Origin of the sequence: Nonomuraea sp. NPDC050790 (assembly GCF_044456745.1) — a bacterium.
In the GTDB taxonomy this organism is placed as follows: Bacteria; Actinomycetota; Actinomycetes; order Streptosporangiales; family Streptosporangiaceae; genus Nonomuraea.
Genome location: NZ_JBITGF010000003.1, coordinates 1056379 through 1112540 on the forward strand (window position 1 = coordinate 1056379; position 56162 = coordinate 1112540).

The 56162-nt window shown below is 70.6% G+C and carries 49 protein-coding genes and 2 pseudogenes (2 of these 51 only partly in view); 32 read left to right on the top strand and 19 right to left on the bottom strand.

Translation table 11 applies throughout. The annotated features are described in order from the left end of the window. Nucleotides 1-767, top strand: the 3' end of a protein-coding gene (locus ACIBEJ_RS20110) for a prolyl oligopeptidase family serine peptidase (RefSeq protein WP_397184241.1). It extends 997 nt beyond the left edge of the window; the window shows 767 of its 1764 coding nt (coding positions 998-1764); its start codon lies beyond the left edge, outside the window; the stop codon is at nt 765-767. Between the two features lie 121 nt (nt 768-888). On the opposite strand, the gene ACIBEJ_RS20115 is transcribed toward ACIBEJ_RS20110, so the two are convergent. Next, a complete protein-coding gene (locus ACIBEJ_RS20115; protein WP_397184242.1) occupies nt 889-2430 on the bottom strand; it encodes a PP2C family protein-serine/threonine phosphatase in 1542 nt (513 codons plus the stop codon). Nucleotides 2431-2550: 120 nt separating this feature from the next. Here ACIBEJ_RS20115 and ACIBEJ_RS20120 point away from each other — a divergent pair, with 120 nt between their 5' ends. The 3 genes from ACIBEJ_RS20120 to ACIBEJ_RS20130 all read left to right on the top strand — a co-directional run bounded on the left by ACIBEJ_RS20120 (nt 2551) and on the right by ACIBEJ_RS20130 (nt 9159). Next, complete coding sequence (locus tag ACIBEJ_RS20120; protein WP_397184243.1) at nt 2551-6717, top strand: HAMP domain-containing protein; 4167 nt, start codon at nt 2551-2553, stop codon at nt 6715-6717. A 4-nt stretch (nt 6718-6721) separates the two neighbouring features. Beyond that, nucleotides 6722-7351 carry a two-component system response regulator gene (locus ACIBEJ_RS20125; RefSeq protein ID WP_397184244.1) on the top strand — a complete coding sequence of 210 codons (630 nt, stop codon included), beginning with the start codon at nt 6722-6724 and terminating at the stop codon, nt 7349-7351. 659 nt (nt 7352-8010) lie between these two features. Next, nucleotides 8011-9159: a VLRF1 family aeRF1-type release factor gene (locus ACIBEJ_RS20130; protein WP_397184245.1), complete on the top strand. Its 1149-nt coding sequence runs from the start codon at nt 8011-8013 to the stop codon at nt 9157-9159. Nucleotides 9160-9425: 266 nt separating this feature from the next. On the opposite strand, the gene ACIBEJ_RS20135 is transcribed toward ACIBEJ_RS20130, so the two are convergent. Together ACIBEJ_RS20135 and ACIBEJ_RS20140 are read right to left on the bottom strand one after the other, a co-directional pair. Continuing rightward, complete coding sequence (locus ACIBEJ_RS20135; RefSeq protein WP_397184246.1) at nt 9426-10619, bottom strand: NYN domain-containing protein; 1194 nt, start codon at nt 10617-10619, stop codon at nt 9426-9428. Nucleotides 10620-10803: 184 nt separating this feature from the next. Beyond that, nucleotides 10804-13167, bottom strand: coding sequence for a sigma-70 family RNA polymerase sigma factor (locus tag ACIBEJ_RS20140; RefSeq protein ID WP_397184247.1), 2364 nt, complete (start codon nt 13165-13167; stop codon nt 10804-10806). 106 nt (nt 13168-13273) lie between these two features. Here ACIBEJ_RS20140 and ACIBEJ_RS20145 point away from each other — a divergent pair, with 106 nt between their 5' ends. Together ACIBEJ_RS20145 and ACIBEJ_RS20150 are read left to right on the top strand one after the other, a co-directional pair. Next, on the top strand, nt 13274-13960 hold the full coding sequence (locus ACIBEJ_RS20145) for a hypothetical protein (RefSeq protein WP_397184248.1): 687 nt from the start codon (nt 13274-13276) through the stop codon (nt 13958-13960). Next, nucleotides 13957-14490 (top strand): orotate phosphoribosyltransferase, encoded by a 534-nt coding sequence (locus ACIBEJ_RS20150; RefSeq protein WP_397184249.1) that lies wholly within the window; start codon nt 13957-13959, stop codon nt 14488-14490. Before ACIBEJ_RS20145 ends, ACIBEJ_RS20150 begins: the two co-directional genes overlap by 4 nt. Nucleotide 14491: 1 nt before the next feature. Here the strand turns inward: ACIBEJ_RS20150 and ACIBEJ_RS20155 are convergent, their stop codons facing one another. Together ACIBEJ_RS20155 and ACIBEJ_RS20160 are read right to left on the bottom strand one after the other, a co-directional pair. Then, the gene (locus tag ACIBEJ_RS20155; protein ID WP_397184250.1) at nt 14492-14884 is read right to left on the bottom strand and encodes a hypothetical protein; all 393 of its coding nucleotides are present in this window, start codon (nt 14882-14884) and stop codon (nt 14492-14494) included. 62 nt (nt 14885-14946) lie between these two features. After that, on the bottom strand, nt 14947-15648 hold the full coding sequence (locus ACIBEJ_RS20160) for a DedA family protein (RefSeq protein WP_397184251.1): 702 nt from the start codon (nt 15646-15648) through the stop codon (nt 14947-14949). 91 nt (nt 15649-15739) lie between these two features. Here ACIBEJ_RS20160 and fbaA point away from each other — a divergent pair, with 91 nt between their 5' ends. The 3 genes from fbaA (at nt 15740) to ACIBEJ_RS20175 (ending at nt 18634) form a co-directional block, all read left to right on the top strand. Next, a complete protein-coding gene (fbaA, locus tag ACIBEJ_RS20165; RefSeq protein WP_397184252.1) occupies nt 15740-16762 on the top strand; it encodes a class II fructose-bisphosphate aldolase in 1023 nt (340 codons plus the stop codon). Between the two features lie 34 nt (nt 16763-16796). Beyond that, nucleotides 16797-17204 (top strand): DUF3151 domain-containing protein, encoded by a 408-nt coding sequence (locus ACIBEJ_RS20170; RefSeq protein WP_397184253.1) that lies wholly within the window; start codon nt 16797-16799, stop codon nt 17202-17204. 146 nt (nt 17205-17350) lie between these two features. Then, nucleotides 17351-18634 carry an adenylosuccinate synthase gene (locus ACIBEJ_RS20175; RefSeq protein ID WP_397184254.1) on the top strand — a complete coding sequence of 428 codons (1284 nt, stop codon included), beginning with the start codon at nt 17351-17353 and terminating at the stop codon, nt 18632-18634. Nucleotides 18635-18645: 11 nt separating this feature from the next. Here ACIBEJ_RS20175 and ACIBEJ_RS20180 read toward each other — a convergent pair whose 3' ends face one another. After that, the gene (locus ACIBEJ_RS20180; RefSeq protein ID WP_397184255.1) at nt 18646-21564 is read right to left on the bottom strand and encodes a BTAD domain-containing putative transcriptional regulator; all 2919 of its coding nucleotides are present in this window, start codon (nt 21562-21564) and stop codon (nt 18646-18648) included. Nucleotides 21565-21627: 63 nt separating this feature from the next. On the opposite strand from ACIBEJ_RS20180, the pseudogene ACIBEJ_RS20185 reads away from it, so the two are divergent. Further along, nucleotides 21628-22032 (top strand): annotated as a pseudogene (locus ACIBEJ_RS20185) (NADPH-dependent FMN reductase); the annotation flags it as partial. A gap of 81 nt (nt 22033-22113) precedes the next feature. Next, entirely contained in the window at nt 22114-23109 is a 996-nt protein-coding gene (locus ACIBEJ_RS20190; RefSeq protein ID WP_397184335.1) for an NADP-dependent oxidoreductase, read from the top strand. On the opposite strand, the gene ACIBEJ_RS20195 is transcribed toward ACIBEJ_RS20190, so the two are convergent. Beyond that, nucleotides 23099-23725: a GNAT family N-acetyltransferase gene (locus ACIBEJ_RS20195; RefSeq protein ID WP_397184256.1), complete on the bottom strand. Its 627-nt coding sequence runs from the start codon at nt 23723-23725 to the stop codon at nt 23099-23101. The two genes, ACIBEJ_RS20190 and ACIBEJ_RS20195, sit on opposite strands and share 11 nt — an antisense overlap. A gap of 121 nt (nt 23726-23846) precedes the next feature. On the opposite strand from ACIBEJ_RS20195, the gene ACIBEJ_RS20200 reads away from it, so the two are divergent. Beyond that, nucleotides 23847-24752 (top strand): glycerophosphodiester phosphodiesterase family protein, encoded by a 906-nt coding sequence (locus ACIBEJ_RS20200; protein ID WP_397184257.1) that lies wholly within the window; start codon nt 23847-23849, stop codon nt 24750-24752. Between the two features lie 73 nt (nt 24753-24825). Continuing rightward, on the top strand, nt 24826-25767 hold the full coding sequence (locus ACIBEJ_RS20205) for a hypothetical protein (RefSeq protein WP_397184258.1): 942 nt from the start codon (nt 24826-24828) through the stop codon (nt 25765-25767). 10 nt (nt 25768-25777) lie between these two features. Here ACIBEJ_RS20205 and corA read toward each other — a convergent pair whose 3' ends face one another. Beyond that, a complete protein-coding gene (gene corA, locus ACIBEJ_RS20210) occupies nt 25778-26884 on the bottom strand; it encodes a magnesium/cobalt transporter CorA (RefSeq protein ID WP_397184259.1) in 1107 nt (368 codons plus the stop codon). Between the two features lie 351 nt (nt 26885-27235). Here corA and purD point away from each other — a divergent pair, with 351 nt between their 5' ends. The 4 genes from purD to ACIBEJ_RS20230 all read left to right on the top strand — a co-directional run bounded on the left by purD (nt 27236) and on the right by ACIBEJ_RS20230 (nt 32128). Further along, nucleotides 27236-28456 carry a phosphoribosylamine--glycine ligase gene (gene purD / locus ACIBEJ_RS20215; protein WP_397184260.1) on the top strand — a complete coding sequence of 407 codons (1221 nt, stop codon included), beginning with the start codon at nt 27236-27238 and terminating at the stop codon, nt 28454-28456. Continuing rightward, nucleotides 28453-29289 carry a phosphoribosylaminoimidazolesuccinocarboxamide synthase gene (locus tag ACIBEJ_RS20220; RefSeq protein ID WP_397184261.1) on the top strand — a complete coding sequence of 279 codons (837 nt, stop codon included), beginning with the start codon at nt 28453-28455 and terminating at the stop codon, nt 29287-29289. Before purD ends, ACIBEJ_RS20220 begins: the two co-directional genes overlap by 4 nt. 79 nt (nt 29290-29368) lie before the next feature. Then, nucleotides 29369-30637 carry a UDP-N-acetylglucosamine 1-carboxyvinyltransferase gene (murA, locus tag ACIBEJ_RS20225; protein WP_397184262.1) on the top strand — a complete coding sequence of 423 codons (1269 nt, stop codon included), beginning with the start codon at nt 29369-29371 and terminating at the stop codon, nt 30635-30637. A gap of 201 nt (nt 30638-30838) precedes the next feature. Further along, nucleotides 30839-32128 carry a transcriptional regulator gene (locus ACIBEJ_RS20230; RefSeq protein WP_184958865.1) on the top strand — a complete coding sequence of 430 codons (1290 nt, stop codon included), beginning with the start codon at nt 30839-30841 and terminating at the stop codon, nt 32126-32128. Between the two features lie 480 nt (nt 32129-32608). Here the strand turns inward: ACIBEJ_RS20230 and ACIBEJ_RS20235 are convergent, their stop codons facing one another. Continuing rightward, entirely contained in the window at nt 32609-33067 is a 459-nt protein-coding gene (locus ACIBEJ_RS20235; RefSeq protein WP_397184263.1) for a rhodanese-like domain-containing protein, read from the bottom strand. 138 nt (nt 33068-33205) lie between these two features. Here ACIBEJ_RS20235 and ACIBEJ_RS20240 point away from each other — a divergent pair, with 138 nt between their 5' ends. Next, a complete protein-coding gene (locus tag ACIBEJ_RS20240) occupies nt 33206-34225 on the top strand; it encodes an EamA family transporter (protein ID WP_397184264.1) in 1020 nt (339 codons plus the stop codon). On the opposite strand, the pseudogene ACIBEJ_RS20245 reads toward ACIBEJ_RS20240, so the two are convergent. After that, nucleotides 34160-35398, bottom strand: a pseudogene (locus ACIBEJ_RS20245) (aspartate aminotransferase family protein); the annotation flags it as partial. The gene ACIBEJ_RS20240 and the pseudogene ACIBEJ_RS20245 overlap by 66 nt on opposite strands. Before the next feature lie 106 nt (nt 35399-35504). Here ACIBEJ_RS20245 and ACIBEJ_RS20250 point away from each other — a divergent pair. From ACIBEJ_RS20250 to ACIBEJ_RS20270, 5 genes are read left to right on the top strand one after another with little or no spacing between them, the layout of a single operon-like run. Continuing rightward, nucleotides 35505-36347 carry a fumarylacetoacetate hydrolase family protein gene (locus ACIBEJ_RS20250; protein WP_397184265.1) on the top strand — a complete coding sequence of 281 codons (843 nt, stop codon included), beginning with the start codon at nt 35505-35507 and terminating at the stop codon, nt 36345-36347. Between the two features lie 10 nt (nt 36348-36357). After that, entirely contained in the window at nt 36358-37434 is a 1077-nt protein-coding gene (locus tag ACIBEJ_RS20255; RefSeq protein WP_397184266.1) for a helix-turn-helix transcriptional regulator, read from the top strand. Between the two features lie 16 nt (nt 37435-37450). Then, complete coding sequence (locus ACIBEJ_RS20260; protein WP_397184267.1) at nt 37451-38362, top strand: BadF/BadG/BcrA/BcrD ATPase family protein; 912 nt, start codon at nt 37451-37453, stop codon at nt 38360-38362. Beyond that, complete coding sequence (locus ACIBEJ_RS20265) at nt 38359-39690, top strand: hypothetical protein (RefSeq protein ID WP_397184268.1); 1332 nt, start codon at nt 38359-38361, stop codon at nt 39688-39690. The genes ACIBEJ_RS20260 and ACIBEJ_RS20265 overlap by 4 nt, the downstream gene beginning before the upstream one ends. Next, nucleotides 39687-40427, top strand: a complete 741-nt coding sequence (locus tag ACIBEJ_RS20270) for a sugar isomerase domain-containing protein (protein WP_397184269.1) — start codon at nt 39687-39689, stop codon at nt 40425-40427. The genes ACIBEJ_RS20265 and ACIBEJ_RS20270 overlap by 4 nt, the downstream gene beginning before the upstream one ends. Before the next feature lie 10 nt (nt 40428-40437). On the opposite strand, the gene ACIBEJ_RS20275 is transcribed toward ACIBEJ_RS20270, so the two are convergent. Both ACIBEJ_RS20275 and ACIBEJ_RS20280 read right to left on the bottom strand, forming a co-directional pair. Beyond that, a complete protein-coding gene (locus ACIBEJ_RS20275) occupies nt 40438-40839 on the bottom strand; it encodes a type II toxin-antitoxin system VapC family toxin (protein WP_397184270.1) in 402 nt (133 codons plus the stop codon). Between the two features lie 6 nt (nt 40840-40845). Then, complete coding sequence (locus ACIBEJ_RS20280; protein WP_397184271.1) at nt 40846-41031, bottom strand: hypothetical protein; 186 nt, start codon at nt 41029-41031, stop codon at nt 40846-40848. Between the two features lie 91 nt (nt 41032-41122). On the opposite strand from ACIBEJ_RS20280, the gene ACIBEJ_RS20285 reads away from it, so the two are divergent. The 5 genes from ACIBEJ_RS20285 to ACIBEJ_RS20305 all read left to right on the top strand — a co-directional run bounded on the left by ACIBEJ_RS20285 (nt 41123) and on the right by ACIBEJ_RS20305 (nt 44725). Next, nucleotides 41123-41518, top strand: a complete 396-nt coding sequence (locus ACIBEJ_RS20285) for a hypothetical protein (protein ID WP_397184272.1) — start codon at nt 41123-41125, stop codon at nt 41516-41518. A gap of 88 nt (nt 41519-41606) precedes the next feature. Continuing rightward, nucleotides 41607-41924: an NUDIX domain-containing protein gene (locus tag ACIBEJ_RS20290; protein ID WP_397184273.1), complete on the top strand. Its 318-nt coding sequence runs from the start codon at nt 41607-41609 to the stop codon at nt 41922-41924. A gap of 40 nt (nt 41925-41964) precedes the next feature. Beyond that, entirely contained in the window at nt 41965-42690 is a 726-nt protein-coding gene (locus ACIBEJ_RS20295; RefSeq protein WP_397184274.1) for a VOC family protein, read from the top strand. After that, nucleotides 42690-44096, top strand: coding sequence for an AAA family ATPase (locus ACIBEJ_RS20300; protein WP_397184275.1), 1407 nt, complete (start codon nt 42690-42692; stop codon nt 44094-44096). Before ACIBEJ_RS20295 ends, ACIBEJ_RS20300 begins: the two co-directional genes overlap by 1 nt. Further along, nucleotides 44093-44725 (top strand): hypothetical protein, encoded by a 633-nt coding sequence (locus ACIBEJ_RS20305; RefSeq protein ID WP_397184276.1) that lies wholly within the window; start codon nt 44093-44095, stop codon nt 44723-44725. The genes ACIBEJ_RS20300 and ACIBEJ_RS20305 overlap by 4 nt, the downstream gene beginning before the upstream one ends. A gap of 53 nt (nt 44726-44778) precedes the next feature. Here ACIBEJ_RS20305 and ACIBEJ_RS20310 read toward each other — a convergent pair whose 3' ends face one another. Further along, nucleotides 44779-45366, bottom strand: coding sequence for a TetR/AcrR family transcriptional regulator (locus ACIBEJ_RS20310; protein WP_397184277.1), 588 nt, complete (start codon nt 45364-45366; stop codon nt 44779-44781). A 63-nt stretch (nt 45367-45429) separates the two neighbouring features. On the opposite strand from ACIBEJ_RS20310, the gene ACIBEJ_RS20315 reads away from it, so the two are divergent. The 4 genes from ACIBEJ_RS20315 to ACIBEJ_RS20330 all read left to right on the top strand — a co-directional run bounded on the left by ACIBEJ_RS20315 (nt 45430) and on the right by ACIBEJ_RS20330 (nt 50045). Then, the gene (locus ACIBEJ_RS20315; RefSeq protein WP_397184278.1) at nt 45430-46620 is read left to right on the top strand and encodes a glycoside hydrolase family 1 protein; all 1191 of its coding nucleotides are present in this window, start codon (nt 45430-45432) and stop codon (nt 46618-46620) included. After that, complete coding sequence (locus ACIBEJ_RS20320; RefSeq protein ID WP_397184279.1) at nt 46617-48029, top strand: family 20 glycosylhydrolase; 1413 nt, start codon at nt 46617-46619, stop codon at nt 48027-48029. The genes ACIBEJ_RS20315 and ACIBEJ_RS20320 overlap by 4 nt, the downstream gene beginning before the upstream one ends. A gap of 5 nt (nt 48030-48034) precedes the next feature. Further along, complete coding sequence (locus ACIBEJ_RS20325; RefSeq protein WP_397184280.1) at nt 48035-49258, top strand: MFS transporter; 1224 nt, start codon at nt 48035-48037, stop codon at nt 49256-49258. A gap of 196 nt (nt 49259-49454) precedes the next feature. After that, complete coding sequence (locus ACIBEJ_RS20330; protein WP_397184281.1) at nt 49455-50045, top strand: Uma2 family endonuclease; 591 nt, start codon at nt 49455-49457, stop codon at nt 50043-50045. Nucleotides 50046-50245: 200 nt separating this feature from the next. On the opposite strand, the gene ACIBEJ_RS20335 is transcribed toward ACIBEJ_RS20330, so the two are convergent. The 6 genes in view from ACIBEJ_RS20335 to ACIBEJ_RS20360 are tightly spaced (at most 14 nt apart) and all read right to left on the bottom strand, a layout consistent with a single transcriptional unit that may run on beyond the window. Then, complete coding sequence (locus ACIBEJ_RS20335) at nt 50246-51553, bottom strand: transcriptional regulator (RefSeq protein ID WP_397184282.1); 1308 nt, start codon at nt 51551-51553, stop codon at nt 50246-50248. Nucleotides 51554-51567: 14 nt separating this feature from the next. Beyond that, nucleotides 51568-52374 carry an amidohydrolase family protein gene (locus ACIBEJ_RS20340; RefSeq protein WP_397184283.1) on the bottom strand — a complete coding sequence of 269 codons (807 nt, stop codon included), beginning with the start codon at nt 52372-52374 and terminating at the stop codon, nt 51568-51570. Continuing rightward, on the bottom strand, nt 52371-53105 hold the full coding sequence (locus ACIBEJ_RS20345; RefSeq protein ID WP_397184284.1) for an amidohydrolase family protein: 735 nt from the start codon (nt 53103-53105) through the stop codon (nt 52371-52373). Before ACIBEJ_RS20345 ends, ACIBEJ_RS20340 begins: the two co-directional genes overlap by 4 nt. Next, nucleotides 53089-54654, bottom strand: coding sequence for a heparinase II/III family protein (locus ACIBEJ_RS20350; protein WP_397184285.1), 1566 nt, complete (start codon nt 54652-54654; stop codon nt 53089-53091). Before ACIBEJ_RS20350 ends, ACIBEJ_RS20345 begins: the two co-directional genes overlap by 17 nt. Beyond that, on the bottom strand, nt 54651-55643 hold the full coding sequence (locus ACIBEJ_RS20355) for a Gfo/Idh/MocA family protein (RefSeq protein ID WP_397184286.1): 993 nt from the start codon (nt 55641-55643) through the stop codon (nt 54651-54653). Before ACIBEJ_RS20355 ends, ACIBEJ_RS20350 begins: the two co-directional genes overlap by 4 nt. Further along, a protein-coding gene (locus ACIBEJ_RS20360) for an ABC transporter substrate-binding protein (RefSeq protein ID WP_397184287.1) crosses the window boundary here: on the bottom strand, nt 55627-56162 show its final stretch. It continues 742 nt past the right edge of the window; the window shows 536 of its 1278 coding nt (coding positions 743-1278); its start codon lies off the right edge, out of view — the gene reads right to left on this strand; its stop codon occupies nt 55627-55629. The genes ACIBEJ_RS20355 and ACIBEJ_RS20360 overlap by 17 nt, the downstream gene beginning before the upstream one ends.

Consider the following 56162-nt stretch of genomic DNA (forward strand, 5'->3'; position numbering starts at 1 on the left):
TCCCGGTCGAGGACATCGACGTCGAGGGCCCCGGCGGGCGCATCCACGCGCTCATCTCCCGCCCGGAGAACGGCGCCGCGCCCTACCCGGCGGTGTTCCTGCTGCACGGCGGCCCGACCGCGCAGGACCGCGACTCCTACTCGCCCGAGGTCGCCGCGTGGGTGGACTCGGGCTACGCCGTGGTCCGGGTCAACTTCCGCGGCTCCACCGGCTACGGCACCGCCTGGCGCGACGCCCTGCACGGCGACGTCGGCCACATCGAGCTGGCCGACGTGGCGGCCGTGCGCGAGTGGGTGGTGGGCCGCGGCATCGCCGACCCGGAGCGCCTGGTGGTCGCCGGCACCGCGTGGGGCGGCTTCCTGGCGCTTCTGGCCATGGGCACCCAGCCCGACCACTGGCGGGCCGGCATCGCCGCGGTCCCGATCGCCTGCCACCAGACCTGCTACGAGGACGAGGCGGAGAGCCTGCGCGCCTACCAGCGCTCCCTGTTCGGCGGCTCGCCCGACGAGCAGCCGGAACGCTACACGGCCAGCTCGCCCATCACCTACGTGGACCGGGTCAAGGGTCCCGTGCTGATCCTCGCGGGCGAGAACGACACGCGCTGCCCGCTGCGGCAGATCGAGAAGTACGTGGCGAAACTCGCCGAGCATGGGCGCGAGCATGAGATCTACACCTATGACGCGGTTCGCGGGTCGCTGGTGGTTTCCGAGCGCATCGCGCAAATGGCACTCCAGTTGGATTTTGCCAGGAAACATACTCACCATTAAGGGCTGCCGGAAACGCGTAACGGCGGGTGCTGTGTCCGGCTGCCGGGCGCCGTCGGACCGGCGCCGGGACGCGGCGGCGGGAGGGGCCCAGTTGGCTTTGCCGTAAAGAAAAGAAGAAACGTCAGCGCGCGCGCAGGACCAGGATCGCGAGGTCGTCGGCGCTCGGCTCGGGCGCGAAGTCCTCGGCGGCGCGGCGGATGCGCTCGGCGACCGCGCGCGCGGACAGCCCCACGCACTCGGCCAGCAGCTTGGCCAGGCCGCCGCCGTCGTCCAGCAGCCGGCCGCCGCTGCGGCGCTCGGTCACGCCGTCGGTCACCGCCAGCAGCACGTCGCCGTGGTCGAGGTGGATCGTGTCGGCCTCGAACTGCACCTCGGGGAAGACGCCCAGCAGCGACTGCGGCGTCGTCACCGCCTCCACCACGCCGCTCGGCTTCAGGCGCAGCGCCTCGGGGTGGCCGGCCGACACCAGGCGTACCTCCAGGCCGCTCGGCAGCGGCGTGATGTCGCCATGGAGCAACGTGAGGAAGCGGGCCCGCTCGCCCTCCTCCAGGATGGCCTGGTTGAGCCGGCCCAGGACGGCGGCCACGCCGTAGCCCTCGCGGGCCAGCAGGCGCAGCGTGTGGCGGGCCAGGCCGGTGACGGCGGCCGCCTCGGGGCCGGTGCCGCAGACGTCGCCGATGGCGAAGCGCCAGGAGTCCTCGGCGGCGAACAGGTCGTAGAAGTCGCCGCCCACCTCGTTGGCCTCGCCCGCGGGCTCGTAGACGACGCCGTAGTCGAGGCCGGGCACCTCGGGCTCGTTGGGCGGCAGCAGGCTGCGCTGCAGGGCGCGGTTGGCGGCGGCCTGCTGGGCGTACAGGCGGGCGTTGTCCATCGCGAGCGCGGCGCGGCGGGCGATGTCGTCGGCGAACTGCACGACCTCGTCGGGGAAGCGGTCGCCGCGGCCCAGGCACATCATGCCGAGCTGGCGGCCACGCGCCGTCAGCGGGACCGCGAGCACCTGCGAGCCGTCGAGGTGGACGACGGAGGTGGCGCGCGTGTCGGCGTCGTCGATGCCGATCACGGCCAGTTCCTCCCGCAGGCCGTCGATGCGGGCCTCGTCGGCGTGCCACAGGTACGCCAGCCGCAGCGGCCCCACCACGCCGTCGGTGGTGTAGACGGCGCACCAGTTCGACAACCTGGGCACCACGATCTGGGCGATGATCGCGGGCACCATGTCCGGGTCGAGCGTGCCGGCGAGCAGATCGCTCGCGTCGGCCAGGAACCCCAGCCAGTGGGGGCCTCTGGAGGAGTCCTCCGCCCATTCGGCGGCCACTCTCTCCGAGGAACCAGGTAGCGTGAGCCTTGCCCAATGGACACGGGAATCGCCCGCGAAGGTGATCCCCCATTCCTCCACCTCGACCGAAGGACCCTTCGGGTCGGCCTGGGGAGCCGTACGCTGCCGTAGCTCGACCTGCACCGCGTCGCCGAAATGTTTCCAGATGACCTCGAATGGTTCGTCCGCCACCTGAGCAGCGAGTTCACCGGCGATCTGCTCCGCGTCCTGCAGCACGGCGGTCACCGCCCAGGCGGTCATCACCTCTCGGGTGAACCTCCTGGCAGCGGGCACGGCTGACTCACCCGGCGCGAACGTCGCGGCGAGCAGCGCGTGGGGAGATGCAGTCATCCCACCGTGCCTACCACAATTACCGCTGACATGGGGTAAATCCAAGGACAGGACTACGAGCTACTCATCGTGACAGACTTGAATCACTCCCGGCGGCACCCCGGGAGTGAAGGAGGCCCCATGACCACGGCCAAAATCGCGCCAACCCCGGAGGAGAGGACCTACACGGAGTCGGATCTGGTTCCGATTCTGGAGACCCTCTTCTCCTGGCGCGACGGCGACTTCCGACGTCGTGTCCCGCACGCCCCCGCGGGCATCCTCAGTGAGGTGCGGCTGCTGCTCAACGAAGTGGCCGACCGGCGCGAGCATCTGGCGAACGAGCTCGTTCGCGTCAGGAAGGAAGTGGTCAAGGAGGGCCGGTTCGGCGAACGGCTGACGCCCGGCCCCGGCGTCGGAGCCTGGGCGGAGAGCGTCGAGTCGGTCAACATGCTGATCGACGCGCTGGTGAGCCCGGTCAGCGGCGCCGCCGACGTGATCGACGCCGTGGCCAAGGGCGACCTGTCCCGGCGCATCGACCTCGACCGCTCGGCCAGGGGCGAGGTACGCAGGCTGGGCAAGGCCATCAACGGCATGGTCGAGCAACTGGCGCTGTTCAACTCCGAGGTGACCAGGGTGGCCCGCGAGGCGGGCACCGAGGGCCGGCTGGGCGGCAGCGCGAACCTGCGCGGCATGTCGGGAAGCTGGCGCGACCTGACCGAGGCCGTGAACACGATGTCCTCGCGCGTGGCCGCGCAGGTGCGCGACATCGCGGTCGTGACCACCGCGGTGGCCAAGGGCGACCTGAGCCGCAAGGTGACCGTCGACGCGGTCGGCGAGATGTTCGAGCTGAAGAACACCGTGAACACCATGGTCGACCAGCTCTCGGGCTTCGCCGAAGAGGTGACCCGAGTCGCCCGCGAGGTCGGCACGGAGGGCCAGCTCGGCGGCCAGGCGCAGGTGAGCGGCGTGTCCGGGGTCTGGAAGGACCTCACGGACAACGTGAACTTCATGGCCGACAACCTGACCTCCCAGGTACGCAGCATCGCGACCGTGGCGACGGCGGTGGCGCAGGGCAACCTGTCCAAGAAGATCACGGTCGACGCCCAGGGCGAGATCCTGCAGCTCAAGGACACCCTGAACACCATGGTCGACCAGCTCTCCAGCTTCGCCGACGAGGTGACCCGAGTCGCCCGCGAGGTCGGCACCGAGGGCAAGCTGGGCGGGCGCGCCGAGGTGAAGGGCGTGTCGGGCGTCTGGAAGGACCTCACCGACAACGTCAACTCGATGGCCAACAACCTGACCTCCCAGGTACGCAACATCGCCCAGGTCACCACCGCCGTGGCCAACGGCGACCTGACCCGCAAGATCGACGTGGACGCCCAGGGCGAGATCCTGGAGCTGAAGTCGACCATGAACACGATGGTCGAGCAGCTCTCGTCCTTCGCCTCCGAGGTGACCCGAGTCGCCCGCGAGGTCGGCACCGAGGGCCAACTGGGCGGCCAGGCCCAGGTACGCGGCGTGTCCGGGGTCTGGAAGGACCTCACCGAGAACGTGAACTTCATGGCCAACAACCTCACCTCCCAGGTGCGGCAGATCGCGGCCGTCTCCTCCGCGGTGGCCCAGGGCAACCTGTCCAAGAAGATCACCGTCGACGCCCAGGGCGAGATCCTGCAGCTCAAGGACACCCTGAACACCATGGTCGACCAGCTCTCCAGCTTCGCCGACGAGGTCACCCGAGTCGCCCGCGAGGTCGGCACCCAGGGCCAGCTCGGCGGCCAGGCCCGCGTGCAGGGCGTGTCCGGTGTGTGGAAGGACCTCACCGACAACGTCAACTTCATGGCCAACAACCTGACCTACCAGGTGCGCAACATCGCCGAGGTCACCACCGCCGTGGCCAACGGCGACCTGACCCGCAAGATCGACGTGGACGCCCAGGGCGAGATCCTCGCGCTCAAGACCACCATCAACCGGATGGTCGACCAGCTTTCGAGCTTCGCCTCCGAGGTGACCCGAGTCGCCCGCGAGGTCGGCTCCGAGGGCAGGCTGGGCGGCCAGGCCCGGGTGGAAGGCGTCGAGGGCACCTGGAAGCGCCTGACCGAGTCCGTGAACGAGCTGGCCGGCAACCTCACCACGCAGGTGCGCGCCATCGCCACCGTGACCAGCGCCGTGGCCCAGGGCGACCTGACCCGCTCCATCGCCGTCGAGGCGCAGGGCGAGCTGGCCGAGCTCAAGGACAACGTCAACTACATGGTGGCCAACCTCCGCGAGACCACCCAGGCCAACCAGGAACAGGACTGGCTCAAGTCCAACCTGGCCCGCATCTCCCGGCTCATGCAGGGCCACCGCGACCTGTTCGAGGTGGCCAAGCTGATCATGAGCGAGCTGACGCCGCTCGTCTCCGCCCGCTACGGCGCCTTCTACGGCCGCGCCCCCGAGGGCGAGCACGACCTCGTCCTCATCGGCGGCTACGGCGTGCGCCCCGACCGCGGGCCCCGGCAGAAGTTCGCCATCGGCGAGGGCATGGTCGGCCAGGCCGCGGCCGAGGGCAGGCACATCATCCTCGACAACGTGCCGGCCGGGTTCATCACCATCGACAGCGGCCTGAGCTCCTCCACTCCGGCGCAGATCGTGGTGCTGCCGATCCTGTTCGAGAGCCGGGTGCTGGGCGTGCTGGAGCTGGCCTCGTTCACGCCGTTCGGCGAGGTCCACCTCGACTTCCTCACCCAGCTCGTCGAGACCATCGGCGTCACGATGAACACCATCATCGCCAACTCCCGCACCGAGGACCTGCTGACCGAGTCGCAGCGCCTGACCCGCGAGCTTCAGGAGCGCTCGGACGAGCTCCAGCGCCAGCAGGAGGAACTGCGCAGGTCCAACTCCGAGCTGGAGGACAAGGCGGGGCTGCTGGCCAAGCAGAACCGGGCGATCGAGATCCAGAACTTCCAGATCGAGCAGGCCAGGCGGACCCTGGAGGAGCGGGCCGAGCAGCTCGCCGTCTCCAACCGCTACCGGTCGGAGTTCCTGGCGAACATGTCGCACGAGCTGCGTACCCCGCTCAACAGCCTGCTCGTGCTCGCCAAGCTGCTCACCGAGAACGCCGAGGGCAACCTGACCTCGCAGCAGGTCGAGTTCGCCCGCACGATCCACGGCGCGGGCTCGGCGCTGCTGCAACTGATCAACGACATGCTCGACCTGTCCAAGGTCGAGGCGGGCCGGATGGACATCCACCCGGCCACGCTCTCGACGCCGAAGCTGGTCGACTACGTGGACGCGGCGTTCGCGCCGCTGGCCCAGGACAAGGGGCTGGCCTTCAGCGTCGAGGTCGACGAGGGCGTGCCGCAGGAGATCAACACCGACGAGCAGCGGCTGCAGCAGGTGCTGCGCAACCTGCTGTCCAACGCGGTGAAGTTCACGCCGAAGGGCGAGGTCAAGATGCGCGTGGTCCGCGCGCCGTCCGGCATCGACTACGACGACGCGATCCTGCGCCAGGCCGACGACCTGCTCGCCTTCGAGGTGATCGACACCGGCATCGGCATCGCGCCGGACAAGCGCGAGGTCATCTTCGAGGCGTTCCGCCAGGCCGACGGCACCACCAGCCGCAAGTACGGCGGCACCGGCCTCGGCCTGTCGATCTGCCGCGAGATCGCCCGCCTGCTGGGCGGCGAGATCCACGTGGACAGCGAGCTCGGCAAGGGCAGCACGTTCACCCTCTACCTGCCCGCCTCCTACACCGGCCCGCTTCCGGCCGGCGACGGCGGCGCGGCCAGGCGCCAGGTGCTGGCGATGCCGGTGGAGGAGCCCACGGTCATGACGCCCGAGCCGCCGCTCCCCATGGACCTGCAGATGCCCGACCTGGCCGAGCAGAGCGAGACCACCCAGTGGCAGGGCGACGACCCGCTGGCCGGGGCCAAGATCCTCATCGTGGACGACGACATCCGCAACGTCTTCGCCCTCACCAGCGTCCTGGAACGCCACGGCTCCACCGTCGTCTACGCCGAGAACGGCCGCGAGGGCATCGAGCAGCTCGAGCGCAACGAGGATGTCGCCCTCGTCCTGATGGACATCATGATGCCCGAGATGGATGGCTGGGCGACGACCTCGGCCATCCGCCGCATGCCGCAGTTCGCAGACCTGCCGATCATCGCGTTGACCGCTAAGGTCATGCGGGGCGATCGTGAGAAGAGCATCGCCTCAGGTGCTTCCGACTACGTGCCCAAGCCAGTCGACGTGGACCGCCTGCTCGAACGACTGCGCGGTTGGCTCAGCCGTGGGCGGGTGAGCACGACCGACTCAGCAGAAGGATCGTGATCGAGTGCCGGACCGAGCGAAGATCCTCCTGGTCGACGACCGGGAGGAGAACCTCATCGCCCTTGAGGCCATCCTCAGCTCACTCGACCTCGTGCCCGTGCGGGCCAGGTCGGGCGAGGAGGCCCTCAAGGCGCTGCTAAACACCGAATTCGCGCTCATCCTGCTGGATGTGCGGATGCCGGGCATGGACGGCTTCGAAACGGCCGCCCACATCAAGCGGCGCGAGCGTACCCGGAACATCCCGATCATCTTCCTGACCGTGGTCGACAGCGCACCCGACTACGCCTTCCGCGGGTATGCGGCGGGCGCGGTCGACTACCTCACCAAACCGTTCGACCCGTGGGTGCTGCGGGCGAAGGTGTCGGTGTTCGCCGAGCTCTACAACATGAACAAGCGGCTGGCCGAACAGGCGTCGCTGCTGCGCGACCGGATGTCGGCCGAGCTGCCGCCGGGGGCGTCGGTGCAGGGGTCTGTGCTGCCCGAGCTGTCGCGGCGGTTGGCGGCGGTGGAGGACGAACTGGCCCGGGTGCGCGAGCTGGCCCGCAAGTCCCAGGACCAGGTCCTCTCCGCGCCCCTCTCCGACCTCACCGAGCGCGTCTCCAACCTCCGCGCCGGCTTCGACGCGCTCTCGTAGCGGCTCTCTGCTTTTCTGGGTCCTTGCCGTTTCTAGGGGTTCTGGCCGTTTTTCCGTTACGGCCAGCCCCCGCCCACGCCACCCGCCGACGTGGGCTCGCGCCGATCGGGGGGATCGCTTCTCACGTCGGACGTGGTCCCCACCGCAACGACCCTTCGTCACCCCCCTCCCACGGACCAAGCTTCCCGGCCAGCCACCCCCGGCGCCTGGCCGCCCTCCCGTGCCCGGTGACCATCCCTGCCCCGGCGGCCCGCCCGCCCTCCCCTGGCCAGCGGCCGCCCCGGCCACCTGCCCGCCTCATCAGCCTGGCCACCTCTCGCGCCCCGGTCGCCCCCTCGCGCCCTTGGCACCCCGCCACCCTCGCGCCCCCGCCACCCTCGCGCCCTCGCGCCCTTGGCGTCCTTGGGTCCTCGCGCCCTTGGCGTCCTTGGGTCCTGGCCGGCCTCGTGTGATGGTCGCCCTGGCTGGTCTCGTGCCTTGGCCGGTGGGGTTGTGGGTGATCATTGGCCTGCTGTGGGGCGGGCGCTTGCTTGGGGTGGTGGCGTCTCCCAAGGGGGTGGGGGTAAAGGGCGGGGAAATAGTCGGTCGGGGTGGGGTTTGTGGTGGATTGGGGTTTTTAGAGTCGGTAGTGATTCGATGCCGGAGAACGGAGAACTGCCGTGTTCGATCAGACCTTCCTCCGCGAGCTCGTCGCCATGAAGGACGAGGTGGGCGTGGTGTCGCTGTACACCACCGCCGATCCCCGCGAGGAGGCCTCCGCCCGGCCCGCCCGCGGGATCCGGTTGAGGAACGAGCTGTCCGCCATCCGGGACACCGTCAACACCTGGCCCGACCGGGAACGCAGGGAGGCCGTGTTCCGCAGGCTCGAAGATCTGGAGCCCGACATCCTCGAACTCCTCGATGCCGCCGAATCCGGGATCGGACGGGCGCTGTTCGCCTCGGTCACCGACAACGACGTCCGCACGATCAAGCTGCAGGTCCCGATCGAGGACTGCGCCGTGCTCGAATCCACCGCCTACGTCCGCCCGCTGCTCACCGCCATGGCCACGAGCGCGCCCACCGGCCTGGTGCTCGTCTCACGCGACGGCGTCCGCCTCATCGACCTCAGGTACGGCGTGGCCGAAGACGTCCAGCAGGAGACCTACGAGATCGACACCGAGGACTGGCGCCCCATGCGCGGTCCCGGCCCCGGCGGCGGCGTGCAGTCCAACTCCACGCAGACGGACAGGTTCCAGCGCCGCATCGAGGACCACCTGCGCCGCAACCTGCACGCCAGCGCCCCGGAGATCGCCCGCCAGGCCAAGGCCCGTGGCTGGACGGAGGTCCTGCTGATCGGGGACGTGGAGCTGACCGAGGTGCTCGCCGGAGCGCTGCACCCGCTGGAAGTGGTCCAGGTGGACACCATCGTCGACACGCTCCCGCCCGCGGAGGCGGCCAAGCACGTCGCCCCGGAACTGGCCGCCACCCGCGAACGCCGCGACGCCGCCCTGGTGGCCAGGGCCGTGGACGCCGCCAAGTCCGGCGGCCGAGGCTCCCTGGGCCTCAACCAAACCCTTGCTCTGCTCAACGAAGGCAGAGTGGACCACCTGCTCCTGGAGGAGTCGGCGAAGTGGTCGGGCTTCAAGGGCCTGGACGGCTACCTGTACGACCACGCCCCAGCGGGCGTCCCCTCCGACCCCGAACCCGACCTGGGCGAACGCATGATCGAAGCCGCCCTCAACACCGGCGTGACCCTGACGATCCTGACCACAAAGGGCGCAGAAGCCCTCGACGACTACAACGGCGTAGCCGCCCTGCTCCGCTGGTAAGGGCGAACCGCCGACAAGCACCGGGAGCCAGCCGGTGAACCTACCGCGGGAAGGGGCTGACGAAGGGCCGTTGCGGCGGGGACCCCGTCCGACGTGAGAAGCGATCCCGCCGACCTGCGCGAGCCGGCGTCGGCGGGTGGCGTGGGCGGGGGCTGGCCGTAACGGAAAAAGGACGGTTAGAAACATCAAAAGCCCCGCACGGAACGCTGGGGCGACGGAGGGGCCGAGGTCCGCAACGAGAAGACCCGACAGTAAGCACAAAAAGGCTAGTGGCGGGCGCGCTCTAGGGCGTCCCAGAAGCCGCGGCGGAGTGCGTGGCGGACCTCGTCGTGGAGGAGGAAGTCGATCGGCAGGGACGAGCCCTGCAGCAGTCGCGCCTCCAGGTCGGACGGCATGCGCGGCTTGCGGGCCAGCACCGCCTCCAGCCACAGCGCGGGCGCGTCCCGCGCCACCGACTCGCCGAAGTCGTGCCCCTCGCGGTGCGCGGCCTTCACCGCGTCGGCCAGCGTGGTCGCGCCCCCGGTCGCCGCCGGGGTCGGTGGCACGGGCGCGGGCTGCGGCCCGGTGTAGGGGCCGAGCTGCGACGGCTGGTACGACGACGGCGAGGAGTACTGGCCGGCCGACGGCGGCTGCGCCTGGATCGGGCCCGTGACCGGCGCCGCGGACGGCTGCGGCGGCGTCGGCGTCGGCGTCGGCGTCGGCGGCTGCTGCGGCGTCGAGGGCGGGTCGGGCTGGTAGGTGTAGGTGGGCAGCGCGGGCGGGCGGGTGCCGCTGGGCGGGGAGATCGGGGCGGGCGGGGAGGCCGGCTGCGCCGGGATGTTGTTCTGGGCCGGCGGCAGCGACGGCGGCGGCGAGGGCGGCAGGGACGCGTGCGCGGCCTGGCCGTTGCTGACGGGCTGGTGGCCGTTGGCCGCCTCGGCGGAGCCGGTGACCAGGTTGACGTACGGGCGCAGGTGGCCGCCGCCGATCTCGATCAGGTCGTCGCTCTCCTGGCGCAGCGAGCGGGAGACCGCCCAGCTCCCGTCGGCGGTGATGTGCACGACGGTCACCCTGATGCCGAGGTCCTGCGCGTCGCAGACGACCTGGGCCAGGTCCTCGTCGCCGCTGACGACGACGGCGTCGCAGATGGCGCTGTTGCGTGCCAGCGTCATCAGGTCGCGGTGGACCTGCGCGTCGACGCCCTCGCGGCGGCCCGGCCTGATGCGCGACAGGCGCAGCTTCAGCCCGGGGATGTCGGCGAGCGCGTCGTGCTCGGGGGTGCGGCGGCCTTCGACGGTCGCCTCGTACCAGTAGCAACGCAGCAGCGGCAGGCCGGTGCGCTCGCGTGACAGGTTCGTCATGAGCTGCAGCAGGCCGGGATAGTCCCAGGAAACCGCTTCGCGATGGCGGGTCCCATGAACGGCCATCGCGCCGTCTGCCAGCAGATAGCCAGCGTCCACGAACAGCGCGCAGCGATCCACGCGACACCGCCCCTTTCTAGGTGGCCCGACCTTCTGGCTCTGCACCGTCAGAGCCGGACTCGGCGGCCCTTTACCAGGGTAATGAAGCCAATGATCGTGCGAGGGTTAATCCCGACGATTCCGCCCTCGCCCGACGTTACGCCAGAGGATTTACGCGAACCGTACCAGTTTGTCCCGATAAGGGTCACGACCGTGCGCGGACACTCACCGCCGCGACACCGAACAGCACCGCATCCCTTCTGGACACGATGCTCAGCCGCGGCCGTTCCCCCAGTTCAGCACTGAAGGTGTCCACGTCGACACCGAACGTGAGCCCGCTCGCCCCGTTCGACGACCCGTCGAAGGCGTTGCCCGCGTCCCGCTCGCCCGCCCCCGGCGTCATCGCCGCGCCGCCGAGCGAGACCTTGTCGCCGGACAGGTCCGCGTCGCCCTCCCACGTGACGAGTTCGAGCCGGGCGGGCGCCGCCGCCGGGATCAGCCCGTCCAACGGCACGTCGAGCCGTCCCGCCGCGTCCTTCTCCCCGCCGATCTGGGTGGCCGTGTCGAGCACGACCGCCTGACTGTACGGCTGCGCGGGATCGGTCGCGATCACCACCAGGCTCCACCCGGCGTGCTGCGAGATCCCCGGCTTCATCGGTGCGTCGGCCGCCCACCACGTCCCCCTCTTCTTGCTGCTGCTGACCAGCCCGGTCACGTCGGCGAACGCCTGGTAGGCCGACCCCACCGGCAGCTCGCGCGACATGACCTGGTTGGGCCGGATCTTCACGTACCCGTCCCGCCCCGCCGGACGGAACTTGATCGGCCCCGCCGTATCGGTGCTGGCCGACCAGTAGAGCCCGGCCCACACGATCTGCCCGCCCGCGGGCAGGTCGAGCCTGGCCGCGCTGGACGACTTGGTGCTCGCCACCCGGTCCCGGTCGAGCGGCTGCATGGTCCACAGGTCGTTGTCGCGCCGCTGGCCCTGCCTGCGCAGCGCCTCCGGGCAGCCCTGGCGGGTGGGCGGGCAGGTGAGCAGCGCGTTGCCGACCGCCCTGACCACTACCTTCCCGTCGGTGGCGAAGCGGGCGGGCGCGCCGTCCTCGCGTACCCCGATCGGTGAGACGGCCTTCACCTGGAGGCCGCCCGCCTTGATGCGGACCGCGGGCCCGGCGCCCTCGGGTGCCGAGGCGGCCACGCGTACGCGCAGGAACACCGCCGTGGCCGAGCCGCCCCTGAGCGGACGCCGTGCGCACTGGGCGCCGCGGGTGGCGACCTTGCACGACCAGCCGTCGACCGTGCCGACCGGTTTGACCGCGGTGACGGAGCTGCCCTTGCTGCCGCCGGTGATGAGCGTGACGCCCTCCGGCAGGGCGACGGTGGCGGCGAGCTCGTCGCTGGGTCCCTTGCCCGCGTTGCGCAGGCGGATGCCGACGATGCCCGGCTGGGAGCGTACGAGGGAGCCGAGCGCGCCGATCGTCGCCGACAGCTTGGCCTTGCCCGGCTTCGGGGCAGGCGTGGTCGGCGTGGGGGTGGGTTTGGGCTCCGGCTTCCTGGCGGGCTTCTCGCTGGGCGGCTCGACGGCGGGCGGTTCCTGGCGGGTGGGGCTCGGCGCGGCGGCCACCGGCGGCTTCTTGATCGGTTCCTCCCCCGAGACCAGGAGGAAGGCGGCCACCGCCACCCCCGCCGCCACGCCGCCCGCGACGGCCGCCTGCTGGCTCTTGGGCGCGCGGCGGATCCAGCCGAGCGCGTGGATGATGCCCGCGCCCGCGCCGCCCGCCGCCGCGCCGGCCTTGGCCAGCGCGGTGAGGTATCCGGCGAACACCGGGCCCACGATGAGCGGGCCGACGATGACACGCAGGCCGCGGTTGACGTCGACGAGCTCCAGGAGCACCGAGTTGCACTCGGCGCAGTCGCTGACGTGGTCGTCGACCGACTTCGAGTCGCGCCGGGCCAGCCCTCCCCTGACGTACGCGCCCATCTTGCCGAGCACAGGACGGCACGCCTGCTGGGGCGAGGCGGCCAGGTGCATCTGCAGGTACGCCTGCCGCAGCCCCTCGCGGGCCCGGTAGGCCAGGGCGGCGACGCCGTTGGCCGACAGCCCGAGCAGCGGGCCGACCTCGGCGGCCTTGGCGTTCTCCACCTCGGTGTGCCACAGCACCGCGCGCCAGCGGTCGGGCAGCGACAGGAACGCGCGGGAGATGAGCGACTTCTCCAGCCCGGTCAGCGCGGGGTCGACGAAGGGCACCCCGGGGTCGAACAGCTCGATCTCGCCGGTGCTCACCTGGCGGCTCTCGACCCGGCCGCGGTCGTAGACCGTCCTGCGCACGACCGTCAGCAGGTACGGCCGGAATCCGGCGTCGGGACCGCCGCCGCGGCCCACCAAGTCGAGGATCTTGGTGAAGGACTCGGCGACGACGTCCTCGACGTCGGTCTCCCCGCGCACCAGTTGGCGGGCGAGGGCTCGAGCGGCGACGACATGGCGCTTGTAGAGCTCGCCGAAGGCGGCGGCATTGCCGCCTCGTACCGCTTCGAGTAGATCTGCATCGCTTTGCGGCGATTCGACACTCATAGTGACCTCACGATTACGCGGGGTTGCCCCGCCGAATCATTCCGCATTCCGCGTCATGACTAACCCGAAAGCTCGTCTTTGCCTTTGAAACCCTTTCGGAGGACAGATGGACGAGGACATTCCAGGATCACTGCGCTCGCGCTGGCGCAAGGGGAGCCTGGAGGCCGGCTGGTCCCTGCCCGAGGACTGGTGGACGCCGGCGGTCGAACACGCGATCAAGGCCGTGAACAGGGGCCACGACCTGATCCGCGCGTGCGCCGCGCTCGGGGGCGCGCGGGCGCGGGCGGGTGTGGGCATCGGCGAGGGCATGAACGACCTCGCTGCGCTCTTCACCGCGCTCGGGCTCGGCGAGCCGCCGTTCACCGCCGCCCGGTCGTTCGCCGTGGGCTGGACCGAGGCGAGCTTCGCCCCGGTGAACGGGCTCGGCTGCGAGGACCCGTTCACCGGGCTGGCCACGCTGACCTACCTGCGCACCCGGCTGGCCGAGGTCTACCGGGGCTCGCTCGCCGCGCAGCACCGGCTGGTGGTGGCCGAGCCGTACGAGCGGCCGGGTGATCTGGCGGGACGGCTGGCGGCGATGCTCGCCCTCGCGGGGGCGGCGCGGCGGGCCTTCGCCGGCGACGAGACGCTCGCCCAGCTCGCGCCCGCCCGGGTGGGCGCGCTGGCCAGGGCCGGGCCCGCGCTGGCGCCGCGGCTGACGCCGCTGGAGGTCTTCAGGGTCTCGGTGCGGCGGCTGCCCGAGGGGTACGAGCAGGCTCTCACCCTGCTGCGAACCCTAAGCTTGGACGCATGACGGATCGCGAGAAGCTGCTTGCCGAGATCAAGAACAAGGCCGTGGTGCACGGCAAGGTCATCCTGTCGTCGGGGCAGGAGGCCGACAGCTATCTCGACCTGCGCAGGATCACGCTCGACGGCGTCGCCGCGCCGCTGGTCGGCCGGGTGCTGCTGGAGCTGACCGCGGACCTCGGCTACGACGCCGTGGGCGGGCTGACGCTGGGCGCCGACCCGGTGGCCGCCGCGATGCTGCACGCCGCCGCAGCGCAGGGGCGCACGCTGGACGCGTTCGTGGTGCGCAAGGCGCAGAAGGTGCACGGGCTGCAGCGCCGTGTCGAGGGGCCGGACGTCAAGGGCCGCAGAGTGCTGGCGCTGGAGGACACCTCGACCACCGGCGGTTCCGTCATGACCGCGGTCGAGGCGCTGCGCGAGGAGGGCGCCGAGGTCGTGGCCGTGGTCACGATCGTCGAGCGCGGCGCGGCCCCTCGGCTGGCCGACGAGGGCCTGGAGTACCGCTACGCCTACACCGCCGCCGAGTGCGGCATCTGACTCACGGGCTGCGCACGGTGAACGCCTCGCGCTCGCCCGCCTTGCCGGGGGCGCGCGCCTTGCCGTTCTCCGCCACGCGTACGGTGCCCGCGTCGGACAGCACGACCGACAGCTCGGGCTCGAAGTAGCTGACCTCCTCGCCCCGGCTCATGTCGCGGTACTGGAGCACGTCGCCGCCGGGCACCCGTACGGTGACCAGCGGGCAGGTCTCTGCCACGCACTCGATGCGCACCGTCGGCACCTGCGCGCTGGTGGACGGCGCGGAGGTGCCGCCCTCGGCCGAGACGGGCTCCGGAGTGTCGAGCGAGCTGAGCAGGGCCCGCGCGCCGATCACGACCAGCGCCACCACGAGCGCGACCGCGAGCACGGCGAGCCCGAGCCTCGCGAGGCCCATCGGGTCTGTCCTGTGGCGTCCCACACACCGGAGCGTACCCGTTGGTAACCTCGTCTTGCCCTTCAGTGCTTCGTGTTGACCCTGTGGTGTTTACCGTTGGGCGTGGGCAGAGCCTTCGCCGCCCGCCTGCCCTTCACGAACTCGACGATGATCGGGATCAGGGAGATGAAGACGATGAGGAAGACGCCGGGCAGGATGTACTTGTCGATCTGCTTGGGGTTGACCTTGCTGCCCAGGTAGTAGCCGAGCAGGATCAGGCCCTCGGTCCAGACGACGCCGCCGATGACGTTCCACATGAAGAACCGCCGGGGCGTCATCTCCAGGACCCCGGCGACCGGGTTCATGAACGTGCGCACGATCGGCACGAACCTGGCCAGCACCACGGCCTTCGCCGGACCGAACTTCTCGAAGAACTCCTCGGCCCTCAGCACGTGCTCCTTCTTGAAGAGCCGCGAGTTGGGCTTGTCGAACATCCTCCTGCCGATCCGCATCCCCAGGAAGTGCCCGAGCTGCGCGCCGGCGATCGCGCACAGCGGCGTCCCGATCAGCAGGACCGGCAGCGAAAGCGGCTCGATGCCCATCCCCACCGCCACCGACGCGGAGCTGAAGATCCCGGCGGCCACCAGCAGTGAGTCGCCCGGCAGGAAGAAGCCGAGCAGCAGGCCGGTCTCGGCGAAGATGATCGCCAGCACGCCGACCGTGGCGAACGCCCCGAGAATGGTCAGCCACCATGTCGGGTCGAGAAGGTTGAGAAGCCAGTCCACGCGAGGAGCTTACCGGGCGGGGTCACTACCACGGGGGTTACCGAGCCGCGATACTGGGCACCGCGAAGCCGAACGTTCTAGGAGATGAATCATGCCCATCGCCACCCCAGAGGTCTACGCCCAGATGCTCGACCGGGCCAAAGCAGGCGGGTTCGCCTACCCGGCGATCAACGTGACCTCTTCCCAGACGTTGAACGCCGCGCTGCGCGGCTTCGCCGAGGCCGAGAGCGACGGCATCGTCCAGGTCTCCACCGGCGGCGCCGAGTTCCTGTCCGGCGCCACCGTGAAGGACATGGTCGTCGGCGCGACCGCCCTGGCCGAGTACGCCCGCGTGGTCGCCGCCAAGTACCCGGTGACCGTGGCCTTGCACACCGACCACTGCCCCAAGGACAAGCTCGACGGGTTCATGCGGCCGCTGGTCGACATCTCGCTGGAGCGCGTGTCCAAGGGTCTGGACCCGCTGTTCCAGTCGCACATGTGGGACGGCTCCGCCGTACCGCTGGAGGAGAACCTGGAGATCGCCAAGGAGCTTCTCGACAAGTGCCACCGCGCCAACATCGTGATGGAGATGGAGATCGGCGTCGTCGGCGGCGAGGAGGACGGCGTCGTCGGCGAGATCAACGAGAAGCTCTACACCACGACGGACGACGCCCTGGCCACGGCCGAGGCGGTCGGCGTCGGCGAGCAGGGCCGCTACATGCTGGCCGCGACCTTCGGCAACGTCCACGGCGTCTACAAGCCCGGCCACGTGAAGCTGCGCCCGTCGGTGCTGAAGGACATCCAGGACGCGGTCGGCGCGAAGTACGGCAAGGACAAGCCGTTCGACCTGGTCTTCCACGGCGGCTCCGGCTCGCTGCTGGAGGAGATCCACGAGGCGATCTCCTACGGCGTGGTGAAGATGAACATCGACACCGACACCCAGTACGCCTTCACCCGCCCGATCGCCGCCCACATGTTCACCAACTACGACGGCGTGCTCAAGGTGGACGGCGACGTCGGCAACAAGAAGGTCTACGACCCGCGCTCCTACGGCAAGTCCGCCGAGGCGGCCATGGCGGCCCGCGTGGCCCAGGCGTGCCAGGACCTGAAGTCCGCCGGGACGAAGATCACCTAGTCAGGCGAGTGGCCCGGCGGGTATGACTGTTTGTATGGATAACCTTCTCGCCGGGCCGCCCCCGACCCACCTGCCGGATCTGCCCGAGGCCAGGGAGGCGCTCGAATCCGGCGCCAAGCCCGCCGACGTCGCCGCCCGTTTCCCCGCCTACCCGGCGGCATGGGCGGCGCTCGCGGAGGAGTACTTCGCGAGCGGTCACGCGGTCACCTCTTACGCCTTCGCCAGGACCGGCTATCATCGCGGTCTCGACCAACTGCGCCGCAACGGCTGGAAGGGCCACGGGCCCGTCCCTTGGGAGCACGAGCCGAACCAGGGCTTCCTGCGCTGCCTCTACTCCCTCGCCCGCGCCGCCCAGTCGATCGGCGAGAAGGACGAGGCCGAGCGGTGCATGCAGTTCCTCAAGGACAGCGACCCCGCCGCCTACGACGCGCTGGCCAAGTGAGCCTTGGGGACGAATAGCCCAATCGGGTAGTCTCTCTACGCAAGAGCCCCTGTCGCGCTTGCGCCAGGGGTTTCCGTGTCTATTGGCGTGCCCGCTCGCAGTCGTTGCGCCGCGGATCCATCGCCGTGTGCTGGGGAGATAGAACCATGCCGGCTGTCGTTGTCTTGGGCGCCCAGTGGGGCGATGAGGGCAAGGGAAAGGCCACTGACCTGCTCGGCGACGCCGTCGAGTATGTCGTCCGCTACCAGGGCGGCAACAACGCGGGCCACACGATCGTCATCGGCGACCAGAAGTACGCGCTCCACCTGGTGCCGACCGGAATCCTGTCGCCCAACGTGGTCCCCGTCATCGGCAACGGCGTGGTGATCGACCCGGGCGTACTGCTGCAGGAGATCGACGCGCTCGCGGCCCGCGGCGTGTCCGCCGAACGCCTGCTGATCTCGGCGAACGCGCACCTGATCATGCCCCACCACAAGGCCCTGGACAAGGTGAGCGAGCGCTACCTGGGCAAGGCCAAGATCGGCACGACCGGCCGCGGCATCGGGCCGGCGTACGGGGACAAGATCTACCGGGTGGGCATCCGGGTCCAGGACCTGCTCGACCCGGGCATCCTGTCGCAGAAGATCGAGGTCGCGCTCAACGAGAAGAACCAGATCCTCACCAAGATCTACAACCGGCGCGGCCTCGACCACGCCCAGGTGCTCGAGGAGTACCTGGGCTACGCCGAGCGCCTCAAGCCGCACATCGCCGACACCTCGCTGGTGCTGTCGAAGGCGCTGGACGAGGGCAGGTTCGTCCTGCTGGAGGGCGGCCAGGGCACGCTGCTCGACATCGACCACGGCACCTACCCGTTCGTGACCTCCTCCTCGCCCACCAGCGGCGGCGCGTGCGCGGGCTCCGGCATCCCGCCGCAGCGCCTGACCAAGGTCATCGGCATCCTCAAGGCGTACACGACCCGGGTGGGCTCGGGACCGTTCCCGACGGAGCTCGAGGACGAGATGGGCGACTGGCTGCGCACCACCGGCGGCGAGTACGGCGTCACCACCGGCCGCAACCGCCGCACCGGCTGGTTCGACGCGGTCATCGCCCGCTACGCCACCCGCATCAACGGCGTCACCGACTTCTTCCTCACCAAGCTCGACGTGCTGTCGGGGCTGGAGCGCATCCCGGTCTGCGTCGCCTACGACGTGGACGGCGAGCGGCACGACGAGATCCCGATGACGCAGACCGGCTTCCACCACGCCAAGCCGATCTACGAGGAGTTCCCGGGGTGGCAGGAGGACATCACGGGGGCCAAGTCGTTCGAGGATCTGCCGCCCAACGCGCAGGCCTACGTGCGCACGCTGGAGGAGATGAGCGGCGCGCCCATCTCCGCGATCGGCGTCGGACCGGGCCGCGACCAGACGATCTCACTGCGCTCCCTGGTCTGACCAGCGAGGGCTCAGTGTGAGGCGGCTTTTCTGATGCGGTCCACGTCGCCGCGCTCCGCTGGTGGGAGGGGCGCGCCGACCGACTCGCGCAGGTCCGCCGCCTCGTCCAGCAGCTCAAGGGCGCGCGAGGGCGCGCCCTCCAGGATGGCCACCCCGGCCAGTCCCTCCAGCGCGAGCGCCACCGAGCGCGGGTCGCCGAGCGCGCGTGCGGCCCGCAGCCCCTCCTCGTGCCGCTCCCTCGCCAGTACGGCGGCGCCGCGCGACTCCGCGACGAACCCCAGCTCGGCCAGGATCAGCGTCACCCCGTAGAAGGGCACGCCGTAGTCGGCCTCCAGGCGACGGTTCCACTCCAGCGAGGCCAGGAACAGGCGCTCCGCCTCGTCCAGGTCGCCGGAGCGCCGCGCCGCCAGCCCGAGCCCCACCCGCGCGAACTCCTCGGCGAACCGGTTCGACTGCTCGGCCGCCATCCGCATCCCCCGCGCGTGGAACTCCCGCGAGCGCTCCAACTCCCCGGTCAGCAGCGCCACCCGCCCCAGGCTGGACAGCCGGTAGGACACGTCCGTCCACAACCGCAGATCCTCGGCGATCCGCAGCCCCTCCCTGTGCAGGGACGCGGCGCGGTCGTAGTCGCCGCCGATCTCGGCCAGGTAGCCGAGCTGGTCGCTGGCCTGGAGGCGGCCCCACTGGTCACCCAGTTCGGTGAAGATCTCCAGGCTCTCGACCCCACTGCGCTCGGCCCGCGCGAACTCCCCCTGGAAGATCGCCAGCTTGGCCCGCCCCATCAGCGCCGCCGCCTCACCCCACCGGTCGCCCGCGACCCGGAAGTCGGCCAGCACCCGTTCAAGCACCGGCCCGGCCTTGGCCACGTCCCCCAGGTGCAGATAGGCATGCGCGGTGAACCACCCCGCCCGCGCACCCTCCACTTCCGGGTACGGCAGGCCGAGCAGCATCGCGAAGCCCGGCTCCCAGGCGGTGCCCCTGGTCAGGCGGTGGGCCTCGGTGTGTCGGCCGCGCAGGTACAGGTACCACGCCAGCCGGTCGCCCGTGTCCACCGCGCGCAGGTTGGGTGTCTCCTCGTCGAGCCGGGCCAGCCATTCGCGCTGGGCGTGGCCGTACAGGTGAGGGCGGGCGCGCTCGGCGAGGCCGGTGTAGTAGGTGTCGCGGCGCGCGAACAGCGGGTCGTCCGGTGCCAGGCGCTCCAGGCAGTAGGCGGCGATGCTCTCCAGCAGCCGGTAGCGGGGCGGCTCGGCGATGACCATCGAGCGGTTGACGAGCTGGTCGACCAGGTCGGCGCCGATGCCCGCGGCCTCCAGCGTGCAGCCGCCCGGGTGGACGGCCAGGGCGGTCAGCCCCTCCCGCTGCGTCGGGGTGAGCTGCTCCCAGCTCCAGTCGATCACCGCGCGGAGGGTGCGCTGCCGCGCGGGCAGTCCCCGGGCGGTCCCGGACAGCAGCGCGAAGCGGTCGTCGAGATGCTCGGCCACCCCCTGGACGCCGAGGGCGCGCACCCGGGCGGCGGCGAGTTCGAGCGCCAGGGGCAGGCCGTCCAGGCGGCGGCAGATCGCCTCTGCCCACACGGTGGCGCCCACGTCCAGCGTCACACCCGCGCGGGCGGCGAACAGGCTCAGCGCGTCGGCCGTGTCCAGCGGCTCGACCGGATAGACCGCCTCGCCCGGGATGGCCAGCGGCTCCTGACTGGTCACCAGCACCCTGAGACCAGGCGCGCTACCCAACAGCAGACTCACCAACTCCGCCACCGGCTCGACCAGGTGCTCGCAGTTGTCCAGAACCAGGAGAAGCTCGCGGGTACGCAGGGCGTCGGCCAGCCGCTCCGGCAACGCGGCGGCACCCGGCCGGGCCAGGGCCTCGTCCCGCACATCCAGGACATCGGCGACCACCTCGGCCACGGTCGCCACGTCCTGGGTACGCAGCCCGGCCAACTCGACCAGCCAGGCGTCCTCCCCCGCGGCGGCGGCCAGCGCGAGCCGCGTCTTCCCCACCCCGCCCGGCCCCGTCAGGGTGACCAACCGCGCCCCACCCCCAAACACCCCTGCCCCGGTCATGGGTTCCGTGGGCGCGGGCACGCGGGTGGGGCTTAGGAGGGTGTGGAGGTGGGTCAGGGCGGTTTCGCGGCCGATCAGGGGAGTCAGGGGGGTGGGGAGGTTGGTGCGGGGGCGGGCGGCGGAGGTGGACGGGGCCGGGGCGGGGGCCAGGGACGGGTCCTGGCGGAGGATGGCCTGGTAGAGGTTCACCAGCTCGGGGCCCGGGTCCACGCCCAGTTCCGAGTCCAGGCGCTCGCGCAACGCCGTGTATCCCGCCAGCGCCTCGGTCTGGCGGCCCGACCGGTAAAGGGCGCGCAGGTGCACGGCGCGCAGCCGTTCGCGCAGCGGGTGTTCGGCCACCGGCTCCGACAGCTCGTCGGCCAGCCGCGTGTGCTCGCCGAGCGACAGCCGTACCTCGGCGTGCTCTTCGAGGGCGGTCAGGCGCTGCTCGTCGAGGCGGGCGGCGGCGGTGCGGGCGAACTCCTCGTCGCGGAAGTCGGCGTAGGCGGGACCGCGCCACAGGGAGAGGGCGTCGGACAGCAGGGCGGCGCGGGTGCGCGGGTCGGGTTCGGCGCGGGCGCGGGTGAGCAGGCGGGCGAAGGCGAGGGCGTCCACGTCCCCGGCGGGCAGGATGTAGCCGGCGGGGGTGTGGCGGACGAGGTCTCGGCCCACGACGCGGCGAAGCTGGGAGATCTTGGTCTGCAGGGTGTTGGCCGGGTTGCCGGGCAGGTCCTCGCCCCACAGGTCGTCGGCCAGGCGGTCCGCGGGGACCGGGCGGCCCTCGTGGACCAGCAGGTCGGCCAGGAGCGCGCGTACCTTCAGCTCGGGTACGCGGACCGGCTCGCCGTCGTCGGCCCACACCGCAAGCGGGCCAAGCACACCAAATCGCACCAGGTCACGCTACCCCCAGCGAACCCCCAGCCGTCCGTGCGAGCCCCGGCGCACAGTGGACCCATGCGAGTCGCGATCATCATCGGCAGCGTACGGCAGGGCCGCTTCGGTCCCACGGCGGCGAAGTGGATCCAGGAGCGCGCCGCCCGGCGGACCGGGCTGGAGGTCGACGTGATCGACCTCGCGCAGGCGTGGCTGCCCATGGTGCTGCCCGGGGAAGGGGGGCCGGAGCCGCCGGCCGTACGGGATCTGCGGCCTTGGCTGGCCGGGGCGGAGGCGTTCGTGATCGTCACGCCCGAGTACAACCACAGCTATCCCGCCGCGCTCAAGAACGCCATCGACTGGTACCGCGAGGAGTGGCGGGGCAAGCCCGTCGGGTTCGTGGCCTACGGCGGCGCGTCGGGCGGACGGCGGGCGGTCGAGCACCTGGAGCCGGTCTTCGCCTGCCTGGGCGCCGTCCGCGCCGGTGAGCCGGTGCTCTTCCACGACCACGAGAACCCAGAGGACAGCGAAGCCGAGCGACTGCTCGACACCCTTGAGGAGAATGTCATGAACCGTGAGATCCGTCTGGCCCTGCGACCCTCCGGCGAGCCGGAGCTGCGCGACTTCGAGCTGGCCACGACCGGCGTGCCGCGCATCGGCGAGGGCCAGGTCCTGGTGCGCAACACGTGGATGTCCGTGGACCCCTACATGCGGGGCCGTATGGACGACGCCGAGTCCTACATCCCGCCGTTCGAGATCGGGCAGCCGCTGGACGGCTCGGCCGTGGGCGAGGTGGTGGACTCGCGCGTCCCGGAGATCCCGGTGGGCGCGACCGTGGTGCACTTCCTGGGCTGGCGCGAGTACGCCGTGGTCGAGGCCGCCCAGGCCACGGTCGTGGATCCCGAGCTGGCTCCGGAGGAGGCGTACCTGGGGGTGCTGGGCACCACGGGCCTGACCGCCTACGTCTCGCTCACCGAGGTCGCCCCGGTACGGCCCGGCGACACCGTCTTCATCTCCTCGGCCGCCGGGGCCGTGGGCAGCGTCGCCGGCCAGTTGGCCAGGAAGCTGGGCGCGGCCAGGGTGATCGGCTCGGCGGGCGGCCCGGTCAAGGCGGCGCGGCTGGTCAGCGACTTCGGCTACGACGTGGGGATCGACTACCGGGCCGGCTCGGTGGCCGGGCAACTCGCGCAGGCCGCGCCGGACGGCCTCGACGTCTACCTCGACAACGTCGGCGGCGACCACCTCGTGGCCGCGATCGACGCGCTCAACGTCGGCGGCAGGATCGCGATGGTCGGCGCCATCAGCGCCTACAACGCGACGGAGCCGGTGCCGGGTCCCGCGAACCTGTTCACGCTGGCGCACAAGAGCGCGACGCTGCGCGGCATGCTGGTCAGCCACTACCTCGACCGCTTCCCCGAGTGGATCGGAAAGGCGGCGGGCTGGCTGGCCGACGGCTCGCTGCGCACGGAGACGACGGTGGCCGAGGGCATCGAGCGGGCGCCGCAGGCGTTCCTGGACGTGCTGGCCGGCAAGAACGTCGGCAAGATGCTGGTCAGGCTGTGACCACCGCGGCGGTGACCACGGTGTGCAGTCTCCAGCCGAGTGTGGAGTAGAGGGCCCTGCCGTCGGCGGTGGCCAGCAGGACGCCCGTCGAGGCGCCCCGCTCGGCCGCCGCGGACGACAGGGCCTTCATCACGACGCTGCCCAGCCCGCGGCGGCGGTGTTCCGCGGCGGTCTCCACCTGGTCGACGACGCCGGTGGCGCCGGTGAGCGCGATCTGCCCGCGCGCGGCCACCTCTCCGTCGCCGGTCAGCAGCCGCGCGGTGACGACCTCGCCGCGCTGGACGACCGCGAGCGTGTAGCCGCCCGGCGCCGCCACCTCGGTATGGCGCAGCCGCGCCGTCATCATGAACTCCGGCATCTGTACCGACCAGGCGGAGGTGAGCGAGGGCGCCACCTGGTCGGCGGGCGCGCACACCTTGAGCCACGTGCCGGGGGTGTCGAGGGTGCCCGCCAGGTGACGCAGGAGCGCGGGCGAGGGCTCGGGCAGGATGTGGCGTACGAGGTGTCCGGGCAGCCCCACGTCGACGCGGAGCCCCCAGAGCTCCTCGACCGGCTGCCCGGTCGCGCGCGACACGGCCCAGCCCCGCACCCAGGCCCGTACGATGTCTACGCTCATGACAGACCAGCTTAGGACGATATATCCACTTTTCTGGCTCGGAAGTTCTGGGTGCGAGCAATCTCACCGGTGCGGCGTGGCACCTGCTGCCCGGCACGGGTGAGCGGGTATGGTCCCCGGTGTGCGCGTCGAGATTCATGGACACCGGGGAGCCAGAGGTCTCTGGCCCGAGAACACCCTGCCGGGGCTGAGCCGCACGATGGAGCTCGGGGTCCACGCCCTGGAGCTCGACGTGGCGCTAACCTCCGACCGCCGGCTGGTGCTGACCCACGATCTCACCGTCTCCGCCGTGACCAGCGCCGACACCAGACCGCTGACGGCCGGCGACCCCGATTTCCCTTACGTGGGCAAGCCCATCAACGCCCTCAACCTGGCCCAGCTCCGCATGCTCGACGTCGGCGTACGGCTGCCGCGCCACCCGGACGACCCCTTCGCCCTCACCCAGGTCGCGGTGCCCGACACCAGGATGCCCACGCTCGGCGCGGTCCTCGGCCTGGTCAACGCCTACGAGGCCGACGGCGTCCGGCTGCACGTGGAGCTGAAGTCGGACCCGACCCGCCCCGAGCTGACCGCCGACCCGGAGCTGTTCACGGACCTGGTCCTGGACGAGCTCGACCGCCACGGCCGCCTGGGCAACGCGGCGATCCTGAGCTTCGACTGGCGCGTCATCGCGCACGCCGCGCGGAAGGCGCCGGACACCAGGCGCTTCGCCCTGATCGAACTCGACACGCTGCACTGGCACGGCTGCCTGGGCGACGACATCCCGGCCGCGGCGGCCGCCGCCGGCGCGACGACGCTCTCGCCCGAGCACGTGATGGTGGACGAGGCGCTGATGACCCAGTGCGCGGCCGCGGGGCTCGACGTGGCGGTCTGGACCGTCAACGACCCCGCCCTGGCCGCACGCATGCTCGACCTGGGCGTGGCCGGCGTGGTAACCGACTACCCGGACAGGATGCGGGAACTATGGGCCGAACGCGGCCTGGACCTCCCAAAACCAGTCCACCCACTGAAGCCAGTCGCCGTCTGAACCAGCCCGGGCGGTCAGGTCCCCTGCGAGGGGCTAGTGGAACGTCGGGGTTGTCTCGAACGTCCTTCAGTGTGTGAGCCTCTCCCCGGACCTTGACGAACGGCTGCGCGCCGCGGCCGCCAGACTGCACCGAGCCGACCACGTCCGTCGCCTGCGCGAGACCACCGCGCGGCAGATCGAGGACGTCCGAGGCGCCCTGGAGAACCTGGAGTCCGAGCTCGTCGAGGAGGAGCGCGACGTCGCCCGGCTGGAGGGCGGGCTGTCGGCGGCCTTCGCCCGCCTGCTCGGCAACCGCGAGGAGCGCCTGGCCCGCGAGCGCGCGGAGGCGGCCGTGGCCAGGGAGCGCGTGGACGGCCACCGCGCCCGGCTGGCCCAGCTCCAGGCCGACGCCGCGGCGGCCGAGGAGGAATTGCAGGGTCTCGGCCAGGCGTCGCAGGAGTACGCCGCCCTGCTGGCCGAGAAGGAGCGGGAGCTCATCAGGACCGGCGATCCCCTCGCCCGCGAGCTGGCCGATCTCGCCGTCGAGCTGGACGGGCTGGGCGCCGCCGTATACGAGCTTGAGGAAGTCGAGCGGGCGGGACAGGCGGCGCAGGAGGCCCTGGGTGTCGTGCTGCGCCTGCTGAAGTCAGCGGGAAACGCCTCGACCTGGGACATGTTCGGCGGCGGCCTGCTCGTCGACGCCTACGAGCACGACAAGCTGACCAGCGCCGACAAGGCCGCCTGGCACGCCCAGCGAGCCCTGGACGTCTTCGCCCGCGAGCTGGCCGACACCGGGATCGCGGCGCGGCCGAAGATGCCCGAGGTGGACACGGAGTGGTTCGTCGACGCGTTCTTCGACAACATCATCACCGACGCCCTCAAGCACCAGCGCATCGAGAAGACCAGGGCCGAGGTGGAACGGCTGGCCACCTGGGCCCGCGAGACCGTCGCCCACCTGAGCGCGCGCCGCGACCAACTGCGGTCCGAGCGCACCCAGATGCTGGCCTATCGCGAGGAACGCCTCCGCCCCGCCTAGAGCCTGGAGCCTAGAGCCAGCCGTTACGGCGGAAGCCCCGGTAGAGCAGGAAGCAGACGGTGATCATGAGGGTGACGATCGCCGGATAGCCCCAGATCTGGTCGGAGCCCGGCAGGAAGTCGAAGTTCATGCCGTAGATCCCGGCGATCATCGTGGGCACGGTCAGTATGGCCACCCACGACGAGATCTTGCGCATGTCCTCGTTGGCGAGGGTGTTCGAGCGGGCCAGGGCGGCCTGGAGGATGGAGTTGGCGAGCTCGTTGGAGGACTCCACCTGCTCGCACACGCGGGCGAGGTGGTCGCTGACGTCGCGGAAGTACTCGCGCATCTCCGAGGGGATCACCCGCCGCTGGGGCAGCGCCGCCATGGGCGACTGCAGCGGGGTGACCGCCCGCTTCATCTCCAGCATCTCCCGCTTGAGCTGGTAGATCCGGTTGATGTCGCGGGAGCTGACGTCGGCGAAGACCGTGGCCTCGACCTCTTCCAGTTCGAGCTGCATCAGGTCGGCGACCTGGAGGTAGCGGTCGACGACGTGGTCGGAGATGGCGTGCACCACACCGGCGGGGCCGCGCTCCAGCAGGTCGGGGCGGCTCTCCAGTTTGTCGCGGACCTCGGTCAGCGGGCAGTGCTCGCCGTGGCGCACGGTGACCACGAAGTCGGCGCCGAGGAACACCATGATCTCGCCGGTGGCGATGATCTCGCTGGTGGCGGTCAGCTCGTCGTGGTCGAGGTAGGCGATGGTCTTGAGCACCAGGAACAGCGAGTCGCCGTAGCGCTCGACCTTGGGCCGCTGGTGCGCCTTGACGGCGTCCTCGACGGCCAGGGGGTGCAGGCCGAAGACCTCGGCCAGCCACTCCACCTCGGGAGCCTCCGGCTCGTGCAGCCCCACCCAGACGAACGCCCTGGATCCGGTCTTGTTGTGCTCGCGAACCAGCTCAAGGGATTCGACGATGCCGGGGGCGAAGACCTTCTCGCCGCCCACGTAGGCGCCGTACTCGACGATGGAGTCGACCGGCGGCACGCATGCCTCACGCACGGGCTTGGGGAGCTGGCGCGCGGAATGGGGCTTCTTGACGGGGTGGCGGTTGATACGACGGAAAAGGGTGGACGAGCGCATGGCAGTCCCTTTCCGCCCGACCTGGGCCTGCCCACGCGTAGTGAAGAGTCACCTCAATCAAAGGAAAGGGCGTGGTGGCACGATCAGGCTGCCGGATTGGAGTGGTCGGGGGCGTGCACGGTGTACGTGGACGAGCACGTACTGCTGGGATCACCAGGTTTCATCCCGGACCACCTCCAATCACAAGAGACGCCGCAAAGCCGCCCTAACTTACCACAGGGGGGTCAACTCAGCTGACGATACTCGCCAACGGCCCAGGGGAACCGGCAGAACTCCACAAAACTTCCCCATGCCGCCGCCTAAGGATGCCCTAGGCCGCCGGGGCGGCGCGGGCCTGGGACAATGGGCCACGTGCGCGTTCTAGTCATCGGCTCCGGCGGGCGTGAGCACGCCCTGTGCCGCTCACTCAGCCTCGATCCCCAGGTCACCGACCTCCACTGCGCCCCGGGCAACGCGGGCGTCCAGCAGGTCGCGACCACCCATCCCGTCACCGCGACCGATCCGGCGGAGGTCACCGCGCTGGCGGTGCGCCTCGGCGCCGACCTCGTCGTGGTCGGACCCGAGGCGCCGCTGGTCGCGGGCGTGGGCGACGCCGTCAGGGCGGCCGGCATCCCGGTCTTCGGCCCCTCCGCCGAGGCGGCGATGATCGAGGGGTCGAAGGCGTTCGCCAAGGAGGTCATGGCCGCGGCGGGGGTGCCCACCGCGCGCTCGCGCACCTGCGCCACGCCGGAGGAGGCCGCCGCGGCGCTGGCCGAGTTCGGGGCGCCGTACGTGGTCAAGGACGACGGGCTGGCCGCGGGCAAGGGCGTGGTGGTGACCGGGTCGCTGGAGGCGGCGCTGGAGCACGCCGCGTCGTGCGAGCGGGTGGTGATCGAGGAGTTCCTCGACGGGCCCGAGGTCTCGCTGTTCGCGCTCTGCGACGGGCGCGACGCGGTGCCGTTGCGGCCCGCCCAGGACTTCAAGCGCGCCTACGACGGCGACGAAGGGCCCAACACCGGCGGCATGGGCGCCTACACGCCGCTGCCCTGGGCGCCCGACGGCCTCACCGAGCAGGTCATGCGGGAGGTGGTGCGCCCGACGATCGCCGAACTGGGGCGGCGCGGCCTGCCGTACCGGGGAGTGCTGTTCGTGGGGCTGGCGCTGACGGCCAAGGGGCCGAAGGTCATCGAGTTCAACGCGCGCTTCGGCGACCCGGAGACCCAGGTCATCCTCGACCGGCTGGCCACGCCGCTGGGCGGGCTGCTGCTCGGCTGCGCCACCGGCACGCTCGGCGCGGCGGACGAGCTCGCCTGGCACGACGGCTCGGCGGTGACCGTGGTCGTCGCGGCCGAGAACTACCCCGGCGAGCCGGTCAAGGGCGACGTGATCACCGGTCTTGAGCCGACCGGCGACGCCTACGTGATCCACGCCGGCACCGCGCTCGCCGACGGCCAGGTGGTCTCGGCCGGCGGCCGGGTGCTCAGCGTGGTCGGCACCGGCCCCGACCAGGCAAGCGCCAGGGCCAGCGCCTACGACCTGGTCGCGCGGGTGAAGCTGCGCGGCTCGCACTACAGGACGGACATCGCCCGATGAAGCACGTGCACTCCGGCAAGGTACGCGACCTCTACGTCACCGACGAGGGCCTGCTGATGATGGTCGCCTCCGACCGGATCTCGGCCTTCGACCACATACTCGAACCCGAGATCCCCGACAAGGGCGCGATCCTGACCCAGCTCTCGCTGTGGTGGTTCGACCAGCTCAAGGACGTCGTGCCCAACCACCTGGTGACCCACGGCCCCGACGCGCGCAGCGTGGTGTGCCGGCCGCTGGAGATGGTGCCGGTCGAGTGCGTGGCGCGCGGCTACCTGACGGGCTCGGGCCTGCTCGACTACCGCCGCACGGGCGAGGTCTCCGGCGTACGGCTGCCGCCCGGCCTGGAGGACGGCTCCCGCCTGCCCGAGCCCATCTTCACGCCCACCACGAAGGCCCCGGTCGGCGAGCACGACGAGCCGATGACCTTCGCCCAGGTCGTGGAGAAGGTCGGCGAGCAGACGGCGAACGAGCTGCGCCGCATCACCCTCGACGTCTACACGCGCGGCGCCGAGATCGCCCGCGAGCGCGGCATCATCGTGGCCGACACCAAGATCGAGCTCGGCCGAGACCCCGACGGCGTGCTCACGCTCGCCGACGAAGTCCTGACACCCGATTCCTCGCGATTCTGGCCGGCCGCTGAATGGAAGCCGGGAGGACCTCAACCGTCCTTTGACAAGCAGTATGTCCGTGATTGGTTGACCTCACCCGATTCAAGCTGGGACAAATCCTCTGGAAACCCACCCCCCGCATTGCCGGACGAAGTAGTCAATCGCACCAGAGCGCGTTATCTCGAGGCATACGAGCGGCTCACTGGTACGCCATTTAGCGGGTGATTCGGCCGGGGCAGCCGTGACGAGCGGCTACTGTTGGCCCGTTCGAGCCCGACCGATAACTTCCCGAGGAGCCGCACGGATGGTCCGATACCGCGTGCGCGGTGGCAACGCTTTGCGTGGAACCGCCTTCATCCAGGGCGCGAAGAACGCCGTGCTGCCGATGATCGGTGCGGCTCTTCTCGCCCCCAAGGGCCGTACGGTCCTGCGCAACGTGCCGATCATCGAGGACGTGCGCAGGGCCGTGGAGCTCGCCGAGGCCATCGGCGCCTACGTCGAGCTGCACGAGTCCGAGCGGACCCTCGTCATCGACGCCTCCAGGCTGTCCAGCCCGGTGCTCCCCGCCGAGATCGCGCGGCGCTTCCGCGGCTCGGTGCTGTTCACCCCGGCCCTGCTCCACCGGCTGGGCGAGGCCATCGTGGAGGGCGTCGGCGGCTGCAACCTGGGCAGCCGCAACCTCGACTTCCACTACCTCGGCTACAAGCGTCTCGGCGCCATCGTGGACGAGGGCGAGACCGTCATCCACGTCAAGGCCTCCGGCCTGACCGGCGCCACCCTCTACCTCGACACGCCCTCGCACACCGGCACCGAGAACCTCATCATGGCCGCCGCCCTGGCCAAGGGCACCACCGTGATCGAGAACGCGGCGCTGGAGCCCGAGGTGCTCGACGTCATCGACATGCTCACCAAGATGGGCGCGCGGATCAGCGGCGGCGGCACCGGCTTCATCGCCGTGGAGGGCGTCGAGGAGCTGCACGCCGTCGAGCACACGGTGATGCCCGACCGCCTCGACGCGGGCGTGTTCGCCATGGCCGCCGCGCTCACCGGCGGCGACGTCAGCCTGGTCGGAACCGGCCTCGACCTGGGCGTCGTGCGCTACAAGCTGGAGCAGATGGGCGTGGAGTTCGCCACGCAGGGCGCGGTGCTCCACGTACGCTGCGACCGCCAGCCGCTGCGGCCGATCAACATCATCACCGACACCTACCCGGGCTTCGCCACCGACCTGCAGTCGCCGATGATGACGGTCGCCTGCCTGGCCGAAGGCGTCAGCTACATCCACGAGCGCATCTTCGACGGCCGCTTCGCGCTGGCCGGCGAGCTCAACAAGATGGGCGCCGACGTCGAGGTCGAGGGCAGCAGGGCCATCGTGCGCGGCGCCACCCCGCTGACCGGCGCCCAGGTGACCGCCCACGATCTGCGCTCCGGTATCGCGCTGGTTCTCGCCGGACTCGCCGCCGAAGGCGAGACGGTCATCGAGTCCGGATACCTCATCGACCGCGGCCACGCCCATCTCGCCGAGCGAATGCGGGCCCTGGGAGCGGACATTACGCGAGAGATTTCAGAGCGCTGAAAAAGCCTGTGAAATACGCTGTGAGCTGCTAAAACAGCTCACCGGGCGGTCAACCAGAACGGCTTTCCGGAAAAGTCGGGCGTGACATTACGGCCCCCGCGAGCGATCGTTCCAAAAGAGAGCACTGCAACGGACGGCAGGATGGGACGAACATTGGTCGAGAGGGCCGAAGAAACTCCCCGAGTGTCACGCCCGGGCGCCATGACACCGGATCTGACCATTGGCGTGGTCGGCCCGCACGATCTGGTCGAGCGGGTCATGCTGATGGGTCACGCAGCAGCGCCCTTGCCGTGCCGCCTGGTCGCGGCCGCCTATCGCGATGAGCAGGAGGCGCCCGACAAGGTGACACGGCTCGGTCCCGGCGTGGACGCCTGTCTGTTCGCCAGCCCGGTCCCTTACGACCTGGCCCGGCGATCAGGCGTGCTGACCATGCCGGCGACCTACGTGCAGCTTGGCGGCAGCGCGTTGGTGGCTGCATTGGCCAAGGCGGCGCTGGACACTCGGATCGACCCCAAACGGGTCAGCATCGACGTGGTCTCACGAGCGGAGGTCGAGGAGGCTTACACCGACCTCGGCATCGCGGCCACGGATGTGCACAGCCGCGACGAACCCGGAGCCACCGGGACGATCGCGGCCTACCACGAGCGTCTGCTGCGTCAGGGAGCCACCACAGGCGCCCTGACCTGCCTGCCCACAGTGGCCGAACGCCTGCAGACCGCGGGCGTACCGGTCATCAGGATCAGGCCCACCTCGGGCGCGGTGCGCACAGCGTTGCACACCGCCGCACTCCTCGGCGCGCACCACCGCCTCGAGGAGTCGCAACTGACCGTGGTGCTGGTGGAGGTGCCCACGCTGCGCGAACCCGTGCGGCGCGCCGCACCCCGCTACTGGCGCGACGAACTACGCCTGTCACTGCACCGGCTGCTGGTCCAGGAAGCCAACCGGATCAACGCCACCGTCTGGCCGATCGACGATCACGCCTACCTGGTGACCGCCACCAGAGGCTCGATCACGGCCGCGACGGACGGGTTCAGGGTGCTGCCGTTCGCCTCCAGGATCCGCGAGGAGCTGGGGCTGGCGGTAGAGGTGGGCGTAGGGATGGGGCGCACGACGCATGACGCCGAGTCGCACGCCAGGGCCGCCCTGGCGCGCACGCAGGCGGGCAAGCAGGCACAGGGATTCGCCGTGGACCGCGAGGGCCGCGCGCTCATCCCGGCGCCGAGGATGCCGCCGCAGGGATCCACCACGCTCAAACCCAAGGGCGTGGAGGTACTGGCGCGGCTGGCGGCCAAGCTGGAGGGCGGGGACACTGTGGTGGACGCGGAGGGGGCCGGGCGCATGCTCGGCGTCACGCCGCGAACCGCCCGGCGGTTGCTGCGCACGTTGGTTGACGAGGGGCTCGCGTGGCCGCTCCCGCCCAACCGCACTCCACAGCCTGGCCGTCCCCGTCAGCTCTACCGGCTGATCGTGGAAAAACTCGGCCCCCGCTGAACGGTCCGCCGTCCCCCTTCCCCTTTCGCGGACGGCGGACCCCGGGCGTTGGTGCTGGTCGTTACGAGATGTGCCGTCGGTGAAGGCATCTCTCCGTGATGAGATGTGCCGTCGGTGACGGCGCCTCTCCGTTACGGCCGGCCACCGCCCACGCCACCCGCCGACGTCGGCGGGCGCCGATCGGGGGGATCGCTTCTCACGTCGGACGTGGTCCCCACCGCAACGGCCCCCTTCACCGGCGGGTCCGGCATCTGACCCGATCCCGCCTCCTGGCTACGTGCCACGAGGCGGGATCGGGCTCTCCTTGCCCGGTCCCGTCTCGTGGCCTCGTGCCACGAGGCGGGAGCGGCCGGTTCGCCGGGCCTGTGAGTGTCTTCAGGTTGCGTGTTGGCGGGGTTGATTGCGGGCGGGTGGGGTATGTTTTCTTCGCCCCCGATCGACTGATTCGGACGGGGGCACCAAAACCTCTTCCGCCACGTCTCAGCAGGCGCAGGCGATGCCGGAACCCGGAGCGGTCAGGGTGTCCACGGGGTTGCGGACGACTCCCGCCGACGTCTCCACCGGGAAGCCCTCCCTCGACCAGTACTCGAAGCCGCCGATCATCTCCTTGACCCGGTAGCCGAGCTTGGCGAACTCCAGGGCGGCGCGGGTGGCGCCGTTGCAGCCGGGGCCCCAGCAGTACGTCACCACCGTCGCGTTCGCGGGGATCACGGCCCGCGCGCCCGTCGCTATCTCGGCGGTCGGCAGGTGCAGGGCGCCGTGGACGTGGCCCTGGTCCCAGCTCTCCCTGCTGCGGGAGTCGACCACCACCACGTCGGCCACGCCCGACTCCAGGTCGGCGGCCACGTCCGAGACGTCGGTCTCGAAGGAGAGTCGGGCGGCGAAGTGGGCCAGGGCGGCGGCGTTGGGGGCGGGGGCGACGCTGGTGACGGCGGACATCTGCTCGGGTTCCTCTCTCTTGCCTTGTCCGAAATCGTGGCGGGTCGCGCGGAGGGCGGCCAGTGGCGTGGATGCCTCCTATCGCTAATATCCCGCCAGAGCCCGAAATGTCGGTCGGCGGCGCTATTGTCATGAGCTATGCATGCAAACGCCACTGACCGCCGCGCCTCGCTCCTCGTCTGGGGCGCGCTCGCGATCGTCTACGTGGTGTGGGGATCCACCTACCTGGGCATCGGTATCGCGGTCGAGTCCATTCCGCCCATGTTGAGCGGCGCCATGCGGTTCATCACCGCGGCCGTCCTGCTGGGCGGGTTCCTGCTGCTGCGCAAGGGCAGGAGCGCCTTCCGGATGACCGGGCGCGAGTTCTTCGGCGCCGCGGTCGCGGGGCTGCTGCTGCTCACGCTGGGCAACGGCATGCTGGCCGTGGCCGAGCAGTACATCTCGACCGGGCTCGCCGCGCTGCTCGTCGCCTCGGTGCCGTTGTGGCTGGTGGTGTTCCGGTTCGTGGTGCGTGACCGGCCCAAGGTCCTCACGCTCGCGGGCGTGCTGGTGGGTCTGTGCGGCGTGGCGGCGCTCTCGCTGACCGGCGTCGAGGCGGCCGCCACAGGCGGGGTCGTGATCGTGCTGCTGGCCTCGGTGTCGTGGGCGATCGGGTCGTTCATGTCCAGCCGGATCGCCATGCCCGCCAACGCGTTCGCCACCTCCACCGTGGAGATGCTGGTGGGCGGGGTCGGGCTGGCGATTCTCGGCACCGGGCTCGGCGAGCGGCTCGACGTGAGCGCGGTCAGCTCCCGGTCGTGGATGGCGCTGGTGTACCTGATCCTGGTGGGGTCGCTGATCGGGTTCACGGCGTTCTCGTGGTTGCTGGGCAACGCGCCGATCTCGCTCGTCGCCACCTACGCCTACGTCAACCCGGCCGTGGCCGTCGCGCTCGGCGCGGTCGTGCTGGGCGAGGTGATCACGCCCCAGATCATGATCGGCGGCGCCGTCATCCTGGTCGGCGTGGCGCTGGTGATCTCAACCGAGCGGAAGCGAACGCAGCGCCCCGTCGAACGCCTCGACGGTGCGGGCGAGGTCGGCCTCGGTGTGGGCGGTGGACAGGAACCACAGGCCCCTGGGGACCATGTTGACCCCTCGCTCCAGCAGCGCCGCGTGTAGGAGCGCCATCCTGGCGCGGTCCGTGCGGGCGAAGTCGCGATAGTCCCGTACGGCCGGCTCCGTCGTGAAGTACGTCTGGAAGACCGGACCCGGCCCGTCCACCAGCAGCGGCACGCCCGCCTTCGCCGCGACCTCCCCGATGCCCTCCATCAGCGCCCTGCCCCGCGCGTACAGGGTTCCGTAGACCTCCTCGCGCCGCTCGTCCAGGATGCGCAGGGTGGCCTCGGCGGCGGCGATGCCGACGGGCTGGGAGTTGAACGTGCCCGCGTGCGCGACCTTGCCGTCGGAGATGGCGTCCATGACGAAGGCGCGGCCGGCCAGCGCGGAGACCTGCATGCCGCCGGCCATCGCCTTGCCGAAGACCGACAGGTCCGGGGTGACGCCCAGGTACTCCTGCGCGCCGCCGGGGGCCAGGCGGAAGCCAGTGATGATCTCGTCGAAGATCAGCAGGCTGCCGTGCCGGTCGCACAGCTCGCGCACGCCCTCCAGGAAGCCGGGTTCCGGGGCGATGGCGCCGGTGTTGCAGAGCACGGGCTCGCAGACCACGGCGGCGATCTGGCCGGCGTGCGCGGCCATGATCGTGGTCAGGGTGTCCAGGTCGTTCCAGGGGGCGATGACCAGGTCGGCGGCTTCCGGCTGGCCTGCCGTACCGGGGACGGGGACGGGTGCGTCGGCGGGGCCGGCGAGCTCGACGGCGGGGTGGACGCTGTAGAGGACCGGGTCCAGCCAGCCGTGGTAGTGGCCCTCGAACTTGAGGATCTTCCTACGGCCGGTGTGGCCGCGCGCCAGGCGCCAGGCGGCGTGCGCGGCCTCGGAGCCCACGGTGTTGAAGCGGACGCGTTCGGCCGAGGGGATCATCGCGCACAGCCGCTCGGCCACCCTGACCTCGGCGGCGTGCTGGGCGGAGTAGACGATGCCGCGCGCGACCTGCGCGCCGACCGCCTCGACGACCTCCGGCGGGCAGTGCCCCAGCAGGGCGGGGCCCTGGCCGAGGACGTAGTCGACGTACTCGTTGCCGTCCACGTCCCACAGCCGCGAGCCGGCCGCCCGCTCGACGTAGAGGGGCACTCCAGAGGTACGGCGGGCGTCGCTGGAGACGCCTCCCGCGATGTAGCGCCGGGCGGTGGCGTAGAGGTCGCGGCTGGCGTCCAGGGTGCGGCTCATGCCGACCATCAAAGGGGATGCTCACCGCTGACCACCAGCAAGAGGGCAAGATGCGGGTCGTCACCGCAAATTTCGGTGCTTGTGGGTGACCGGCGGGCTTGATGGGGTGGTCGGCATGTTCCTTGGACGCATCCGGCGGAGCGCCGCCGCCCCCGTCGAGCTGGTCGCCCAGCGCGACGGCGCCCTGATCAGCCTGGCCGACCTCGGCACCGACGACCCCGTCGCGCTCCTGGACTCCTACGGCCTCGACCGCCTCACCGAGGAGGTGGCCCGGCGGCGGCCGGTGCTGGACGAGGCCGGGGTGCTGTTCGAGCCGCCGGTGGCCACCTGTACGAAGATCTGCTGCCTGGCGCTCAACTACGCCGCGCACGCCGAGGAGAGCAACATGGAGGTGCCGCCGGAGCCGGTGCTGTTCCTGAAGCCGCCCTCCGCGCTGACCGGGCACAACCAGCCGGTGATCGCGCCCGCCCGCACCCGGCACCTCGAACACGAGGTGGAGCTGGCGGTCGTCATCGGCCGCCGCACCCGCGACTTGCCCGCGGAGCGGTGGAAGGAGGCGGTCGCCGGATACACCGTGATCAACGACATGACCGCGCGCGACCTCCAGCTCGCCAACATCTCCAGGAACGTGCCCTGGGACCAGTCCAAGGGCTTCGACACGTTCGCGCCGGCGGGGCCGTACCTGGCGACCGTGGACGAGGTGCCGGACCCGCAGGCTCTGGAACTGACCCTGGAGGTGGACGGCGAGGTCAGGCAGCGGGCCAACACCAAGCAGATGGTCTTCGGCATCCCGCGGCTCATCGCCGACCTGTCGGACGGGATGACGCTCATGCCCGGCGACCTCATCGCCACCGGGACCATCGCCGGCATCGCCCCGCTCAAGGACGGCGACACCATGCGGGCCACCGTGGAGGGCGTCGGCACGCTCGTCAATACGGTCAAATTTCGGTCCGCCTAAAGTAGGGGGCATGACCTACGCCGTCGCCGCCCTGGTGGACATCGACGACTACATCGCCTCCGAGCAGGCCCGGGGCCTGCCATGGGCGCAGGGCCAGCTCAGGCGGGCCGCGCGGGCCGTGGCGGAGGCGGCGACCTGCCGTCCGGGCGTCACCTGGCGTCCGGAGCCGCCGGAGGAGTGGCTGGTGCTGCTCACCGGCGCGGACCCCGACGCGCTGACGTCCGAGGCGGCGACGCTCGCCGAGGAGGTGCGGGCGCGGATCGTGCGCGAGACCGCCTGGACCGCGACGGTCAGCATCGGGCCGCCGCGTACCGGCCCGCGGGAGGCCGAACGCGAGGCCAGGCGGGCCAACGACTACAAGCTCGTGCTCGGCGGCGACCGCGTGATCACGCTGCCCGCCTTCGACGGCGACCACCCCTCGCCGCCGGTCCGCATCGAGCAGGAACTGACCCGCCGGGTCCGGGCCGGCGACCGCGACGGCGCCGCCGGGCTGCTGGCCGGGTGGATCGACCGGTGCGCCCGCGAACCCGGCGCGGACCCTCGGATCCTGCGCAACTGGCTGATCGGGCAACTGCTGTTCGTGGTGGACGTGGCGGGCCCGGCGCGGCTGGCCGACGGCTCGACCGACTGGGTGGAGGCCAGCGCGCGGCTGCCGATCGAGGACATCGTGACGGTCGGCGACATCCACGAGCGCTCCTACCTGCACATCTGGCTCAAGGAACGGCTCGGCCGGCTGCTCCCCGCCAGCCCGAGGCGCGACATCCTGGCGCTGGCCGAGTCCTACCTGGCCGAGCACTACACCGATCCCGGGCTACGGCTGACGGACGTGGCCTCGGCCGTGTGCGCCAGCCCGTTCTACATCTCGCACCTGTTCGCCGAGGAGCGGCAGACCACGTTTCTGCGGCATCTGACGGGGTTGCGGCTGCGGCACGCGCGGCGGTTGCTGACCAGTTCCGCGTTGCCGGTGGAGGTCGTGGCGGCGCGTACCGGATATCCGAGCACGAAGGCGCTGCGTAGTGCGTTCCGGCGGCATGTGGGGTGTTCGCCGACGGAGTACCGTAGGGCTGGATTTCGGCCCGGACCGTAACTTAGGGTGGGGCGTTATGGACATGGCGATCGACGGCGGACAGACGGGGCTGCGGGTGGCTCTGGCTGTGCGTGGGCAGGTACGCGAGGTCAGGGAACTGGCCGGACTGTCCTACGCCGAGGGGTCGCCGGTCGACGCGGTGCTCGCCCGGGTGGAGGTGCCTGAGGGGGTGGACACCGTCTGCCTCGGGCTCACCACGCTGCTGGACTCGCCTGAGGTGCTGGCCGCGCGGTTGCTGGAGCGGGCGCGGCGGGTGATCGTCACCACCGACGTGGTCACCTCGCACGCGGGGGCCTTTCCCGCCGGTGCCGGTGTGGTGCTGGCCGCGGGGACCGGGGCCATCGCGCTCGGCATCCCGCCTGCGCCCCGGGCGTCCGGGGCTGTGCAGGTGGATGGGTGGGGGTTCCTGTTCGGCGACGCGGGGAGCGGCTTCTGGATCGGGCGGCACGGGCTCGACGCCGCCTACCGGGGCTTTGACGGGCGGGGACCGGCCGGGGCGCTGACGGCGCGGGCGCGCGAGGTCTTCGGAGACCTTGCCACGCTGCCGCACCGCCTCTACCTCGGCTCCGACGCTGTGGCGCGGATCGCCGGGTTCGCCCCGCACGTGTGTGAGCTGGCCGCCGCGGACGCGGTGGCCGGCGAGATCGTGGACTCGGCGGCCACGGAGCTGGCGGGCACCGTGGCCGCCGCCGCACGGCACTTCCCCGGGGAGGTGCCCGTCGCGTGGACCGGGCGGTTGTTGCGGGACGACCGGTTGCGCGCGGGGTTCGAGTCGGCGCTGGCGGACCGGCTGCCGATGGCCCGGATCGGGCCCGCGGCGGGAGACAGCCTCGCCGGCGCCGCCCGCCTGGCCGCCGCCGCCACCGACCTGGGCCCCTACGCGGGGCTGGTCACCGTGCGCGCCCTGACCGCCGAGGCCGCCCGGTGAGAGTGGGATACGGCTTCGCCGAACTGCCCGTCCCCGCCGGGACCCCGCTGGGCGGCTACATCGACCGGCCCGGCCACTCCGCCGGAACGCTCGACCCGCTCCGGGTCGGCGCCGTCACCTGGTTCGACGGCGAACGCCGCTTCGCCCTCGCCGTGGCGGACGTGATCTGCGTCAACGCGGACCTGGCCGAGCACGCCCGCCGCGCCGTACACCGGGACATGCTCGCCACACCCCCACAGGAGGCACACCCGACCGCGGGGGTGGGACAGGCCGTGCGGTCCGGGCAGGCCGCGCACCCGACCTCGGGGAAGGGACAGGCGGCGGGGTGTGAGGTTTGGGTGGCGGCTAGTCATACCCATGCGGGGCCCGAGACCGGGTGCGTGCCTGGTGGCGGGGTCACGCCGGTGCCCTGGTTGGAGCGGGTTTCGGGGGCGGTGCGCGCGGCCGTACGCGGGGCTGTGGAGGGTGAGCGGGCGGCGGACGGGACGGCTCATCGCGGTGAACTGCACGGCGTCGGCGCGGATCGCGGCGACCCCGACGCGGCGCGGACGGTGCCGCTGGACGTGATCGCGGTGTGGGGGGACGACGGGCTGGCCGGGGTGGTCGTGGTGCTTCCGGTGCATCCGACGGTGCTGCCCGCCGGGAATCTGCTGGTCAGTGCGGATCTGACCGGGGCGGTGCGGGCGGCGTTGCGAGCGCGGCTCGGGGAGGGCACGTGGGTGGTGGTGGCCACCGGCGCGGCCGGGAACGTCAGCACGCGCTTCACCCGCCTCGGCCAGGACGCCGCCGAACTGGACCGGCTCGGCGGCCTGGTCGCCGACCGTTGCCTCGAACTGCTGGCCCAGCCCGGTACGCGCGCCTGGACCGGTGCCAGCCGGGTGGGGAACGGCCGCGCCCTTCGCGACCTTCGTCGTGCGCGGTTGGAGGCGGACTTCGGGTCGCTGACCGGCGAGTACGAGCGGGCCGCGGCCCATGGGGACCCGGTGGCGGCCCGGCTGGCGCGCAGCAGGCTGGAAGGCGTGCGTGCGCGGGCTCTCGGTGAAACCGCGGTCACCGATTCCCTCTCCGTGGAGGTGGGCGTGGCCAGGCTGGGCGCGTTGGGGCTGGTCGGGCTGCCTGGCGAGCCGTTCCTTGAGGTCGCGGAGAGCATCCGGGACGGACGCGGCGGGCCGCTGGCCGTGCTCGGCTACGTCAACGGGTACCCGGGCTATCTGCCCACCTCACAGGCTTACGGGCGGGCCGGCTACGAGGTGCTGGCCAGCGCCGTCGCCCCAGGCAGCGCCGAGTCGCTCGCCGAGGCCGCACGACAGCTCTTGGAGGAAGTGTGATCGATCAGGACGCGTACGCGCAGGCCGCCAGATCGGCGGTCGAACGACTGGTGACCAAGGAACGTGCCGCGATCGGCCGCGCCGGGGAAGTGGTCTTCGAGGCGTTGCGGGCGGGGGGCGTGCTGCAGGCGTTCGGCACCGGGCACTCGCGCTCCGTCGCGTTGGAGCTCGTGGGGCGGGCGGGCGGTCTGGTTCCCGCCAACCAGCTCGGCATTCGCGACGTGGCCTATTACGGCGACGCCGTACCCGCTGACATCCTCGACCCCAAGATCGAACGCGAGCCCGGCCTGGCCGCCCGGATCTGGGCGCTCGCCCCCATCCGTCCCGAGGACGTCTTCGTCGTCATCTCGAACTCGGGAGGCAACGCCGCGATCGTGGAGATGGCCCGGCTCGCCGTCGACAACGGGCACCAGGTCATCGCGATCACCTCCCGCGCGCACACCTCCCGCCTCCCCGCCGGACCGCGTCTCGCCGACCTGGCGCACGTCGTCATCGACAACGGCGCCCCGTACGGCGACGCCGCCCTCCCCCTCCCCGACGGCACCACGATCTGCCCGATCTCCAACCTCACCGGGGTGATGGCCGCCCAGATGCTGGTCGCCGAGGTCGTCGGCCACCACCTGGCCGCCGGGATCGTTCCCCCGATCTTCCGCTCTGCCAACACCCCGGGCGGCGACGAGCACAACGCCGCCCTCCTGGAGCGCTACGGCCCGAGAGTCCGCCTCGGCGACGCCTGACCCGCCTCGGTCACGTAGTGATCAGGTCGAGCCCGTGGTGGGTCGCGAAGTCCGCGAAGTCCTTGACGTTCAGGGTGACCAGCGGGAGTCCGTGAGTCAGGCAGCAGGCGGCGATCCACATGTCGTTCACGGGACGCGGCCGGCCCCGCCTGACCGCGGCGGCCGCGAGCGCGCCCCACACCATCGCCACGTCCTCGTCCCCCGGCAGCACGGGTATGGTCGCCAGCCAGGCGGCGAGCGCGTCGCGGTTGCGGGTGCCCCAGTCGCGCAGGTGCATCCATTTGGTCAGCTCGGCCATCGTCACGAACGTGATGACCGGCGTGGTCGCGACCAGCCTGCCCGCCAGCTTCGGCGGAAGGCGGCGCTTGTGGATCAGCGAGGCGGCGTCCGTGTCCAGGACGACCGGCGACATGACCACCTACACCATGTTGGCGTGACGCTCCGCGTATGTGAAGGCCAGGAACTCATCCAGCTCTTCGTCGCTGTCGAAGGTGTCGGCCGCGAGTTCGTCCACGGACCGGATCGGGCGGGCGTGCTTGGCCGCGATCAGCTCGTCGAGCGAACGGTTCGTCCGAGGTGAGCGTTCCGACCGGCTCTCGCTCATCCGCCCCCCTTGCGCCACATGCCGTGCCTCTTCAGCGTACCCCGCTCCCCCGTGCCACCATCGCCCTGATACCGGACGGAGGCCAGACACGATGACCCACGACGTCGACCACGACCTCATCGAGGCCGCGGCACATGTCGCCGCCACCCGCTGCCGTGGCGACAACCACACGATGGCGGCCGCGGCCCGAGCCGGAGACGGCCGGATCATCACCGCCGTGAACGCCTACCACTTCACCGGCGGCCCCTGCGCCGAACTGGTTCTCCTGGGTACGGCTGCCGCCCAGGGCGTGTACGAACTGGACACGATCGTCGCGGTGGGCGACCGGGACCGGGGCGTCGTCCCTCCGTGCGGCCGCTGCCGCCAGGTCCTGTCCGACTACTTCCCCGGGTTGCGGGTCATCGTGGGAAACGGCGACCGTACCCGCGCGGTGCTCATCACCGACCTCCTGCCCGAAACCTACATCTGGGCCGACCACCAGCCCTAGTGACAGGTTGTCACTCCGCGGCGCGCGGCCGTGATCATGCCGCGTGTTGGTTTCCCAGCACAGCCGCGCCCGTGCCGGAAAGGTCGCCATGCCGTACGCACCCACATTCCCGGTGTCCATCAAGGGAGTAGTCATCAGAGATGGCGGGGTTCTACTCCTCCGCAGTGAACGCGATGAACGGGAACTGCCCGGCGGAAGGCTGGAACGCGCAGAGGACCCACCGGCCCGGCTCGCCCAGGAGATCAGCGAGGAGGCCGGCTGGAAGGCGACGGTCGGCCTGTTCGCCGAGGACGAGATCGCTCGATCTTCGACTGGTTCGAACGACTCCGGGAACCCGCGAGATGGGCCCTGCGATGCGTGGCGTGCGAGGCGACCGCGGAAAGAACCTTTCCTCAATGGCGCCTAGGGTCGTCGGCACATCCCGACACGCAAGGAGTCATCCCGCTATGTCCGTCAAAGCGATCCCCGAGGGCTACACCACCGTCACGCCGTGGATCATCTCCCGCGACACGGCCGCGGTCATCGACTACCTCCGCAACGCGTTCGACGCCGAGGAACTGGGCCGGGTGATCGACGCCCGCGGCGTCATCGGACACGCGGAGGTCCGTATCGGTGACGCGATCGTGATGCTGTTCGACGGCGACCCGAGCTGGCCCGCCACCCCGGCCTTCCTCCGCCTGTACGTCGAGGACGCCCGTGCGGTCCACCGCCAGGCGGTCGAGGCAGGAGGCGTGTCCATCTCGGAGGTCACCCACCTGGCATTCGGCGACCTGGTCGGCCGGGTACGCGACCCGTTCGGCAACGTGTGGTGGATCCAGACGCACATCGAGGACGTGACCCCCGAAGAGATGCAACGCCGCTTCACCGACCCGACGTTCACGGCGGCGATGGAGTACATGCAACGCCCAGAAACCGAGATCTTCCCCCGAACCCGACCACCCCAGGCCACCAAGCCCACTCGCAGCCACGATCAACTGCTCGCATCGTGGTCGACGGCTCCGCTGGGGCGCGGCGGGGCAAAGCTGTTACGAAACAAGGAGGCTTTCCACCGCGCGACGCGGGCCGGGGCGAGCGTCAGCACGCGGGAAAGGTCTTGGCATCGCCGTGCCGTACGCGAAGCTGGGAAGAATCCTTCCGCCGCGGCTACGATGGGTCGCGTGGGAAGGCTCTGATGCTTACAAGACTAGAAGTTGACGGGTTCAAAAACCTTCTGAATTTTGAAGTGGACCTTGGCCCTTTCACCTGCATCGCAGGCGTCAACGGCACCGGTAAATCCAACGTCTTCGACGCCATCCAATTTCTCAGCCTTTTGACCGACAGATCGTTGATCGAGGCCGCCCAAGAGGTCCGCGGAGTTCACGGCGAGCGCCTCGGCGACCCCCGCGATCTTTTTTGGAACGGGCATTCCGGCGTCGCACAAAAAATGCGCTTCGCTGCAGAGATGATCGTGCCAGAGAAGGTCGAGGACGATTTCGGCCGCCCCACGAGCCCGTCGATCACCTTTCTCCGCTATGAGTTGGAGCTTGGATATCTCCCACCGGGCGGAATCGAAAAGATCGGCCGCCTGATCCTTCTGGCGGAGAACCTTCGACACATCAAGCTGGGCGACGCCCCCAGCAAACTCCGCTTCAAGCACAGTGCCGCACACTTCCGAAATGCCGTCCTGCATGGCCGGCGCTCCGGCACCGCATTCATCTCCACCAGCAAAGATGCTGACGGGCAGCCGATCATCAGCATCCATCAGGACGGTGGAAGTCGCGGGCAGCCCAAACCCGCCGCGGCCTCCCGTGCTCCCGCGACGGTTGTGAGCACCGTTACCAGCAGCGACGATCCGACCGTTCTCGCCGCCCGGCGAGAAATGCAGTCGTGGCGGCGGCTGGCACTGGAGCCTTCCGCCCTGCGGGCTGGGGATCGATACGTCGACCCACGCCAGATGGACCCAACCGGTCGCCACCTCGCGTCAACCCTCTTTCGCATCGCTTACGAGGACGGCGACCCCGAGCGCGTCTACGCACGAGTCGCCGGACGCCTCGCCGATCTGTCGGGTGTGGATGTGAGAGAACTCCAAGTCGAGCAAGATGACGTACGCGAACTCTTCACGGTGCAACTCGTCGAATCCGGCGGGCTCGCGCTGCCCGCAAGGAGCCTGTCAGAAGGAACGCTCCGCTTTCTCGCCCTGTGCGTTCTGCTGGAGGACCCCACGGTCGAGGGGCTCCTGTGCATGGAAGAGCCGGAGAACGGCATCCATCCCGCCAACGTCAACGCCATGGTCCAACTGGTCACGGACCTGGCCGTTGACGCTCAAGAGGCGCCTGGCCCAGCCAATCCGTTCCGGCAGATCATTGTGAACACCCATTCCCCGGCGGTGGTTCAACTGGTCGACCCTGCGGATCTCCTGTTCGCGGAGGCAGACGTCCGCCGCACACCGGACGGAAGCATGGCGCGTGCCCTGCAACTGCGCCCTCTTGCCGGTTCGTGGCGCGACGAAGGTCCCACGAGTAGAGCCGTTACCAAGGCGGACATTCTCCCCTATCTCACAACGCCGCCCGGAGCTCAAACCACGTTGGACATCATATGATCCTGCGCATCTTGTTTCTTGGTGAAGGAAGCAGCGATAGCGGCATCACGGCCCATATCCGGCGCATAGCACTGGAGGATGGCCACGAAGTGGCCATCACCGACCCCATGGTCGAAAGGCTGCCTCCGTCTCGCCAGAAGACCATCAAGTCGAAACTGGAGGCCATCACAGAGCTCGGCGGACGATACGAGCTTGTAGTCGTCCATCGCGATGCGGACCGAGACGGTCGAGAATCTCGGCTCCATGAGATCGAGGGGGCCGTGACGGCTGTCATGCCCAGCGTGTCGTTCGTCGGTGTGATCCCGATTCGCATGACGGAAGCATGGTTGATGCTTGACGAACACAACCTTCGGATCGTGGCGGGAAATCCCAATGGCAAGATGAACCTGGGGCTGCCCAAGCCCAAGGCGGTCGAGTCGATTCCCGATCCAAAGGCGGTCCTGGCAGAAAAGCTGGCCCTTGCCTCGGGGCTTTCCGGTCGCAAGCTGGATAAATTCAAGAAGCGATTCCCGGAGCATCGGCGTCAACTGCTGGACCGCATTGATCCCACCGGGCCCATTTGCGGCGTCTCCTCGTGGCAGGACTTCAACCAGGACATGCGCTCCGGACTACGGAAGGCTTCGAGCTAGGCACTCCCTGCCGACGGCGCCCGCTCACCTACGTGCGCGGGAACCGAGGAGCGTCAGGACGCTCGTAGGGCTGCGAGCAGTACCCGATGCAGGGCTTCGAGGTCGGCGGCCATGTCGATCTCCGGTTCCAGGAGCCACTGGATCTGCAGCCCGTCAGCCGCCGCGAGCAGCAGCCGCGCCGCCCGCGCGCTGTCGACAGCGGGGGGCGGGCCGTCCGGCGGCTGGGCGCGGGCGAGGGATTCGGCGGTGTCGTGGCGGAAGCGCTCGTAGCGTTCGGCGAAGTAGTCGTGTCCGGGATGCTCCGGTTCGGCGGCGGCCGCCGCGATGTCGAGGAACAGCTTGACCAGCCCCGGCGTGGAGACGCTGTCGGCCAGCATCGCCGCTCCGGATGCGGGGTTGGCCAGCACGTCGCCGTACTTCTCCCGGGTGAGCGTGTCGCGGGCCTGGAGCACGGCGGTCAGCAGGCTCTCGCGGTTGCCGAAGTGGTGCAGGACTCCGGCGTCGGTCATGCCGACGCGTTTGGCGACGTCGCGGACCGAGACCTTCCGGCTGCCGGCCTCGGCGTAGATCTCCAGGGCGGCGCGGAGGATCAGCTCGCGTTTGGCCGAGGTCTTGGCGTAGGGCCCACGTGGTGCGCTCACGCCGGAATTCTAGCGAGGCCAAACCCTTGAGCCTCAAGGTTTCTATGGCTACGCTCAGGCGGCATGCCTCACACCCTCCCGAACGGCTTCCTGTGGGGAGCCTCGACCTCCGCCCACCAGACCGAGGGCGGCAACACCAACAGCGACTGGTGGTCGATGGAGCAAGCCTCCACCGGCGCCGGACACATCAAGGAGCCCAGCGGCGACGCCTGCGACAGCTACCACCGCTGGCGCGAGGACATGGACCTGCTGGCCGGGCTCGGTTTCACCGACTACCGCTTCAGCATCGAGTGGGCCAGGATCGAGCCGGCGCCGGGGGAGTTCTCGCGCGCCGCGCTCCAGCACTACCGCCGCATGGTCGAGGGCGCCCTGGAACGCGGGCTGCGGCCCATGGTGACCCTGCACCACTTCAGCAACCCGCGATGGTTCCGGTGGAGCGCCGCCGACGCGGCCGAAGTGTTCGCCCGCTACGTCCGGGCGGCGGCGACGGTGTACGGCGAGGGCGTCGAGCACGTGTGCACCATCAACGAGCCCAACATGATCGCCACCATGGCGGGCTTCATCCAGTTGCTGGAGCAGGGCGGCGCGTTGCCGGAGGCGGGGCTGCCCGAGCCGGATCACGCCGTCGCCGACGTACTCGTGGAGGCGCACGGCCGCGCCGTACAGGAAGTGAAGTCGTGTGCGCCGCACGTGCGGGCAGGCTGGTCGGTCGCCAACCAGGTCTACCAGCCGCTGCCCGGCGCAGAAGAGGTCGCCGCCGCCTACTCGCGCCCGCGCGAGGACATCTACCTGGAGGCGGCGGCCGGTGACGACTGGCTCGGCGTGCAGTCCTACACCCGCACCCGGATCGGCCCCGACGGCCCGCTGCCCGTGCCGGACGGAGCGCCGCGCACGCAGACGGGCTGGGAGTTCTACCCGGCCGCGCTCGGCCAGGCGCTGCGCCACACCGCCGCGCTGGTTCCCGGCGTGCCGCTGATCGTGACCGAGAACGGCATCGCCACCGCCGACGACGCCGAGCGCGTTGCGTACATCACCGGCGCGCTGTCCGGAATGGCCCAGGCGATGGCCGACGGCGTGGACGTGCGCGGCTACTTCCACTGGAGCGCGCTCGACAACTACGAGTGGGGCAGCTACGCCCCCACCTTCGGCCTCATCCACGTCGACCGCGAGACCTTCGCCCGCACGCCGAAACCGTCGGCGTCGTGGCTCGGCGAGATCGGGCGCACCCGCGCCGTGCCGGAGGTCACCCCGTGACCCGCATCGTCAGCCAGGACCCGTCCCTGGAACCCGTGGCGGAGGTCCTGACCACGCTCCTCCAGCCCCACCCGCCGCTCGCCGCCGACCTACTGCTGACGCTCGGCGAAGTCACCCTTTCTCCAGGTACGGCCGGCGAAGACGAATGCCACCGCATCACCACCACCCCCAGCACGATCACCTGCCAGGCCCGCACCCCGCAGGCCGTCTTCCGCGCCGCCCTGCGAACCGCCCTCTACGGCACCCAGGGCCTCGGCGTAGTCGAAGGCGGTCCCCGGTACGGCTGGCGCGGCCTGATGATCGACACCGCCCGCCACTTCTGGACCGTGCCAGAGCTGGAGCGGATCGTCGACCTCGCGGCCGTCCACCGGCTCAACGTGCTCCACCTGCACCTGACCGACAACGAGGGATGGCGGATCGAGATCCCCGGCCTGCCTCGCCTGACCGCGGACGGCCCGCACTACACCGTCGCGGAATTCGGGCGGCTGCAACGCTACGCGGCGGACCGGCACGTGGTGATCGTCCCGGAGATCGACCTGCCGGGGCACTGCGCCGCCGCGGTCCGGGCGCACCCGGAGCTGGGCACCGTCCAGACCGCCCTGGGGCCGATGAGCATCTCCGCGTTCGACGCACGCGACCCCGCCACCCGCGCCTTCATCACGCACGTGCTGACCGAACTGTGCCGGATGACCGACGGCCCTTACGTCCACTTCGGCGGCGACGAAGCCTTCGGCCTGGACGAACAGCTCTTCGGCCAGGCCGTCACCCTGGCCCGGGACGTCATCCGCTCGGGCGGCAAATCGCCGCTGGGCTGGCAGGAGTCGGTCCGCGCGGGCCTGGAACCCGGCGGGATCGCCCAGTGGTGGATCGACCCGTCCATGATCGACCTTCCCGCCGATGTCGCCCTCCGGCCCGAGCTGGCCGCGCGGGGCCTGACCAACGAGCTGCTCGCCGAGCTGGCCGAGGGTTTCGCGCCCACCGCCGGAGACCTGGGGCGCATCCTCGCCTCGGGCGGGCGCGTCCTGCTCTCGCCCCAGACCCACCTCTACTTCGACCGTCCGTACGACCTCGCGATCGTCCCCCCGGAGCAGCGGGAGACGGCCGCCAGGCTGGGCTTCATCTACGAGCCCCGCACCGTCCGCCACTTCGCCGCCTGGGACCCCACCGCGTACGGCCTCGACACCGCGAACGTGGCGGGAGTGGAGGCGGCGCTGTGGAGTGAGACGCTGCGCGGCTTCGACGACCTCACCTTCCTGCTCCTCCCCCGCCTGGCCACCATCGCCGAAACCGCCTGGAACGGCCGCCCGTCCGCCTGGCCGCAGCAGCACGACCACCTGCGCGCCAGCGGCCGCATCTGGCAACAGCGCGGTCTGACCTTCCTGCGTACGACCGAAGTGACCTGGGAGTGACCGCGATGACAACCGCCCAGGACTCCGGGACGCGGCGCCTGTTCGCGACCATCCCCTTCGCCAGCGCCGCCGCACCCCTCGCGTACGCGGTGGCCGCGTACTACCTGCCCCTGCAGATCCAGGCCATCGACGAAACCGCCAAGATCCAGAACCTCAGCCTCGTCCAGTCGCTCAGCGCCCTGGCCGCGATGGTCGCCCAGCCCCTGGTCGGCATCCTGTCCGACCGCACCCGGACCCGGCACGGCGCCAGAACCCCCTGGATGCTGGCGGGCGCCCTGCTCGGCGCCGTCGCCATGGCCGCCGCGGGCCTGTCGACGACCGTCGCCCACCTGGTGGTGGCCATGATGGTCCTGCAGTTCGGCTTCAACGCCTTCCAGGGACCGCTCTCCTCGATCCTGCCCGACCGCATCCCCGTCCCGCGCCGTGGCCGCTTCTCCACCCTCATCGGCCTCGGCACGGTCCTGGCCGCGCTGCTCGGCCCCCTGCTGGCATCCGTCTTCGCCACGCGCATCCCGCTCGGCTACGTCAGCCTCGCCGGCCTCGTCCTGCTGGTCATCGTCGCCTTCATCGCCCTCAACCCCGACCGCGACAACCGCGGCGAACCCCGCCAACCCCTGTCTGCCGTGACCCTGGCGCAGGCCTTCTGGGTCAACCCCGTGCGCCATCCCGACTTCTTCTGGGCCTTCCTCGGACGGATCCTGATCTTCGGCGGCTTCGCCATGACCAACACCTTCCAGATGTACATCGCCCAGGACTACATCGGGCTCGGCCGCGAGGAGGCCGCCCAGCTCGTCCCCCTGATCGGCGCGGCGGGACTGCCCGGCTTCCTGCTCGCCATCTCGATCGCCGGACCACTGTCCGACCGGACCGGCAGACGCAAACCCCTCGTGCTGGCCGGCGGCCTCGTCATCGCCGCCTCGGCACTCGTCCCGCTGCTGTGGGCGACCGTACCCGGCCTGATCGTCTCCGCCGTGGTGCTGACCATCGGCTTCGGCATCTTCATGGCCGTCGACGTGGCACTGGTCTCGCAGGTGCTGCCGGACGCCTCCGCCTACGCCAAGGACCTCGGTGTCATCAACATCGCCGCCACCCTGCCCACCACCGTCGCGCCTGTCGCGGCGGGCGCGATCGTCACGGCCTTCGGGGGGTACGGCGCGCTCTACCTCGCTGTTGCCGTCATCGCCGGGGTCGGAGCGCTGGCCGTGATCCCGATCCGGAGCGTGCGCTGACACCTTCACCATCGACCTCATCCGAACGCCACCCCTCGCCCGAACACACAAGCCGCCCGCCGAAGGCCCTCGCTCACGATCGAGCGAGGCGAGGTTCCGGCTTGGCCCGATGGCTGCCCGTCCTCCGTGGCTAACATTCGGGATGAGCCGCAGGAAGACGGGGATCAGACCTCGCGGCCCAGCCAGAGGAGGCTCTGTGCGCGTTGCTCGCGACTGGCAGGTCGGTCCCTGCACCGTCGAAGACCTGAGTGATCAGGAACGCTTTGACCCCGAGGCGGGAATCTGGGAGATGGTGGAGGGCTGGCCGGCGATGTCCCTGTGGCACCGCGCCTCCCACAGCTACCTGCTCGATAACCTCAGTGCCGCCCTGCGCGATGCCGTGCGTACGGCCGGCCTCGATGCCAAGGTGGGCAACTATCGAGTCGCCGTCCCAGACAGCAGACGCAACAGTCGTATCCCCGATCTCGTGATCCTGGACGGTGCGGCGGCAAGGGAGGCCCGTGACACCAATGCGCTCACGGTCACGGGAGACGACGTGCTGCTTGCCGTGGAGGTGGTGTCTGCCGAAGACGCTGCCAGGGATCATGTCGAGAAGGTCCGTGATTACGCCCGAGCAGGCATCGGCCATTACTGGATCGTCGACCTCGACCCCACGCCCGGCATCACCTTGCTCAGGTTGGAGGGTGACAGTTACACGCTGGCAGACAAGGTGGAAGGCGATGTGGACCTATCCGTGACCGAACCCTTGCCCGTCACGCTCAATCCACACACCTTGGCCAACGACTAGACCCTCGCGACGAGCCGGTATCGCAGGCGAGCAGCTACTGGGGTGCCGCCTCACGTAACGCGCAAGCCGCGCCGAAGGCGCGCACGGTCGAAACGCCCGAGCGGAGCGAGGTCCTTTGGTCGGGGCGGGATCCAACTGGCTGACCACTTAGCCGGGCAACGGGTGGGACCCAGAAAGACGCCCGACCGAAGGGAGGACCTTTAAGGGCGCACCAACCGGTACGGCTGGCGTGGCCGTCCCGCTTGGGAGCCCTTCACCGGCGGCATAGGCCAAGCCAGCCCCTCCTCCGCCAGACTCTGCAGAACGCGACGTGCCGACCGGGGCGCCACAGCCAGGACGTCGGCCACGATCTCCGCGTCCACCACCAACGCCTCCGGCCCGTCGCCCAGCCCCGCGATCAGCCGTTCCAGCAGCTTGCCCCCCTTGGTAGCGGTAACAGGCTCATTCTCCGTCCGTCGCCGCTGCCGTAGAGGCAGTGACAGCACCGTCCCATCCCCACTGACCATGTAGGCCGCCGCCGCCCCCGCGTTCCTGGCCTTCTCCACAGCCACCAACGCGTTCGCGTCAGCGTCCCTGGCCGTGGTCCCCAGCCCGATCCCCACCTCAACCGGCACCCCGGCGACCGACCGGATCCGGTCCATGAACGGCGCCACCCGAAACCCGTCAGTCGCCTGAGCGAGAGCACCGACGGTAGCCGTCACCACGTAGGCGTTCTCGTCACGCGGCACCACGGTGGCCCCCATGACCCGGGCGTCGGCCAGCAACGACTGGTGAAGGGAGAGCTTGAGCTCCTGCTGCCAGTAGTTCCCCGGCCCCGAATAGCTGGGCCGGGCGGAAGCGGCCAGCTCGACCACGGCGATGGCGATCTGGGCCTCTTCGAGCCGACTGCCCGTGCCCAGCAACGCGGCCGTGTTCAGCGCCAGCCGTAGCGTGTGGGAGGTCGGCCGCATGCGCAGCACAGGAACACCGGCAGCCCCCAACGCCTTGGCCACACTTCTCACCGTGGTCAGCGCGGCGGTGGTCGCCCCTTTCCGGTACAGCGCCTCGTGAAAGCCGCCGAACCCACGCGCGGACTCCGGCTGGTCGTATTCCGAAAGGTGCACCCCGGCCGTACTGACCCCGATCTCCCCGTACGCCTCCTCGACGTCCGCGGTGGGCAGCGAGTCGATGCTGACGCGAGCCGGATCGATCCCGTCGGCGAGCACCCCGCGCAACAACGCCGCGTACAGGCTGGCCCCGCTCATGGGGACGAACGTCGCGGGCATGGGCAGTTCGCCCGCCTGCCGGGCGAGGTCGTACTGGAGCGGCCCGGTGAACAGCGCCACGTCGATGCTGTCGGCGATCCTGGAGAACTTCTCGTACGTCTCGTGCTCTCCGGCCAGCGGCGCGCCCACCAGCCGCCAGTCCGCGGCGGCGGGCAGGTCGGCGCCGATCATCATGATCTGCTCGACCAGGTCCGGCGGCCCGACGACCCCGATGGCCACCCTCGACCGTGTCTCGGATCGCAACCGATCCATGATCGTTATCTCTCCAGTCCGGATCGCCACTGCAGGAGTCGCGTCATCGTCCCGCCGAGGACCGCCGCACGGTCCGCCTCGGCGAGGCCACTGAAGATTACCCGGCCGAGCGACATGCGAAGATCGATGAACGGGAAGTCGGAGCCGTAGACCACCCGGTCCGCGCCGACCTCCGACACCATTCTGACGATGTCGGGCCCGCTGTTGAAGGAGCCGCAGACTTCCAGCACGATCCCGGGCCGCCGCTGGGCCGCCTCGATGGCGAGGTCGAAGCCGAGCGGCGTCGCTCCGGCGTGCCCGGCCAGGATGGTCGCCCGCGGATGCCGGACGGCCACCTCCTCCACCTGCGCGAGATCGTTGTACGGCGAGCCGTCGTAGCTGTGCGTCAGCACCGGGCACCCGGTCCGCTGCGCGAACTCCCACACCGGCGCGTACCTCCGCCCGGTGAGCGGATAGTCGTGCAGGTCAGGGTGGAGCTTGATGCCGCCGAAGCTCGGGTCGTCCCCCCACCGGTCGATCTCCCCGGCCGGGTCCTGCCAGGGGTTGACGGTCAGGTACCCGGTAAACCGGTCGGGCGCCCCCCGCACGATCTCGGCGGTCCGCTCGTTGCCCTCGGCGGCGTCGAGCTGGATGGCGAGGTGGCTGGACAGCACGGCGTGGGCGACCCCGCAGCGGTCCATGACCCGTACCATCGCCTCGGGCCCGGCGTCCGGAATGAAGAACAGGCTGTACGGCCCGGCGTGCGCGTGCGCGTCCACGATCCGCGCGCCTGTCTGCGGACGGCGGCTCCACACGGCGGTCTCGATGCTCACGCGGCCCTCGCTTCCTGACGCAGCAGGCCCAGCACGTTGCCGGAGCCGATGGTGGCCACGCTCTCGTCGTCCAGTTCCGACCACAGCAGCCGGGTGACGCTCTCCGCGGGGTCCCGCAGGGGGGCGCCGGTGCCGAAGACGAGGCGGCGCGGGCCGTACCTCTCGACGAGCCATTCGAGGCCGCAGTGGGAGGAGAGGTTGGCCAGCCCGAGATGGACGTTGGGGGTGCGGGCGAGCACGCCCGCGGCCTGCCTGAGCAGGCGGTACCCGAGGCCGCCCACCACGACGGCGAGGCCGGGGCGGGCGGCGGCGATCGCCTCGACGGCGGGCCAGCCGATCTGCGGCGCGTCGAGCAGCAGCGGCAGCCCGGCCTCGGCGAGCGCGTCGAGGAGGCGGGCGGTGTCCTTGCCCGCGAGGTTGTAGCCGTGGTCGGCGGGGTAGGCGCGGACGGCGGCCACGCCGTGGTCGAGCGCGGAGGTGACGAAGTTCGCGCTCTCGCCGCAGGTGTCGGGCAGCATGACCCAGCAGGGGCGCAGCCTGGGCTGGCCGTCCGTCAGCGCGAGGATCTTGAGGTTGCCCTGGTGGGGGTCGTGCAACCAGGACCAACTGTGGCTCACCAGCGCCTCGGCGATGCCGAAGCGGTCCATCCTGGCCAGCGCCTGCGTGACCGTGCCCTGGCCGACGTCCCTGCGGGGGTGCCGGCCGAGCATCGCGTCAGCGTCGATCAGCATGAACCGTCCATCCGTCGGGGAGCGTGGGGGGCTGGTCGCGGAAGGGGAAGAGGCCGACGGTGAACCTGCCGTCGGCGCGGCGCAGGCCCAGCGTGTGGATCTCGCCGTACTCGGCGGTCCTGGCCTCGGGGTCGGGGATGCGCGCGGGACCGTTCCCGTGCAGGACCTCGTCGGGCTCTTGCAGGGGTACGGCGAGCAGCCCGGGCCCCTTCTCCGTCACGAACCCGTCCCCGTGGCGGCGCCAGGGCGACAGGCCGTGGAGCTGCCAGATCGCCTCGGTGCCGATCCGGTCGGTGATCACCCAGTAGCCGGGGTCGGGCACGAAGACGATGCGCCGGTCGTGGCGCTGTTCGTAGCCGTGGTGATGTCCCTCGAAGACCTGCTTATCCGGAAAAATCAGGAACTGGTCGCAGGCGGCCCGCCGATCCTCCACGTACTCCCGCCCCGGCACCAGCAGCGTGTTGTGCGCCCTGGTCGCCTGGTACCAGTCGTAGTAGCCGGGGTCGTCGTACGAGGGCGGCCCGCCGCCCTCCCACGCCAGCGGCACCCCCCACCCCTCGATCACGAAGTCGAGCGCCGCGTGGTGGCTGTGCGGCTCCAGCTCGTGCCCGACGTAGGGGCCGTAGTTGATCACCGTGTGGAAGCCGCCGCCGCGCATGACCGCGTATCCGCTGGCCTCCAGGTTGACCGGCCCGGTCGCCGGCGCGATGCCGACCGGCCAGACCACGCCGCTGTCCTGCAAGTGCGGCACCCAGCCGCCCGAGGTCATGAGCGCGGCCAGCCAGTCGTGCATGAGCGGGTAGCGCGGGTGGGCGGCCAGCGAAGGCTCGACGGCGGCGGCCCGCTTGAGCGCGTCCAGGCACATGCCGTGGTAGCCGGGCGAGCGCTCGTGGTGGCCGCCGTCGGCGCGTACGTCGCGCTCCAGGTGCTCGTGGATGCGGGCCAGCGCCACCTCCGCCCAGGACTCGGCCTCGGGCAGGTCGGCGAAGACGCGGGCCAGGTGCAGGAGCTCGCAGACGTTCGCGAACTGCCAGTTGCCGTGGCGGAACGCGTCGTGCTCCTCGGCCGACCAGCGCGCGCCGCCGATGACGGTCTTCAGCATGTCCCTGCGGCACCGCTCGCCCAGGGCGTCGCCGAAGACGTGCAGCGCGTGGGTGAGGTACATGCCCCGGGCGCACACGCCGAGCGAGTACCAGACCACGTCCAGGCCGGGCCAGTCGCCCTCGACCCGGTCGCGGTCGGCGTACCACTGCAGGAACAGGCGTTCCCAGGTGTCGGCGTAGCGCTGCTCGCCGGTCTCGGCGTAGGCGGCGATCAGCGGGGTCATCCAGCGCAGGTAGTGGAAACCGTACAGGCGCGAGCGACCGTGGCCCTTGTCGAGGAAGTCGACCTCGATGCCGATCAGGTCGTCGGCGCCGTCCGCGGGCATGCCCGCCGGGACGGGGTCACGCCATCTCCAGGTACGGCCCAGCGCGGGCAGCTCCTCGTCGGGGATGTGGCGCATCCTGGTCGGGTGGACGTGCGGCGGCTTCTCCACGTAGGCGCTCATGCGAGCCTCACCGGCAGCCCGGATCGGGCGGACTCGTGCGCGGCGGCCAGCACGGCGGTCACGTCCCGCGAGCTCTCGACGCTGATCAGCGGTTGTGTCCCGGTGCGGGCGCAGTCGACGAAGTGGTGGATGGCGTCGCGGTAGGCCCCGGCGGGCACGCCGTGGACGACCCGTTGGAGCATGTTGCGCGGGTAGGCGTAGCCCTTGGCGGTGGCGAGCTGGATGTTCTCCTTCTGCCGGTCGAGCTGGATGACGCCGTCCTCGCCGACGACGGTGACGTAGCTGTCGACCATGGTCGGGAAGGTGTTCGGGTAGATCCATGCCGATTCGAAGGTGGCGATCGCGCCCCGGCTGAAGCGGGCCTGGATCTGCATGGCGTCGGGGGTCTCGATGCCCATGCCGCGCAGCTTGCCGTGGCGGGCGGTGGCGAAGACCTCGACCACGCGGTCGTCGTAGAGCCAGCTCACCAGGTCGATGTCGTGGCTGGACAGAAACCAGGCGCAGCTCGTCTGGTCGGCCCAGCGGATCATCTCGGTGGGCACGTGAATGGTGTCGTCCTTGCGGGCGTAGGCCACGACCGGCTCGCCGAGCAGCCCCATCTGCTCCTTGGCCTGGGCGTAGGCGGGCACCCAGCGGTGGTTGAACAGGCACATCGCGATCACGCCCGCCTCGCGGATGGCGGCGACGGCGCGGTCGGCGTCGGCGACGGTCGTGGTGAAGGGCTTCTCGACCAGGATGTGCAGCCCGGCCCGCGCGGCGGCGACCATCATGTCGGCGTGCAGGTGGTCGGGGGTGGTGATCGAGACGGCGTCGACCGTGCCGGAGGCGATCAGGTCGCGGTAGTCGGAGTAGACGGCCGCCTCCCCCAGCGGGCCGCGGGAGACCGCGGTGAGCTCGACGTCCGGGTGCGCGGTGAGCACCTCGGCGTGGCCCCTGCCCATGATCCCGGCGCCGATGATCCCTACTCTGAGCTTAGGCAAGTGCGTCATTCCATCGCTTCTCTGCAGTGTCGAGCGCTTCCTTCGCGCTCTTGGTACCCGTGAGGAAGGCCCTCACCTCTTCGGAGATCAGCTCGCCGAGTTCGGCGTCCTTGGTGGTGCCGATCGGGGTGTACTTGAGCCGCGGCAGCCCCTTCACGATCACGCTCCTGGCCACGGCCATGGGGTCGGCGCCGGAGACGTCGGTGAAGAAGGCGTCCTTGGTCGAGGAGACCGTCGAGGGGTAGATCGGCACGATCTTGCAGAAGGCGAGCTGGTTGGCGCCGTTGGTGAAGTACTTGATGAACTCCGCGGCGGCCTTCTTGTTCGTGGACGCCTTGGGGATGGAGAACGCCTGCTGGGCCAGCAGCAGGTTGCCGCCGGTGCTCATCTGGACCGGCGGCGTCACGAGCAGGTCCGTGTAGACGTCGGGCGCGTTCTTCTGCACGTTGAGCAGTTCGGCGGCGTTGGCGTGCGCCTTGAAGGCGACCTGGCCGTTCTCCAGCGTCTGCGGGAGGTTGCGGATGTCCT

What these genes read in the sequence shown, in the direction of transcription:
- ACIBEJ_RS20115 (WP_397184242.1), bottom strand. Translation starts at nt 2,430, where the DNA reads ATGACTGCATCTCCCCACGCGCTGCTCGCCGCGACGTTCGCGCCGGGT.
- ACIBEJ_RS20120 (WP_397184243.1), top strand. Translation starts at nt 2,551, where the DNA reads ATGACCACGGCCAAAATCGCGCCAACCCCGGAGGAGAGGACCTACACG.
- ACIBEJ_RS20140 (WP_397184247.1), bottom strand. Translation starts at nt 13,167, where the DNA reads ATGAGTGTCGAATCGCCGCAAAGCGATGCAGATCTACTCGAAGCGGTA.
- ACIBEJ_RS20145 (WP_397184248.1), top strand. Translation starts at nt 13,274, where the DNA reads ATGGACGAGGACATTCCAGGATCACTGCGCTCGCGCTGGCGCAAGGGG.
- ACIBEJ_RS20150 (WP_397184249.1), top strand. Translation starts at nt 13,957, where the DNA reads ATGACGGATCGCGAGAAGCTGCTTGCCGAGATCAAGAACAAGGCCGTG.
- ACIBEJ_RS20155 (WP_397184250.1), bottom strand. Translation starts at nt 14,884, where the DNA reads ATGGGCCTCGCGAGGCTCGGGCTCGCCGTGCTCGCGGTCGCGCTCGTG.
- fbaA (WP_397184252.1), top strand. Translation starts at nt 15,740, where the DNA reads ATGCCCATCGCCACCCCAGAGGTCTACGCCCAGATGCTCGACCGGGCC.
- ACIBEJ_RS20170 (WP_397184253.1), top strand. Translation starts at nt 16,797, where the DNA reads ATGGATAACCTTCTCGCCGGGCCGCCCCCGACCCACCTGCCGGATCTG.
- ACIBEJ_RS20175 (WP_397184254.1), top strand. Translation starts at nt 17,351, where the DNA reads ATGCCGGCTGTCGTTGTCTTGGGCGCCCAGTGGGGCGATGAGGGCAAG.
- ACIBEJ_RS20190 (WP_397184335.1), top strand. Translation starts at nt 22,114, where the DNA reads ATGAACCGTGAGATCCGTCTGGCCCTGCGACCCTCCGGCGAGCCGGAG.
- ACIBEJ_RS20195 (WP_397184256.1), bottom strand. Translation starts at nt 23,725, where the DNA reads ATGAGCGTAGACATCGTACGGGCCTGGGTGCGGGGCTGGGCCGTGTCG.
- corA (WP_397184259.1), bottom strand. Translation starts at nt 26,884, where the DNA reads ATGCGCTCGTCCACCCTTTTCCGTCGTATCAACCGCCACCCCGTCAAG.
- ACIBEJ_RS20220 (WP_397184261.1), top strand. Translation starts at nt 28,453, where the DNA reads ATGAAGCACGTGCACTCCGGCAAGGTACGCGACCTCTACGTCACCGAC.
- murA (WP_397184262.1), top strand. Translation starts at nt 29,369, where the DNA reads ATGGTCCGATACCGCGTGCGCGGTGGCAACGCTTTGCGTGGAACCGCC.
- ACIBEJ_RS20230 (WP_184958865.1), top strand. Translation starts at nt 30,839, where the DNA reads ATGACACCGGATCTGACCATTGGCGTGGTCGGCCCGCACGATCTGGTC.
- ACIBEJ_RS20235 (WP_397184263.1), bottom strand. Translation starts at nt 33,067, where the DNA reads ATGTCCGCCGTCACCAGCGTCGCCCCCGCCCCCAACGCCGCCGCCCTG.
- ACIBEJ_RS20240 (WP_397184264.1), top strand. Translation starts at nt 33,206, where the DNA reads ATGCATGCAAACGCCACTGACCGCCGCGCCTCGCTCCTCGTCTGGGGC.
- ACIBEJ_RS20250 (WP_397184265.1), top strand. Translation starts at nt 35,505, where the DNA reads ATGTTCCTTGGACGCATCCGGCGGAGCGCCGCCGCCCCCGTCGAGCTG.
- ACIBEJ_RS20255 (WP_397184266.1), top strand. Translation starts at nt 36,358, where the DNA reads ATGACCTACGCCGTCGCCGCCCTGGTGGACATCGACGACTACATCGCC.
- ACIBEJ_RS20260 (WP_397184267.1), top strand. Translation starts at nt 37,451, where the DNA reads ATGGACATGGCGATCGACGGCGGACAGACGGGGCTGCGGGTGGCTCTG.
- ACIBEJ_RS20275 (WP_397184270.1), bottom strand. Translation starts at nt 40,839, where the DNA reads ATGTCGCCGGTCGTCCTGGACACGGACGCCGCCTCGCTGATCCACAAG.
- ACIBEJ_RS20280 (WP_397184271.1), bottom strand. Translation starts at nt 41,031, where the DNA reads ATGAGCGAGAGCCGGTCGGAACGCTCACCTCGGACGAACCGTTCGCTC.
- ACIBEJ_RS20285 (WP_397184272.1), top strand. Translation starts at nt 41,123, where the DNA reads ATGACCCACGACGTCGACCACGACCTCATCGAGGCCGCGGCACATGTC.
- ACIBEJ_RS20290 (WP_397184273.1), top strand. Translation starts at nt 41,607, where the DNA reads ATGCCGTACGCACCCACATTCCCGGTGTCCATCAAGGGAGTAGTCATC.
- ACIBEJ_RS20295 (WP_397184274.1), top strand. Translation starts at nt 41,965, where the DNA reads ATGTCCGTCAAAGCGATCCCCGAGGGCTACACCACCGTCACGCCGTGG.
- ACIBEJ_RS20300 (WP_397184275.1), top strand. Translation starts at nt 42,690, where the DNA reads ATGCTTACAAGACTAGAAGTTGACGGGTTCAAAAACCTTCTGAATTTT.
- ACIBEJ_RS20305 (WP_397184276.1), top strand. Translation starts at nt 44,093, where the DNA reads ATGATCCTGCGCATCTTGTTTCTTGGTGAAGGAAGCAGCGATAGCGGC.
- ACIBEJ_RS20315 (WP_397184278.1), top strand. Translation starts at nt 45,430, where the DNA reads ATGCCTCACACCCTCCCGAACGGCTTCCTGTGGGGAGCCTCGACCTCC.
- ACIBEJ_RS20325 (WP_397184280.1), top strand. Translation starts at nt 48,035, where the DNA reads ATGACAACCGCCCAGGACTCCGGGACGCGGCGCCTGTTCGCGACCATC.
- ACIBEJ_RS20345 (WP_397184284.1), bottom strand. Translation starts at nt 53,105, where the DNA reads ATGCTGATCGACGCTGACGCGATGCTCGGCCGGCACCCCCGCAGGGAC.
- ACIBEJ_RS20350 (WP_397184285.1), bottom strand. Translation starts at nt 54,654, where the DNA reads ATGAGCGCCTACGTGGAGAAGCCGCCGCACGTCCACCCGACCAGGATG.
- ACIBEJ_RS20355 (WP_397184286.1), bottom strand. Translation starts at nt 55,643, where the DNA reads ATGACGCACTTGCCTAAGCTCAGAGTAGGGATCATCGGCGCCGGGATC.